This is a genomic window from Prochlorococcus sp. MIT 0603 (assembly GCF_000760215.1).
Lineage (GTDB): Bacteria > Cyanobacteriota > Cyanobacteriia > PCC-6307 > Cyanobiaceae > Prochlorococcus_E.
Map to the genome: position 1 here is coordinate 739608 of NZ_JNAW01000002.1, position 53389 is coordinate 792996.

The 53389-nt window shown below is 35.8% G+C and carries 69 protein-coding genes; 30 read left to right on the forward strand and 39 right to left on the reverse strand.

The genetic code is table 11. From position 1 onward, the window contains the following. Positions 1–21 precede the first annotated feature (21 nt). Positions 22–318 (reverse strand): RNA recognition motif domain-containing protein, encoded by a 297-nt coding sequence (locus EV07_RS05645; protein ID WP_036918035.1) that lies wholly within the window; start codon positions 316–318, stop codon positions 22–24. Positions 319–551: 233 nt separating this feature from the next. On the opposite strand from EV07_RS05645, the gene EV07_RS05650 reads away from it, so the two are divergent. Together EV07_RS05650 and EV07_RS05655 are read left to right on the forward strand one after the other, a co-directional pair. After that, positions 552–983, forward strand: coding sequence for a hypothetical protein (locus tag EV07_RS05650; RefSeq protein WP_036918036.1), 432 nt, complete (start codon positions 552–554; stop codon positions 981–983). Positions 984–1070: 87 nt separating this feature from the next. Further along, positions 1071–1271: a hypothetical protein gene (locus EV07_RS05655; RefSeq protein WP_036918037.1), complete on the forward strand. Its 201-nt coding sequence runs from the start codon at positions 1071–1073 to the stop codon at positions 1269–1271. Positions 1272–1318: 47 nt separating this feature from the next. Here EV07_RS05655 and EV07_RS09655 read toward each other — a convergent pair whose 3' ends face one another. Beyond that, positions 1319–1507 (reverse strand): hypothetical protein, encoded by a 189-nt coding sequence (locus EV07_RS09655; RefSeq protein WP_152557559.1) that lies wholly within the window; start codon positions 1505–1507, stop codon positions 1319–1321. A gap of 476 nt (positions 1508–1983) precedes the next feature. On the opposite strand from EV07_RS09655, the gene EV07_RS05660 reads away from it, so the two are divergent. Both EV07_RS05660 and EV07_RS05665 read left to right on the forward strand, forming a co-directional pair. Then, positions 1984–2229, forward strand: a complete 246-nt coding sequence (locus EV07_RS05660) for a hypothetical protein (RefSeq protein WP_036918039.1) — start codon at positions 1984–1986, stop codon at positions 2227–2229. A gap of 214 nt (positions 2230–2443) precedes the next feature. Then, the gene (locus tag EV07_RS05665) at positions 2444–3751 is read left to right on the forward strand and encodes an NRAMP family divalent metal transporter (protein ID WP_036918337.1); all 1308 of its coding nucleotides are present in this window, start codon (positions 2444–2446) and stop codon (positions 3749–3751) included. A gap of 36 nt (positions 3752–3787) precedes the next feature. Here the strand turns inward: EV07_RS05665 and EV07_RS05670 are convergent, their stop codons facing one another. From EV07_RS05670 to EV07_RS05695, 6 genes are all read right to left on the reverse strand, one after another. After that, positions 3788–4126 carry a phenylpyruvate tautomerase MIF-related protein gene (locus EV07_RS05670; protein ID WP_036918041.1) on the reverse strand — a complete coding sequence of 113 codons (339 nt, stop codon included), beginning with the start codon at positions 4124–4126 and terminating at the stop codon, positions 3788–3790. An 83-nt stretch (positions 4127–4209) separates the two neighbouring features. Further along, positions 4210–4605, reverse strand: a complete 396-nt coding sequence (locus tag EV07_RS05675; RefSeq protein WP_036918042.1) for a DUF2237 family protein — start codon at positions 4603–4605, stop codon at positions 4210–4212. A gap of 161 nt (positions 4606–4766) precedes the next feature. After that, positions 4767–5888 (reverse strand): fatty acid desaturase, encoded by a 1122-nt coding sequence (locus EV07_RS05680; RefSeq protein ID WP_241434005.1) that lies wholly within the window; start codon positions 5886–5888, stop codon positions 4767–4769. A gap of 378 nt (positions 5889–6266) precedes the next feature. After that, positions 6267–6515: a hypothetical protein gene (locus EV07_RS05685; RefSeq protein ID WP_081936951.1), complete on the reverse strand. Its 249-nt coding sequence runs from the start codon at positions 6513–6515 to the stop codon at positions 6267–6269. A 123-nt stretch (positions 6516–6638) separates the two neighbouring features. Continuing rightward, positions 6639–7028: a phosphoribosyltransferase gene (locus tag EV07_RS05690; protein ID WP_036918045.1), complete on the reverse strand. Its 390-nt coding sequence runs from the start codon at positions 7026–7028 to the stop codon at positions 6639–6641. A gap of 176 nt (positions 7029–7204) precedes the next feature. Continuing rightward, complete coding sequence (locus EV07_RS05695; RefSeq protein ID WP_036918047.1) at positions 7205–7651, reverse strand: hypothetical protein; 447 nt, start codon at positions 7649–7651, stop codon at positions 7205–7207. 640 nt (positions 7652–8291) lie between these two features. Here EV07_RS05695 and EV07_RS05700 point away from each other — a divergent pair. The 4 genes from EV07_RS05700 (at position 8292) to EV07_RS05715 (ending at position 9750) form a co-directional block, all read left to right on the forward strand. Further along, entirely contained in the window at positions 8292–8525 is a 234-nt protein-coding gene (locus EV07_RS05700; protein ID WP_036918048.1) for a hypothetical protein, read from the forward strand. A gap of 394 nt (positions 8526–8919) precedes the next feature. Continuing rightward, positions 8920–9090, forward strand: coding sequence for a hypothetical protein (locus EV07_RS09880; RefSeq protein ID WP_193742716.1), 171 nt, complete (start codon positions 8920–8922; stop codon positions 9088–9090). Beyond that, positions 9090–9287: a hypothetical protein gene (locus EV07_RS05710; RefSeq protein WP_036918050.1), complete on the forward strand. Its 198-nt coding sequence runs from the start codon at positions 9090–9092 to the stop codon at positions 9285–9287. Before EV07_RS09880 ends, EV07_RS05710 begins: the two co-directional genes overlap by 1 nt. Before the next feature lie 214 nt (positions 9288–9501). Next, positions 9502–9750, forward strand: coding sequence for a DUF1651 domain-containing protein (locus EV07_RS05715; protein WP_036918051.1), 249 nt, complete (start codon positions 9502–9504; stop codon positions 9748–9750). Between the two features lie 238 nt (positions 9751–9988). On the opposite strand, the gene EV07_RS05720 is transcribed toward EV07_RS05715, so the two are convergent. Beyond that, positions 9989–10468 carry a glutathione peroxidase gene (locus EV07_RS05720; RefSeq protein ID WP_036918052.1) on the reverse strand — a complete coding sequence of 160 codons (480 nt, stop codon included), beginning with the start codon at positions 10466–10468 and terminating at the stop codon, positions 9989–9991. Between the two features lie 527 nt (positions 10469–10995). Here EV07_RS05720 and EV07_RS09515 point away from each other — a divergent pair. Next, positions 10996–11664: a hypothetical protein gene (locus EV07_RS09515; protein ID WP_052043901.1), complete on the forward strand. Its 669-nt coding sequence runs from the start codon at positions 10996–10998 to the stop codon at positions 11662–11664. A gap of 60 nt (positions 11665–11724) precedes the next feature. Here the strand turns inward: EV07_RS09515 and EV07_RS09885 are convergent, their stop codons facing one another. Then, the gene (locus tag EV07_RS09885) at positions 11725–11871 is read right to left on the reverse strand and encodes a hypothetical protein (RefSeq protein WP_193742717.1); all 147 of its coding nucleotides are present in this window, start codon (positions 11869–11871) and stop codon (positions 11725–11727) included. A 352-nt stretch (positions 11872–12223) separates the two neighbouring features. On the opposite strand from EV07_RS09885, the gene EV07_RS05735 reads away from it, so the two are divergent. Then, entirely contained in the window at positions 12224–12622 is a 399-nt protein-coding gene (locus EV07_RS05735) for a hypothetical protein (RefSeq protein WP_052043902.1), read from the forward strand. Between the two features lie 29 nt (positions 12623–12651). Here EV07_RS05735 and EV07_RS05740 read toward each other — a convergent pair whose 3' ends face one another. The 5 genes from EV07_RS05740 to ychF form a co-directional block, all read right to left on the reverse strand. After that, positions 12652–12948: a hypothetical protein gene (locus tag EV07_RS05740; RefSeq protein ID WP_036918055.1), complete on the reverse strand. Its 297-nt coding sequence runs from the start codon at positions 12946–12948 to the stop codon at positions 12652–12654. 262 nt (positions 12949–13210) lie between these two features. Beyond that, complete coding sequence (locus tag EV07_RS09890) at positions 13211–13354, reverse strand: hypothetical protein (RefSeq protein ID WP_193742718.1); 144 nt, start codon at positions 13352–13354, stop codon at positions 13211–13213. A gap of 272 nt (positions 13355–13626) precedes the next feature. Next, positions 13627–13932: an MTH1187 family thiamine-binding protein gene (locus EV07_RS05745; protein ID WP_036918056.1), complete on the reverse strand. Its 306-nt coding sequence runs from the start codon at positions 13930–13932 to the stop codon at positions 13627–13629. A 193-nt stretch (positions 13933–14125) separates the two neighbouring features. Beyond that, entirely contained in the window at positions 14126–14368 is a 243-nt protein-coding gene (locus tag EV07_RS05750; RefSeq protein ID WP_036918057.1) for a hypothetical protein, read from the reverse strand. 344 nt (positions 14369–14712) lie between these two features. After that, positions 14713–15804, reverse strand: coding sequence for a redox-regulated ATPase YchF (ychF, locus tag EV07_RS05755; protein ID WP_036918058.1), 1092 nt, complete (start codon positions 15802–15804; stop codon positions 14713–14715). A gap of 122 nt (positions 15805–15926) precedes the next feature. Here ychF and EV07_RS05760 point away from each other — a divergent pair, with 122 nt between their 5' ends. The 5 genes from EV07_RS05760 (at position 15927) to EV07_RS05780 (ending at position 23218) form a co-directional block, all read left to right on the forward strand. Continuing rightward, positions 15927–16988, forward strand: a complete 1062-nt coding sequence (locus EV07_RS05760) for an efflux RND transporter periplasmic adaptor subunit (protein WP_036918059.1) — start codon at positions 15927–15929, stop codon at positions 16986–16988. 30 nt (positions 16989–17018) lie between these two features. Beyond that, positions 17019–19961: a DNA polymerase I gene (gene polA, locus EV07_RS05765; RefSeq protein ID WP_036918060.1), complete on the forward strand. Its 2943-nt coding sequence runs from the start codon at positions 17019–17021 to the stop codon at positions 19959–19961. 47 nt (positions 19962–20008) lie between these two features. Then, on the forward strand, positions 20009–21511 hold the full coding sequence (gene cysS / locus EV07_RS05770) for a cysteine--tRNA ligase (protein WP_036918062.1): 1503 nt from the start codon (positions 20009–20011) through the stop codon (positions 21509–21511). A gap of 88 nt (positions 21512–21599) precedes the next feature. Then, positions 21600–22853 (forward strand): 1-deoxy-D-xylulose-5-phosphate reductoisomerase, encoded by a 1254-nt coding sequence (locus tag EV07_RS05775; RefSeq protein ID WP_275040930.1) that lies wholly within the window; start codon positions 21600–21602, stop codon positions 22851–22853. Next, entirely contained in the window at positions 22850–23218 is a 369-nt protein-coding gene (locus tag EV07_RS05780) for a (2Fe-2S) ferredoxin domain-containing protein (protein WP_052043903.1), read from the forward strand. The genes EV07_RS05775 and EV07_RS05780 overlap by 4 nt, the downstream gene beginning before the upstream one ends. Here the strand turns inward: EV07_RS05780 and EV07_RS05785 are convergent. The 4 genes from EV07_RS05785 to EV07_RS05800 are packed head-to-tail and all read right to left on the reverse strand — an operon-like array spanning position 23198 to position 27181. Next, positions 23198–24310 carry an alpha/beta fold hydrolase gene (locus EV07_RS05785; protein ID WP_036918066.1) on the reverse strand — a complete coding sequence of 371 codons (1113 nt, stop codon included), beginning with the start codon at positions 24308–24310 and terminating at the stop codon, positions 23198–23200. The two genes, EV07_RS05780 and EV07_RS05785, sit on opposite strands and share 21 nt — an antisense overlap. Next, the gene (locus EV07_RS05790) at positions 24297–25733 is read right to left on the reverse strand and encodes an NAD(P)(+) transhydrogenase (Re/Si-specific) subunit beta (protein WP_036918068.1); all 1437 of its coding nucleotides are present in this window, start codon (positions 25731–25733) and stop codon (positions 24297–24299) included. Before EV07_RS05790 ends, EV07_RS05785 begins: the two co-directional genes overlap by 14 nt. 12 nt (positions 25734–25745) lie before the next feature. Next, positions 25746–26039, reverse strand: a complete 294-nt coding sequence (locus EV07_RS05795) for an NAD(P) transhydrogenase subunit alpha (RefSeq protein ID WP_036918069.1) — start codon at positions 26037–26039, stop codon at positions 25746–25748. Beyond that, entirely contained in the window at positions 26039–27181 is a 1143-nt protein-coding gene (locus tag EV07_RS05800) for a Re/Si-specific NAD(P)(+) transhydrogenase subunit alpha (protein ID WP_036918070.1), read from the reverse strand. The genes EV07_RS05795 and EV07_RS05800 overlap by 1 nt, the downstream gene beginning before the upstream one ends. A gap of 130 nt (positions 27182–27311) precedes the next feature. Here EV07_RS05800 and EV07_RS05805 point away from each other — a divergent pair, with 130 nt between their 5' ends. From EV07_RS05805 to trxB, 3 genes are all read left to right on the forward strand, one after another. Then, entirely contained in the window at positions 27312–27890 is a 579-nt protein-coding gene (locus tag EV07_RS05805; RefSeq protein WP_036918071.1) for a hypothetical protein, read from the forward strand. A gap of 223 nt (positions 27891–28113) precedes the next feature. Further along, complete coding sequence (locus EV07_RS05810) at positions 28114–28350, forward strand: hypothetical protein (protein ID WP_446727370.1); 237 nt, start codon at positions 28114–28116, stop codon at positions 28348–28350. 119 nt (positions 28351–28469) lie between these two features. Further along, positions 28470–29825 (forward strand): thioredoxin-disulfide reductase, encoded by a 1356-nt coding sequence (trxB, locus tag EV07_RS05815; protein ID WP_081936952.1) that lies wholly within the window; start codon positions 28470–28472, stop codon positions 29823–29825. Positions 29826–29839: 14 nt separating this feature from the next. Here trxB and infA read toward each other — a convergent pair whose 3' ends face one another. The 4 genes from infA to petM all read right to left on the reverse strand — a co-directional run bounded on the left by infA (position 29840) and on the right by petM (position 31594). Next, complete coding sequence (infA, locus tag EV07_RS05820; RefSeq protein WP_036918074.1) at positions 29840–30115, reverse strand: translation initiation factor IF-1; 276 nt, start codon at positions 30113–30115, stop codon at positions 29840–29842. Positions 30116–30186: 71 nt separating this feature from the next. Next, a complete protein-coding gene (locus EV07_RS05825) occupies positions 30187–30405 on the reverse strand; it encodes a hypothetical protein (RefSeq protein ID WP_036918075.1) in 219 nt (72 codons plus the stop codon). Positions 30406–30473: 68 nt separating this feature from the next. Next, entirely contained in the window at positions 30474–31436 is a 963-nt protein-coding gene (locus tag EV07_RS05830; protein WP_036918347.1) for an NAD(P)H-binding protein, read from the reverse strand. A gap of 59 nt (positions 31437–31495) precedes the next feature. Further along, positions 31496–31594 carry a cytochrome b6-f complex subunit PetM gene (gene petM, locus EV07_RS05835; protein ID WP_036918077.1) on the reverse strand — a complete coding sequence of 33 codons (99 nt, stop codon included), beginning with the start codon at positions 31592–31594 and terminating at the stop codon, positions 31496–31498. A 211-nt stretch (positions 31595–31805) separates the two neighbouring features. Here petM and EV07_RS05840 point away from each other — a divergent pair, with 211 nt between their 5' ends. Beyond that, the gene (locus tag EV07_RS05840; protein ID WP_052043904.1) at positions 31806–32792 is read left to right on the forward strand and encodes an alpha/beta fold hydrolase; all 987 of its coding nucleotides are present in this window, start codon (positions 31806–31808) and stop codon (positions 32790–32792) included. Positions 32793–32797: 5 nt separating this feature from the next. Then, positions 32798–33328: an acetolactate synthase small subunit gene (gene ilvN / locus EV07_RS05845; RefSeq protein ID WP_036918354.1), complete on the forward strand. Its 531-nt coding sequence runs from the start codon at positions 32798–32800 to the stop codon at positions 33326–33328. Positions 33329–33342: 14 nt separating this feature from the next. Here ilvN and EV07_RS05850 read toward each other — a convergent pair whose 3' ends face one another. Together EV07_RS05850 and EV07_RS05855 are read right to left on the reverse strand one after the other, a co-directional pair. Next, positions 33343–34026 (reverse strand): peptidylprolyl isomerase, encoded by a 684-nt coding sequence (locus tag EV07_RS05850; RefSeq protein WP_036918078.1) that lies wholly within the window; start codon positions 34024–34026, stop codon positions 33343–33345. Between the two features lie 24 nt (positions 34027–34050). Next, positions 34051–34632: a photosystem I assembly protein Ycf4 gene (locus EV07_RS05855; protein WP_052043905.1), complete on the reverse strand. Its 582-nt coding sequence runs from the start codon at positions 34630–34632 to the stop codon at positions 34051–34053. 176 nt (positions 34633–34808) lie between these two features. Between EV07_RS05855 and psbD the strand changes: the two genes are divergently transcribed. Further along, on the forward strand, positions 34809–35885 hold the full coding sequence (psbD, locus tag EV07_RS05860) for a photosystem II D2 protein (photosystem q(a) protein) (RefSeq protein ID WP_036918080.1): 1077 nt from the start codon (positions 34809–34811) through the stop codon (positions 35883–35885). Continuing rightward, a complete protein-coding gene (gene psbC, locus EV07_RS05865) occupies positions 35869–37251 on the forward strand; it encodes a photosystem II reaction center protein CP43 (RefSeq protein ID WP_036918081.1) in 1383 nt (460 codons plus the stop codon). Before psbD ends, psbC begins: the two co-directional genes overlap by 17 nt. Before the next feature lie 55 nt (positions 37252–37306). On the opposite strand, the gene EV07_RS05870 is transcribed toward psbC, so the two are convergent. Continuing rightward, positions 37307–37942, reverse strand: a complete 636-nt coding sequence (locus EV07_RS05870; RefSeq protein ID WP_036918083.1) for a nucleoside triphosphate pyrophosphatase — start codon at positions 37940–37942, stop codon at positions 37307–37309. 12 nt (positions 37943–37954) lie between these two features. On the opposite strand from EV07_RS05870, the gene EV07_RS05875 reads away from it, so the two are divergent. The 3 genes from EV07_RS05875 to EV07_RS05885 are packed head-to-tail and all read left to right on the forward strand — an operon-like array spanning position 37955 to position 40072. Continuing rightward, complete coding sequence (locus tag EV07_RS05875; RefSeq protein ID WP_036918084.1) at positions 37955–38329, forward strand: Npun_F0494 family protein; 375 nt, start codon at positions 37955–37957, stop codon at positions 38327–38329. 23 nt (positions 38330–38352) lie between these two features. Continuing rightward, positions 38353–39837, forward strand: a complete 1485-nt coding sequence (locus EV07_RS05880) for a cobyric acid synthase (RefSeq protein WP_036918367.1) — start codon at positions 38353–38355, stop codon at positions 39835–39837. Next, positions 39827–40072 carry a 2Fe-2S iron-sulfur cluster-binding protein gene (locus EV07_RS05885; RefSeq protein WP_036918086.1) on the forward strand — a complete coding sequence of 82 codons (246 nt, stop codon included), beginning with the start codon at positions 39827–39829 and terminating at the stop codon, positions 40070–40072. The genes EV07_RS05880 and EV07_RS05885 overlap by 11 nt, the downstream gene beginning before the upstream one ends. A 96-nt stretch (positions 40073–40168) precedes the next feature. On the opposite strand, the gene EV07_RS05890 is transcribed toward EV07_RS05885, so the two are convergent. Beyond that, on the reverse strand, positions 40169–40531 hold the full coding sequence (locus tag EV07_RS05890) for a DUF7326 family protein (RefSeq protein WP_036918087.1): 363 nt from the start codon (positions 40529–40531) through the stop codon (positions 40169–40171). A 200-nt stretch (positions 40532–40731) separates the two neighbouring features. Between EV07_RS05890 and EV07_RS09255 the strand changes: the two genes are divergently transcribed. Then, a complete protein-coding gene (locus EV07_RS09255; protein WP_052043906.1) occupies positions 40732–41517 on the forward strand; it encodes a glycosyltransferase in 786 nt (261 codons plus the stop codon). Here the strand turns inward: EV07_RS09255 and EV07_RS05900 are convergent. Further along, positions 41508–42275: a DUF2334 domain-containing protein gene (locus EV07_RS05900; RefSeq protein ID WP_052043907.1), complete on the reverse strand. Its 768-nt coding sequence runs from the start codon at positions 42273–42275 to the stop codon at positions 41508–41510. The genes EV07_RS09255 and EV07_RS05900 overlap by 10 nt on opposite strands. Before the next feature lie 4 nt (positions 42276–42279). Then, entirely contained in the window at positions 42280–42981 is a 702-nt protein-coding gene (locus tag EV07_RS05905; RefSeq protein ID WP_193742719.1) for a peptidoglycan bridge formation glycyltransferase FemA/FemB family protein, read from the reverse strand. Between the two features lie 722 nt (positions 42982–43703). Here EV07_RS05905 and EV07_RS05915 point away from each other — a divergent pair. Next, positions 43704–43889, forward strand: a complete 186-nt coding sequence (locus tag EV07_RS05915) for a hypothetical protein (RefSeq protein ID WP_036918092.1) — start codon at positions 43704–43706, stop codon at positions 43887–43889. Between the two features lie 286 nt (positions 43890–44175). Here the strand turns inward: EV07_RS05915 and EV07_RS05920 are convergent, their stop codons facing one another. From EV07_RS05920 to EV07_RS05935, 4 genes are all read right to left on the reverse strand, one after another. Beyond that, a complete protein-coding gene (locus EV07_RS05920) occupies positions 44176–44811 on the reverse strand; it encodes an SOS response-associated peptidase (protein ID WP_036918094.1) in 636 nt (211 codons plus the stop codon). A gap of 33 nt (positions 44812–44844) precedes the next feature. Continuing rightward, the gene (locus tag EV07_RS05925) at positions 44845–45360 is read right to left on the reverse strand and encodes an adenine phosphoribosyltransferase (RefSeq protein WP_036918095.1); all 516 of its coding nucleotides are present in this window, start codon (positions 45358–45360) and stop codon (positions 44845–44847) included. A 795-nt stretch (positions 45361–46155) separates the two neighbouring features. Then, a complete protein-coding gene (locus tag EV07_RS05930) occupies positions 46156–46653 on the reverse strand; it encodes a DUF1543 domain-containing protein (RefSeq protein ID WP_036918096.1) in 498 nt (165 codons plus the stop codon). A 121-nt stretch (positions 46654–46774) separates the two neighbouring features. Next, positions 46775–46981 carry a hypothetical protein gene (locus EV07_RS05935; RefSeq protein ID WP_052043908.1) on the reverse strand — a complete coding sequence of 69 codons (207 nt, stop codon included), beginning with the start codon at positions 46979–46981 and terminating at the stop codon, positions 46775–46777. Between the two features lie 230 nt (positions 46982–47211). On the opposite strand from EV07_RS05935, the gene EV07_RS05940 reads away from it, so the two are divergent. Beyond that, the gene (locus EV07_RS05940) at positions 47212–47733 is read left to right on the forward strand and encodes an AbrB family transcriptional regulator (RefSeq protein WP_036918098.1); all 522 of its coding nucleotides are present in this window, start codon (positions 47212–47214) and stop codon (positions 47731–47733) included. An 833-nt stretch (positions 47734–48566) separates the two neighbouring features. After that, positions 48567–48800: a hypothetical protein gene (locus EV07_RS05945; protein ID WP_036918099.1), complete on the forward strand. Its 234-nt coding sequence runs from the start codon at positions 48567–48569 to the stop codon at positions 48798–48800. A gap of 212 nt (positions 48801–49012) precedes the next feature. Here the strand turns inward: EV07_RS05945 and EV07_RS09660 are convergent, their stop codons facing one another. The 4 genes from EV07_RS09660 to EV07_RS05960 all read right to left on the reverse strand — a co-directional run bounded on the left by EV07_RS09660 (position 49013) and on the right by EV07_RS05960 (position 51669). After that, the gene (locus EV07_RS09660) at positions 49013–49183 is read right to left on the reverse strand and encodes a hypothetical protein (protein WP_152557561.1); all 171 of its coding nucleotides are present in this window, start codon (positions 49181–49183) and stop codon (positions 49013–49015) included. A gap of 375 nt (positions 49184–49558) precedes the next feature. Continuing rightward, positions 49559–50737 carry a DegT/DnrJ/EryC1/StrS family aminotransferase gene (locus tag EV07_RS05950; protein ID WP_036918100.1) on the reverse strand — a complete coding sequence of 393 codons (1179 nt, stop codon included), beginning with the start codon at positions 50735–50737 and terminating at the stop codon, positions 49559–49561. A gap of 253 nt (positions 50738–50990) precedes the next feature. Continuing rightward, positions 50991–51434 (reverse strand): GLTT repeat protein, encoded by a 444-nt coding sequence (locus EV07_RS05955; protein WP_036918101.1) that lies wholly within the window; start codon positions 51432–51434, stop codon positions 50991–50993. A gap of 13 nt (positions 51435–51447) precedes the next feature. After that, entirely contained in the window at positions 51448–51669 is a 222-nt protein-coding gene (locus EV07_RS05960) for a DUF3721 domain-containing protein (RefSeq protein WP_036918102.1), read from the reverse strand. 119 nt (positions 51670–51788) lie between these two features. Between EV07_RS05960 and EV07_RS05965 the strand changes: the two genes are divergently transcribed. Beyond that, positions 51789–52139: a hypothetical protein gene (locus tag EV07_RS05965; RefSeq protein WP_036918103.1), complete on the forward strand. Its 351-nt coding sequence runs from the start codon at positions 51789–51791 to the stop codon at positions 52137–52139. A gap of 108 nt (positions 52140–52247) precedes the next feature. On the opposite strand, the gene EV07_RS05970 is transcribed toward EV07_RS05965, so the two are convergent. Together EV07_RS05970 and EV07_RS05975 are read right to left on the reverse strand one after the other, a co-directional pair. Then, on the reverse strand, positions 52248–52520 hold the full coding sequence (locus EV07_RS05970; protein ID WP_052043909.1) for a DUF2811 domain-containing protein: 273 nt from the start codon (positions 52518–52520) through the stop codon (positions 52248–52250). 478 nt (positions 52521–52998) lie between these two features. Further along, the coding region (locus EV07_RS05975) for a hypothetical protein (RefSeq protein WP_206537152.1) at positions 52999–53389 on the reverse strand (391 nt) is incomplete at its 5' end.

The following is a 53389-nucleotide window of genomic DNA, read 5'->3' on the forward strand; positions in this document are numbered from 1 at the left end:
CTGTTTTACACCAAGTAGAAATTACCTCCGATTTCTATTTCCACCATGATCAGAGCGCCTGCCATCTCTCGAATCTCTCCTAGGCTCTGCCTTGTTTACTCGAATATTTCGTCCCATCCACTCAACATCTTGCAAATCGTCAATTGCCTTTTGTTCGTCTGCTTGATTAACCATATCAACAAATGCAAATCCACGTTTTCTACCTGTTTCACGATCAACAGGTATTTTACAATCTTTCACTTCCCCATAACTGCTGAAAACACCAATAATATCTTCCTGTTCAGCATCAAAAGAGAGATTTCCAATAAAAATTGTCATACAAGTAGGACTAAGAATAGAGCACAAACGAATGGGGCTAAAGGAAGTTCTTTAATTGCCAAAGCCTTTTGGGCTTAATCCAATCTAGATAACCATTTAGATCACACAATAATATCCTATTTCAACGTAGGTTTCTATCAAGTGAGTTATAAGTAATTTAATCTAAAGAATCATCCTTATTATTTACTAACATATAAAAAAATCAGTATCGTTAGTTGAATTAAAACTTTTATATGGCCAACCCAATTGAATTTGGCTCATTTTACAAACTACTCAAGGCCGTAAGAGACGGAAATGAACAGAAGGGTAAAGAGTTGGAATGGATGCTAGCCGAATATGAGCATGCAAAGGATGCATCAAGTGCATTTGATGAGCTAGGACAAATATTTTGCCATCACGGGGTTATGGAGTTATATGACTACACTGGAACAGATGATATTACATATATCAATAGCTTAGACCAATCAGTTTGGAACTATCTAAAAGTAAGAATGGATATTGGACTCGCTGATTATATGGTTAAATCCATGTTGACACATGCAAAAGATCATCAACTAGCAAAGAAAGTTTCCGACAAATGGAATTATAAAATTGATGAGATCGAAGAGAATATAGAGGAATTAGCCAAGTATGTCACAGACGGAATAGTGGAGTTAATCATCTAGACAAGCAAAAAGCAATAGTCTAATTCACCTACAAATTAGTGGCTTATGCGCAAAAGATTAGGTAGGCTGAAATAGCATTAAAAAAGCATGCAAGAAGTTAACTCAGCACTAGAGTCGCTATCACTTGCGGTCATTCATGTTTTGGATAGATCCAAGCATTTGTCAGGTAAAGATCAGTATGCTCTTATTAATGAATTTGCAGAATGGATTGTTGACCTACCTAGTTACGAGGATGTCATTGCCTTTCCAGATATGACTAAGGAAAATCATAATGATTCAGAAGTGTAGAGATCTTTAGACGACAAAAGATACGCACACAATATTTTAAGGTTAAATTAAAAAATATAGACATTAAAGCCACCACACCTAAGAATAATATCCCTTATGCAATACGAAAAAGGAAGATCAACTAATTTCAACAGTTGATTATTTCCAGCAGAGAAGACTCTTGGTGGGTCTAGCAATCCAAACAACACTCTTTCATCTTTACTGCCAAGGAACATCCTTATGCAAAATAGATCCATAATAATGAGCTTCAGCTACAAACAAAGGCCTGAACTTATGAGAGAAGTCTTGACATCTATTTATTCTTTGTAGATTTTGACCTTAAAAACCAGGAAGAATGAATTTCACTAGCACAAGAATTTTTTATTAAGCAGCTCAAAATAGCCTTAAAAGCAACAAGATCATGATGAATTAAGTCACCAGTTAAAAATCATGAATATGACAATTAACAATGCTCAAAGAATAAATTGACTTGTATAGATGTATTTATCCAAAAATGAAAAATCCTGAGTTCAACATTTACTAATTAAGGGCTTTTACCTTTCTACTTAGGAATTGATGAATAGCAATGGTTTTAAAAGAAAATTTGAATCATCTAATCTCATTTTTTAAAAGCATTAAGTTCTGAAAACAAAGAATTTATCGCATTTTCCTTTAAATCTTGCCATTGTGTAAATAATAAATCTCTGTTAGTTCAATTAATTCAATTAAAGTTATGTCTACTCAAGAACTTTTAGAGGCCTCACTTAAAGAACCAGCAATAGGACAAACGTCCAAATTCCAATGGCATGCCACTCCTATTGGCATAGCCGCATTATCCAAGCAAGAATTATCTGTTTCTGAGAACTCATCCTACGAGGATGCTTTGAAGGAAGGTCTTGAAGTAGGTCTTGATCTAAGTAGAGAGGAAAGAGAATCGCATTACTCTAAAAAAGGTTTGGTTATTCTGTTTTATTCATAGATTCGTACAATAAAAAAATATTGCCTTAGGCAACTAATTGCATGACTTAAATTATTTGTATGAACAAGAAAGCCCTTTGTCTAGTTTTCATACAAATTTCACCTACCTTGATTGTTTCTGTTTGATTGAAGAATTTTTAAACATCTAAATATGTTGTGTATGTGTTGAAAAAGCATTGCCTTTTTATCAGCATGGAAGAAGTCCTTTTTTAATAATGAGTTTATCCAAGCAAGGAATTCAAAAGAGTTTAGGCCCTGGGATTATTTTGGCAGCTGCCTGTATAGGTGGATCACATTTGATGTCATCGACTACCGCTGGCGCGAAATTTGGGTTTGCGTTAGTTGGTTTAATCTTACTCACGAATTTTATTAAATACCCTTTTCTACTTGTTGGGACTCGTTTTACATCTGCAACCGGTCTTTCATTATTAGAGGGGTTTAAAAAAAGGAGCCAATTTTACTTACCACTTTATCTAGTAGTGAGTCTAGTTACAGGGACGTTAACCATTGCTGCAGTTAGTTTTGTCTCTGGTCTTCTATTGACAAATATTCCTTTTTTTGCAGGGTTTCCCCCAATGGATTTGTCTATTGCGGTTTTAGTTATAAGTGGGCTAATTTTACTTTTAGGACAGTACAAAGCTCTTGATCGTATTTCAAAGGTTCTAGTTTTGCTACTAACTTTCTTAACAACCATTGCTGTTATATCACTCCTACAACGTGAATCCGTAGCCAATATCAATATAAACTTGTTAAATAGCAGCCCTAGTCCTTGGAAACTATCAAATTTATCTTTTTTGATCCCATTGATGGGCTGGATGCCAGGCCCTGTTGAATTATGTGTTTGGCCTTCCCTATGGATGTTCTCTAAGTCAAAAGAGACAAAGCATATAGCAACTCCCAAAGAAGCAGAGTTTGATTTTAACATTGGCTACCTTATAACAATTATCACAGCTCTTCTCTTTGTATCACTAGGAGCATTCACGATGTATGGAACTGGGGAAACAATGCTGTCAGGGAGTGGTGTTTCTTTTGCCCAAAACCTTATTCGTCTTTACACAGAGTCTATGGGGGATTGGGCTAGGTGGATAATTATTCCTGCATCGTTTGCGGCAATGTTTAGTACGACTTTGACATGCCTTGATGCATACCCACGAAGTATTTCAGCTTCAATTGGAATTATTCAAGGTAAAGACAGAGGAATTGCTTCATCAAAATCTGAAATCAAACGTCTAAGATTCTGGATGGTGCTACATATATTCACCTCATTAACTGCTCTTCTTATTGCCAAGTCAGGCGGCCTTACGGTCAAAGATTTTGTTTTTGGAGCGATGACCGGAAGTTTCTTGGCAGCACCTATATTTGCTTGGATGGCTATGGATACTCTTAACAGTCCATTAGTTAAAGAAGAATATCATTACGGTTCTGCAATGAAATCCCTATGCTGGTTTGGCTTGCTTTTTCTTGGGGGATTTAGTTTGCTATTTATTTCAAACTCATTTTTCGGATTAGGTCTTTCAGGCTAATATTGCTTGGGAAGGGAGCGTTTGTATAGCATTAAATCATCCAAAAGTCCTTCCATCCCAACCCCAGAGTCTAGCTGGAACATCATCAAAGCCAATATAAATACGCTTAGGAGATATCCCAGTCTTATTAGCAACTAACTTACAAAACACTGCCGACATCTCTGAAGGGTTTAATGAACCAATTGACTTGACTTCAATATAACAACAAGGTTCTTCAGTCCCGCCAAATGTCATGGGAACATTAGTCTGTAACAAAGTCATTACATATTGTTCTGGCTTACCCGTTAGACCAGCTAATTGATTAGACAATTCCTTAAGAAGTAAATTAGAGTCGCCTATTTCACTAATAGAAGTTTGAACATTAATTAATGGCATCAATCAAAAAAATATGACTTACAGCTATATTTCTAGCAAACATTTTAAATAAAAGCATACAGGAATATACAAAACAATGAGGTTTATTCTTTTATATTCTTAAAAGAATACTTCTTCAATACTTCTATATCAATTATATTAAGCGTTGTGATTTCTGTTGATTCTAATCTCACCAAGGGTGCCATTCCATCTTCATAAGCCTCCTTCCATCTTGCTGCACAAACACACCAGAAATCTCCTTCTTTTAATCCTGGAAATCCATATTGCGGGATTGGTGTAGATAAATCATTGCCCTGAGCAGAACTGTATCTGAGAAAAGCATTAGTTATCACGCAACAAACCGTATGCATTCCATAGTCAGAGGGGTCTGTAGAACAACTACCATCTCTGAACCAACCAGTTATTGGGTTGCAGCCGCATTCCTGAAGAGGTTCTCCAAAAACGTTCTTAGCAATATTACTAGTTGAAGTATTCTCCATTTTTCATACATTAATAAAGAGATTGTTTCATTTGTGAAATTAGGTTTTTAATGCAAATGGTGTGGAATAAAGCATAGCTGATATTTGAGGGAAAATATTAAAGTTTTTCTCAAGAGCTCTTAAAATCTAATTATTAGCTTTTAAAAAAAGTTAAATAATGCTCATGTTGTTGACAGCTCCTGTGATTTTTCATCCCAGAGAATATACTGGAAGCAATTTGGTATATCTTTTATTTTCAAATATCTTGCATTCAAAAGGAGATGTTTATTACGATTGTGGCAAGCGCGTAAATTATAATTAGGTATTCTTTCACATAAATGATGGATAGTATGAAAAGAAATATCGGCTAAAAACCAATTTAAATAATCTGGTATATCTAAATTACTACTTCCCTCAATTGCACCGCGTAAAACACTCCAGTCTTCAGTCCTACTTGCATAAGAACCTTCGAAATTATGTTGCACAAAGAATATGCAAATAAAGATGGCTGCTGAGGCAGTCATGATTATAGAATAGCAACTCCAGAACAGTCCTAAACCAAGCCAACGACTCATCAGAAACCAACCTGTTATCACAGCAACATTATTAGCAAAAAGATCTATTAATTCCCCAGATGTATTGCCATATCCAGAGTGATAAGAACGAAACCTTGTCGTAATGTTAAAAAGATTTTCAAAGTCACGTCGATGAATTTTATTTATTAATTCAATTAAAAATGACCTAATAAAACAGATAGTTGCATGTATCAGCGTCAACCTCGGTTTAATAACAAGGTAAAAGAAGCCCCCTGGGAATAACATTATCCAATGGCGGCTTAAGGTATAAAGGGATTTATTAAAGGCAGGAAGTGATTTAAAAGCATTTAGTGACAGGACATCAACGGGGCCACGGTAAATCTCCCAGTCACCATTGTGCTTATGATGAAAGGCATGGTCTCTAGACCATGGATGCTGAGGGATTGCATTTATAGCTCCTAAGAAAAAGCCAACTACACGATTGAGCCATCGCGACCGAAAGAGCGCTCCATGTCCACAATCATGCATCAACGAAAAAGTTCTCGATGAAAGCAAAGTCAACAACCCAAGGACAGGTAATAATTCAAGAGCTGTTATCAAAAATGGATGGCCGGTATTAGTGATAAATGAGATTAAATTCCAAAGCAATGCAATAGGGATGAGAGTGGTCAAGACTTGCCAAAAGGCCCTTAAATTACTTCTGCGCAAATAAGGAGTAAGAATAAAATCGTTACGACTTATTAGTTTATTGTTTGTTGATGAAGTCAAATGCTTAACTCTCCACTTGCAATGTCATATTCAGAGTGAACTGAAAGGCAACAATTTTTTACCAGCAAAGCTATGAACATAGTTGATAATTCATGCTGATTTTTCCTATCAAAAGACATTTTTTTTATGAAGGCAATCATTCTAAAATGAACCTCAAAAGAGTAACTTAGTTTGCATGGAAAGAATCGTTTAATGTTCTCCCTTGCAGACAAAACTTCAAAGTCATAGCTAACTGTAAACCAAATTAGTTCAAATCACTAAAATAATTAAGGCCTTTAGAAAATCCTTAATTTATCTAATTACAAAAGTTAAGAGCAATCCATAACCAAGCTTTAGCTACAAAACTATATCTATAGTTATTCGCCAATAAGAGTCGAGTCAAAAGCTTTTTGTTTCTCTGACAACAAAGCTACTCTTCGTAACTAATGCCGACCCTTCAATCTCTAATCCTTTGACACTAGATATTTCACCTTTAAGACCTTCCAATTTCAGCTGTTCAATCATTGTCTGTATTACTTGTGTTTCCACAAGTTTCTGATCAATTCTATCAGGTGTCATCTTCTCAAAGAATTTACCAGCCTTAGCTTTAACAACATCAGAAGCATTGGTTATCTTTAGCAAAATCATTATTATAAGGTGATTTTTTACAACCTAATTGATTGGTCCACAGAAAGGCTTGCTGATCTATTAAATCTTAGTCAAAAACAAGTAATAAATTCCAAAACTCAAAGAATTAAAGCAGCTTATCAATCATTTGCCTCTCTTCATACCAAAAACTTCTTGATCTATCCGAGCAAAGTCAATGTTTTCCCAAGGGAAAAGCAGCCATTCTGAAGAATTGCAAACCTCCACAGCATTCCACCAATCAGGCTCTCTTTTACTTAACCATACAAATGTTGTGATGCCAGGAATATCTTTTACATTATTTAAAGTCAATCCAGTTTCACAGACATCGTCAACAACAAGTGAGTAAGGCTTCGGCTTAGTTAAGAATGGAATCCTCAACGCATGACTCAATGCAACAGCTAGACAAAGCCCTCCCCTAGGGAAACCATATACTCCTGACAAGGATTTTGATCTGCAAGCAGATGTAATGTGTTGAACAGAAAAGTCAAATTCATTCCACGTCAACAATCTCATGATTTATTTTTCCAAAAGCAAACTACGTTCTAAAAGAAATAAGCCATTCTAATAGCATTAATAAAAGAACTATAACTCAAGACTTTAGGCATATAGTGTAGACCTTTTTAAATAAGAACAATGCAACCCCCTAAAGAGGACTCAACTGGACAGATAAATACTTAATAAAGCTTTCATTAAAAAAAGCATCTTATTGCTACGCCTAATTCGCATCGTTTAACTCTGATTTCACTCCCATTGGTGGTTGAAAATATTTTTTCTACAATAAGTCCATCCTTAAGAATTATTTTGTGAACTTTCCCCTGAAACCTTCTTCGTGTCCAACAAATTTTTTCTTCATTAGAGATACTACATTGACTTGCCAAAGAGAGATCTATCTCATGAGGAGCTGTTGAGACAATAGTTCTCTTCTTTGAAGATAATGAAGGCAACTTATCTTTTAAATAAGAAAGTGATTCCCTAGATATTTTGAAAGGATGGATGTTTATATGTGTGCCTTCATGAAATTTCGAAAAAACCTTTACCTGAATCAGACCACAAGTTAATTCAATGCGCTCTTTAACACGGTGATATTTTGACTGAACATTCTTCTGACCTTTTTGGATGTAAGTTGCTACAGGCATTCATTTTCAATGCTACTAAACATTTTTAACAGATCTAGCGTTAATTTCAATCCATATATAGTCACGACATGTTCAAAAGATGGGAAAAGCTCAAAAAGCGTGGAAATAACAGTCTAAATAATTGGAGGGAGGTATTGCGTCTAAGAACATCATGTCAGGCAATTCATTGAGAGAGAAGTCTTAAGCGTGCTTGACCACAACTTCTTGTAGTCAAGCACGCTAGTTATATGTTAATAACAAGTCCGCAAAAATCAATAAGCTAAAACAATAAGTCCACATGTAAACTATCGAATTAGAGCTTAAACCTACATCACTATTGAAACCAATAAGAGTTGGAAGATTCATTAAAAATTCAATCCAAATACCATCTAACGATTACATATATTTAAGCTTATTATCGATGAGTAAGGTAAAAACTAGTAAAGCACTACTACAGAGCTATTCTCCTCGCTTCAGATATACAAAGAGACTTCTCAAAAGATCAAAGTAGCCATCTGAGTATTAATCACTAATCCAAGATAGAAGAAGGTTCTTTGTAATGTAATTATTACTTTTAATTAAGTCTCATAAAGAACTTTAAACGGACGCAGTTTTTTGAAATCACATGAGTTATCTATGTCTAAGTTGCAAGGAGTCAATTATGAAAAGCTCAGTTAAAATACTTCTATATATTTTAGCGTGGATAATCGCATGGCTTGCATTTAGTTTTATTATTGATAGTGGTTTGGTTACAATTAAAGTTTACAATCCTGGCACCAAAGGTAGCTTAATCACCTTTACCTGTGGTGCTTTTACTTCCTTAATAGGAGCAACATCCTTATATCGTGAAGTATTCACAGATGACCTAACGAAAGAGGATGCGAAAGTGGATTGACAAAACAGAATAAGCTACATGCAACCTATAGACATAAGAGCATTGGCTGAGGGGATAGTTATTGCAGACAACTTTATCAACTATATTTGGCAACAAATCAACCCAATGCAAATCCTCTACAATTAATTGAGGAATAAACAATACGCCTAATAAACGACATACTGAATAGACATGTGGGAGCGCATTTGTAATAGGTATATTAAATTCGACATTCAGCAAGACAAAGTGCAATCGTCAATTTACAAGCGGTAAACCTATAGGATCTATAAGATTCGAAATAAAGTTGTTAAGAAGCTAGATCTATGACAACAAAGGAAGAAAGACAAGCGCAATTTGTAAATAGAACTTGAAGAATAATTTTTTATGTCTACTATAGAATAAATATATGTTAAAAATGAAAAAGAGGATTAGACATTTCAAAAAGCCTAACAACCTTTTCAACCCTAATGGTCAAGGTATATCTACATATGACCTGACATACGTAACATCAAACAACAATAAAATAAGGAATGAAGAGTTACGTGTAGCTTTAACCAAAGAACCTACAAAAGTAGGCAATACATAATGGTGTTAACAGTACTTAGATCAATGACTGAGCTTCTACTACCAGTCAAACAAGATGAAAAAGCAAAAGCAGAAAAGGGTTTTGCAAATCGTGATGCTATGAAACGCTATCTAAAGCTCACAAATGAATTAAACAAAAAAGTGAAGCGCAAGCGGGCTAAGAAACTTATTCAGCAATCACAAAGGGAGGCAGCTTGATATAACGAAGCTTGAATATGATAAAAGACAAATGCCTCTGCTTATCACTTAACCCCATATATCGTTTCTTAAGTGAATTCACCTCCTTGAGACTACTCCAAATAAAGGCGAGAATTATTTTGATTGGGAAAAATCCATTAATCAGCCAACATGCATGTTTGCATAGACGCTGCAAACATAGTAGTATACTAGTACTAGAGTCTAGGTTTGTAAAATGATCGCTCCAGAAGGATGGTTAATCGAAGCCAATGGTAAATGGTTGCTACTTTTCCATAAAGACCCTATATCACTCCAACGAATTCCACATTTTTATATCGACAAGTGGACTGTATCATCTACTCACACACCTCTTACTTTCGTAAATCGAAGAAGGGTTAGATTAACTCCTGCTATAGAGACTTGGAATGAGCTCATTGAGAATGGTTGGGCCAAAATCGAAAGTCAATTCGGAGATGTTGCATAGCAAATAGATTCAAATATTTCGGAAGAAACTCCCTAATCAAAAATAAGAATATTTCTTCTTTATTTTATTTGATCTTTATTAATCATAAAAAGCTTCTCAGAATCAACCTCATCACAATATTTAATCTTAATGTTGGTAAAAATCGAACCTATATAACTTTTGTTAATAAGGAGCTAACTTTCATAAAGGTCTCAATTCCTTGCCATCCGATTCCAAACATAATTATCTAGCGAAGATTTTATGAAGCCAATGCGACTTCAATAGCCGCTATCAAGTCTTCACTCGATGGTTGGACGCTTGGCTCGAAACGAGCTATTACATTCCCTTCTTTGTCAACTAAGAATTTTTCAAAGTTCCAAGCAACATCTCCCATTGGTTCTGATTTGTTAAGTGTAGTGTAAGGCTCGGTTGTAGCACCTTTTGCATGAACTTTATTGAAAATTTCAAAGGTCACTCCAAAATTCACCGAACAAAATTTTTGAATCTCATCAAGACTTCCTGGTTCCTGTCCTCCAAAATCATTACAAGGGAAACCTAGAACAGCAAATCCTTGCTCTTTGTATTTATCGTGAAGTTCTTGCAATCCAGCATACTGTGGTGTGTTCCCACAGCGACTAGCGACATTGACGATTAAAAGAACTTGCCCTGAATAATCACCAAGCTTTTTTTTCTTACCACTTGAAGTTTGAACTTCAGTTGTTTTTACATTAACCAACATTGAGCTAGTAAAGAATTATTGATCGACTACAAAAGATAGCAGCTTTTGGTACACCCATTACAACATTGAGGGAAAGTTTTGGGATTTTAAATACATGAAAAGTATCCTTTTAGCTCTTTCAAAGGGTCAAGCAAAGAAGAGAGAACGGTCAGTCTCAGCAGTTAACAAAAGCAACGATTGCTAGAGAATTAAATATTGATGTTCAGAGCGTTACCTTCCTTGAAGTTATAGACCCTTTTTGAGATCGAAATACAAACAAGAGGGGAAGGCCTATAACCATTAGGGTCGCAAAAGATAAAATTATATTTATAGTAGAGCTGCTTACACCTAAATCTGAAGAAGCTAATCCAAATAAAGTTACAAGCATTTCAAGTAAGGGTATATAAGGCTTCTTTAATATAATCATTAAGAACACCCTCTATAAGTTAATAACTAACCAAGCTCAGAAGTTATTGATACATTCGAAAGCATCATTTAATAACAAAAGCAATTTGATATGGCTCTAGTATGTAGTTTTAGGAGGCCAAGTGGCAAACACCAAAAAAAATAATTATAACTCTGAAGATAATCTTGAGAAGAGAGATTCTATTGATAAAGATAAGCCACTATCAATAGATAAAACATTTACAACAGACTCTATTGGTGAAGAGAAGCGATTATCAGTAGATGCAGCGTTTACAACAGATTCACTAGAGTTAAAAGAATCTCCAACCTTACAAAAAGAAAAGATCGATGAATCTAATAACGATGAACTTATAAAGCCTGAGCTAATCTACAAATCTAATAAAAGTTCTTTTAAGGTTGGCAAAATCAATACCTTTGAGGAGATATTTAATGCGATAGAAAATGGGTTTACAAAAAATAAAACTCGTACAGAATATGCTTTCCCTCATCCAAGGTATTGGCTAGGTCCTCGCTTCATGGCTGTATGGGCACTGCCAATTATTTTAATACAAAAAGCAAGAGCTTTACTATCATCTTCAAACCCAATAAGGCCTTATTCAAAAGCAGATTATTCTGTTCGCAAGTCAGAAACTATCTACACATCAACAAAAAGAGCTCTTGAAAGCACAGGTGGCATCAGATTCTTTGGAGCTCGGTTTTTAACAATCTGGGTACTACCTTTAGCCATTACTGGAATATTCATGGAGTTCCTTTTTGTAAGTCCTTTAACTGGCTCTCAACCATTTGGATAAGGAACGGTTTAAAGTTCTTACTTAAATGCACTCTCAGCAAAGCTTTGGATTAAATCTATATCAAGGCTTTGAATTCAACTCATCTTCCATTCCTCTTTTTATCCCTGTGTATAAGGCTGCAAGCAGAAAAAGACCTAAAACAAAATAAAGCAACCTTTCAAGAAAGAGTGTTATTGGATTACCTATTAGTTCTGAGACTGGTTCCATTGATATCCTGTGTAATGAGCAACTATGTCATCACCATGTCTTGTACATCTAGAATGTAAGCGCTAACAAATCCTTTTACATGCATATTCTTCTATGTAATAACAAAAAGCAATCCAAACAAGCTACTAGCAACATATGGACGTCCTTCCACCTCACCAAGCATTTTTAAGAACCAGGATAGTCTTTGATGTTTATTGAATAAGCTCATTACAAGAGCAAACATCTTAGAGATAGGTTGCTTGATCAATAATACTAGACTTTATGTTTTTGGACTATATTAACCAAAGCGATAAGAAGGCATACATGTCAACATATAAGAGCTATCAGCATCTCACCGATTCCTTAGTTAATTATGATCATTCCTAGACCTACAATCTCTGTAAAATCCTTTGAGAACGCATTGGAAAATGCAGATTTGTCAGAAAGTGATCATACTTTAATTGATTATATTAGATATGTAGGAATTTTCTCTCAACCTAGTCTTGTAAGAGATCTAAGACTTAAACCTAAACCACCTGCTTTAAGCATCCTTTGCGATATATGTAGAAAAATTGGCTATCAGATCCCTGAACACTTCAAAGACATTCGTAAATGGTCTGAGAGCAATAGTGAGCATGGTGTTTACTGGGATGGAGACCTTGTTTGCAGTACAGCTAAGAATATAGATGGTGAGCCGTTAACCCCCGAAGCGGGAACTGCTCCATATGAGACTCTTGTAGTCCACAAAGAGCTATTTACTGGCTTAGGGTGAGAATCAACAGATATAGATAACACAGATGCTTACTTAAGCTCATAAAGCACCTGAAAAGACTTTTTTGTTTTACTGAAAATAAGAACTTTGTTTGAGCCATATAGGGATATTCCAGTTTGATTTCTTAATGTATTAAATGTTGTCAATGCAACTCCACACGTCTCTATAAATAAAATTGGCAATGTCTTTTCATCTCCATTCATTACCTGCAAGTCAATGGCCTGCCGTACAGCTTGACAAGCCTTTTCTAAACCCAATCGATCCGAGAGTTCTGACCACAAAAAATTAACTGGCTCACAATCAGTAAGGTCCAAAGAGTGTCTCATATAAAATGAATGTTAATGTCTATACAAAATAGTGATCTTAACCAATGAGCTTAAATGAAATACTTCAAACTCATCTGATCCAACGTGGAAAAGATCAATAAGTATAATATTAAGATAAAAATTACATTTTTCCTATGAAATGAAAGTTTTCAGCCAAACAAAACCTATTACAAGAGAAACGGGTAGATCGATAATTAGCAATAATCAAGTTGTATAGTGTGATTTGCTATTAAACGTCTTAAAAATTAGAAATATAAACCTTCTAAGTATCGAGTTTATTTTCAGACAAGTCTAAATCATAATCACTTCTCAATTCATCAAACATTGCTTCTAAGACATCTTCCTGAGCTTTGTCTACATCTTTCAAATGTGCCTTAGCTGCCTCGAAATCATCTTTAGTAGGCAAGGTTAAATCTCCACCTTTAAATTATTTGTAAACGTTTTAGCATAAGTGTCAATAGATTTGCATAGTCAACTTCTTATTTGGTATTAATCTAGTGAATTTCAAGAGAGTAGAAATATGAATGAGAATATTTATAGAAGAACAAATTTTCGCGAAAAGTAAATGTCAAAAAAGGGGTCTTTGCCTAACTGAATTATGCAAAGGAGGAGATTATTGTAAGGTGAACGCTAGAGATAGTTGGTTAGATATAAATAGTAGGGACACGATAAAACAAATCATATATCTTTGAGCTTAGAAACAACACTAGGGACCTTTTCTCGAAAAGACTGTTGGCGATCAGTTCGGGTATTTACTTTTAATGTCGTATAAATGCGTTCTGCGCCTAAGCGATGCACTTCTTCATGACAATCCCTAACGCAATTAAAAACATCATCCCAGTGTCCTTCAATAGCAGTTCCATTAGGCCCTAAATCATAAGCAAGACCTTTCTTTTCGATGATCTTTTTACAAGCTCCTATATAAGGAGAGAGAGAAAGACCTACGCCTAAAGGGACGAGACAAAAATCAATGCTTATCCACATGATAAATAAAGACTCATTATAGGCGTCATGGGAAAAATAATCCAAAGAAACAGCACTTTCAGGTGAAGTCCTAGACCTAAAAGCAAGCTCTTATCAAAACAAGAGCAACTGGCATTTGCATAAGAGAAATAACTATTGCTTTATATGTTGAAGAGACTTCATAAAGCACCTGACATTATCCGAAAAGAATTTCTTATTTGTTAAAAGTAAGCTGCTCGTATACTTCATAGCTCTTGAGCTGACTATCCAAAGATCTCAAATATTTTTCAACTGCATGAAGCTCATTTTTTAAATGATTTCGTTTAAATTGCAATCCTCTAATCCTTCTTTGCATTTCCAGAAGACGTCTAACCCTATTCTCATGAGTCGAAATATGCTTCGAAAGCTCATTTGAAAGACTCACTCCTCCATCTCCATCATTGAGTTGGTTATTCATGGTGCTTCAGTGAATTTGTTTACAGAAAACTTCTCTAAAAAAGCATTCCTAATACCTTGACCTGAATTTTCAAGGCAATAATTCGTCCCCATATACCATGTCTATCAGAGACTGAACAAGCAGTAAATCAGTGTTAACGCTCGAGTAAATAGACTCGAGCGTTAACCCCTAGGTGTTTAATCTAAATAAAGCTAAATGAGTTTCTTATTGATAGGGAGAGGGATGTGAAAATCTAGATAGCTATAAATAAAATTGAAGTTGAAATATTAAAAATGGGTAAAAACTTGAGGCTTTCAGTAAACTACTTTTGTCTAACTTAGGAGAAGGGTTGATATCACTATCTTTTAAACGTTAAATAAGAATTCCATAACATCACCTTCCTTAACAATATATTCTTTACCTTCACTACGAATCCAACCTTTGTTTTTGGCCTCCACTAAAGAGCCTGCTTCAAGCAACTTTTTATAATGAATTGTCTGAGCACGAATGAAGCCTCTTTCAAAATCTGTATGTATTACTCCAGCAGCTTGGGGAGCTGTCATCCCAGACCTAATCGTCCATGCCTTAGTTTCCTTCTCACCAGTGGTGAAATAAGTACTTAGCCCTAGAAGCTGGTAAGAAGCTTTTATAAGACTTTGCAAGCCACCTTCGGGAACACCAAGGCTTTTTAAATAATCTAATCTTTCTGGTTGTCCCAATTCAATTAATTCAGCTTCAACTTGAGCAGAGATTTTTACACTTTCATTTTTTTCTTTTTGTGCCAATTCTCCTACATTTTTTGAATAAGCATTTCCTACCGCAAGGTCATCCTCGCTCAAATTTGATGCATAGATTATAGGCTTAGCTGTTAGCAATCCTAATGGTTTAATAAATTGCTTTTCTTCATCGAGTAAATGAACATTCCTTGCAGCACCTCCCTGTTCGATTTCAAGAAAAATCTTTTCTAAAATCAAATCTTCTGTTTGACTTTCCTTACTGGTTCGAACTGATTTCTTCAACCGTTCTCTTCGCTTTTCTATTTGACTAAGATCTGATAAGCCAAGCTCTAAATTGATAATATCCATATCCCTTACTGGATTGACAGAGCCAGACACATGAATAACATTGTCATCTTCAAAGCATCGAACGACGTGAACAATCGCATCAACCTCCCGAATATTAGATAAAAATTTATTCCCCAAACCTTCTCCGTGACTTGCACCTTCTACTAAGCCAGCAATATCAACAAACTCTATTCGCGTTGGGATTAATTCCTTGCTATGACTAATAGATCCAAGTAAATCTAATCTGTCATCAGGAACAGATACTGTTCCAACATTTGGCTCAATGGTGCAAAATGGGAAATTAGCTGCTTGAGCTTGTGCATTGGCAACTAAAGCATTAAACAAAGTGGACTTACCAACGTTTGGAAGGCCAACTATTCCTACTTTAAGCATTAGAAAAAATCTAAAAACAACATTCGAGGGGTTATTCTTACGAAACTAATTGCTTAAGCATCTTAAAACCAGTCAAAGAGAAAAACTAAAATGTCCCGTCAAAAAAGCTCATTTCAAAACCAATGATAAGTTCAAATCGAAAAAAGATTATTGGCATTATTGCTTTTATATTAATCCTTAGTGGTGGAAATATTTTCCTCAAAAGAGGTTCTAGCAATAGTAAGCAGGATTTAACTAGCTATACAGTAGCTGCTGAGAAAGGTCAGTTACCATCTATTATTACTGCTAGTGGAGAGCTCCAGGCTAGAAAAAGTGTAAATGTAAATCCTCATCGTCAAGGAATAATAGAAGAAGTGTATGTCACTGAAGGAGAGGCCGTTACCAAAGACCAATTGCTTGCAAAAATACAAGGTAGAGACTTTAAATATCGCTTTAATGCACTTGAAGCAGAATTTAAAAATGCCAAATCAGCTTTTGCTCGTAGAGAACAATTATTTCTAGAAGGTGGAATAAGTAAAGAGAAGTACGAAGAATTCCAAAAAGTTTTTCTGATTAGCAAAGCCAAGCTCGAGCAAATTAAAGTAGAAGGGGAAGAATTATTCATCAAATCACCTTTAAAAGGAATAATCACTGCCAAATATGCAGAGCCTGGAAGCTTTGTGTCTCCAACTTCGCAAAAATCAAGTAACGGAAATTCTATTAAGACTTCAGTGGTAGAAATATCTCAAGGCTTAGAAGTAATTTCAAAAGTACCTGAAAGTGATATAGGTCGAATTCAAATAAACCAGATGGCTAGCATTCGAGTGGAAGCTTTCCCAGATGAGCGATTTAATTCTATTGTCAGTGAAATAGCCCCAAGAGCAACTAGAAAAAACAATGTCACTTCATTTGAGGTCCAACTATCGCTAATTAACCCTCCAAAGAAATTACGTATTGGAATGACTGCCGATATAGAGTTTAAAGCTGGTGACTCGGGGCTTAAGACAATTGTGCCTACTGTGGCAATAGTGACTGAAGATGGAGCTACAGGTTTATTAATGGTAGGCAAAAATAATCAGCCTATATTCCAAAAAGTTGAACTTGGGTCAAGCAGTGGTAACAAGACTGCGATAATTAAAGGAATTAACCCTGGTGAAAAAATCTTCATTGATATTCCGCCATGGTCAAAAAGAAAACGGAAATAAATCAATTTTTCAGATCATCTATAAAAAACTATGACACTAAGCCAAGAAAAACCTATTTTACTTTTAGTTGATGGCCATTCACTTGCATTCAGAAGTTTCTATGCATTTAGCAAAGGTGGTGAAGGTGGTTTAAGAACCAAGGCAGGTCTCCCTACAAGTGTGACCTATGGATTTCTAAAAAGCCTCCTTGACAACTGTAAGGTTCTTAGCCCGCAGGGAGTAACAATTGCTTTTGACACTGCGGAGCCAACATTTCGTCACAAAAAAGATCCAAACTATAAAGCCAATCGAGATATAGCACCAGAAATTTTCTTTCAAGATCTAGACCAACTTAAACAAATCCTTAAAGAAAGTCTCAATCTACCAATTATCACAGCACCAGGGTATGAAGCTGATGACGTTCTAGGAACATTGGCGACTAGAGCATCGAGCGACGGCTGGAAAGTTCACATTCTCACTGGTGATAGAGATCTTTTCCAGCTTGTAGATGACGACAGGAGCATAGCCGTTCTATACATGGGTGGCGGCCCCTATGCAAAAAGTGGCAACCCATCACTTATTGATGAGGCCGGGGTAAAAGACAAGCTTGGTGTAAGGCCAAAAGAAGTTATCGATTTAAAAGCTCTAACAGGTGACAGCTCTGATAACATTCCTGGTGTTAGAGGTGTAGGACCTAAAACAGCCATTAATTTGCTCAAAGAGAATGGCGATCTGGATAGTATATTTAAATCATTAGATCAACTAGAGTCAAAGGGGGAGAAAGCTTCTCAAGGGTCTATTAAAGGGGCATTAAAAATAAAATTAAAAGAAGGGAAAGAGAAAGCATATCTTTCTAAAGAGCTAGCTGAAATCTTGACCGAAATCCCCATAAAGGAAGAGCTAAGCCTAGAATTAACTGAAATTAAAAAAGAAAATCTAACAGAATCTCTTGAAGAATTAGAACTCTATAGCCTTATTAATCAAATACCAAGTTTCACCGCAAGCTTCTCTCAAGGAGGCTTTAAAGCAAATAAAGAAAGCCTAGACAAGCAAAAAGAATCATCCAAAACCATAATTCACAAATCTAATAACAAGGGAAAGAATGATATAAACAAACCTCCACCTATTAAGCCTTCAATCATTACCACTGAAAACCAACTTCAATCTCTAGCACAGAAGTTGATGAATTTTAATCAATCACTACAGCCAGTTGCTATAGATACAGAAACAACGGACTTAAATCCATTCAAAGCAGAGTTAGTTGGCATTGGCCTATGCTGGGGCGAAGGACTAGACGAGATATCATACATTCCCTTGGCTCATAACAATCCTCAAACTTCACAACAACAGCTACCTTTACAAACTGTCGTTCAAGCTTTAACGCCTTGGTTAAGCAGTTCAAACAATCCAAAAATCCTTCAAAACGCTAAATATGATCGACTGATTTTTCTTCACTATGGAATCCCCCTGGAAGGAGTAATTATGGATACTCTCCTTGCTGATTATCTCTGTAATGCCACAAGAAAGCATAGTCTAGAGGAAATAACAAAAAGAGAGTTTGGGTTTACCCCAACAAGCTTTAAAGAACTTGTTGGCAAGGGGCAAAACTTTAAAGATGTTGGCATAAATGATGCAAGTATTTACTGCGGAATGGATGTATATCTCACACGGAAACTATCATTTCGGCTTAAATCACAACTTCAAGAAATGGGTGCAGAGCTTATAAGCCTATTAGAAACAGTAGAACAACCCCTTGAACATATCCTTGCTGAAATGGAAGCCAGAGGAATATGTATAGACGTTCCCTATCTAAAAGAATTATCAAATGAGTTGAATCATAAGTTAAATGAATTAGAGGAACAAGCTTATGAACTTGCTGAGACCCCATTCAATCTCAACTCTCCAAAACAACTTGGGGAAGTCCTCTTTGACATTCTCAATTTAGATAGAAGAAAATCTCGCAAAACTAAAACCGGATGGAGTACGGATGCAAATGTACTTGAAAAACTTGAGAATGATCATCCACTTGTTCCCCTATTGATTGAGCATCGAACACTTAGCAAACTTGTAAGTACTTATGTAGATGCACTCCCGGAATTAGTTGAGAAGGAAACTGGTAGAGTCCATACAGATTTCAACCAGGCCGTTACGGCAACAGGACGTTTAAGTAGTAGCAATCCAAACCTACAAAATATTCCCATTAGGACTGAGTTCAGCAGACGAATAAGAAAAGCCTTCTTGCCTCAAGAAAACTGGAAATTAATAAGTGCAGACTACTCTCAAATAGAGTTACGCATTCTTGCTCACCTCTCTGGTGAAGAGATTCTTCAGCAGGCCTATCAAAAGGGAGAAGATGTTCATACTTTAACTGCGAAGATTCTTTTAGAAAAAGATTCAATCAACTCCAATGAAAGACGTCTAGGTAAAACTATTAATTTTGGCGTTGTTTATGGCATGGGTGCTCAACGTTTTGCGAGATCAACAGGTGTTACTCAATCCGAAGCTAAAGAGTTTTTAAACAAATACAAAGAAAGATATCCAAAAGTTTTTTCTTTTCTGGAGTTTCAAGAGAGGCTTGCCTTGAGCAAAGGCTATGTAAAAACATTACTTGGCAGGCGCAGATATTTTGACTTTGATCGAAATGGTTTAGGAAGACTCCTAGGCAAAGATCCTATGAGTATAGACTTGAAATTTGCCCGACGAGCGGGAATGGAAGCCCAACAATTAAGAGCAGCAGCAAATGCACCTATTCAAGGCTCAAGCGCCGATATAATTAAGATAGCAATGGTACAATTAGCTGGGCAGCTCAAAAAGAAAAGTCTACCTGCAAACCTTCTGTTACAAGTGCATGATGAATTAGTTTTAGAAGCAGATCCGTCAGCACTAGAAGAGGTTAAAGAACTAGTTATTACTACAATGGAGAATGCTATACACCTTAATGTTCCTCTAGTTGTAGATGCAGCTATTGGGAACAACTGGATGGATGCAAAATAAATCTAAAACCAAATAATGGATAGTCATCAAAACCTTGCAATAAAAAAGTGTCCTTAAAATTAACAAACACTCTCACCAAACAAACCGAGTATTTCAATCCAATTACACCTGGAGAAATAAGTATTTATTGTTGTGGTGTAACTGTATACGATCTTTGTCACCTAGGACATGCGCGTAGCTATATCGTATGGGATGTTTTGAGAAGATACTTTCATTGGAAAGGTTATAAAGTTAATTTTATCCAAAATTTTACCGATATTGACGACAAGATCCTAACAAGAGCAGCTCAAGAGAAATGTACGATGAACGAAATTAGTGAAAGAAATATAAAAGAATTCCATCAAGACATGGATGCTCTAGGAATCTTACCCCCCACCCGAATGCCGCGAGCCACACGATGCCTAAATGCGATTAGATCAATGATAGAAGATCTGGAAAGGAAAGGCGTCGCCTATTCAATAGAAGGTGATGTCTACTTCTCTGTAATGAAGCATAGAGAGTATGGGAAGTTAAGTAGGCGTGAATTATCAGAACAACAACTAAATGCCGATGGGCGAGTTGACAGCATAGAAGGAGCACGTAAACGAAACCCTTTTGACTTTGCACTTTGGAAGGGAGCCAAGAAAGGGGAGCCAAGTTTCAGCTCTCCTTGGGGAGAAGGGCGGCCTGGCTGGCATATTGAATGTTCTGCAATGGTGCTACAAGAACTAGGAGAAACAATAGATATTCATTTAGGAGGAGCAGATCTCATTTTCCCACATCATGAAAATGAGATCGCACAATCTGAAATGGCTAATGGGAAAAAATTGGCAAATTTTTGGCTTCACAATGGGATGGTAAATGTTGGCGGTCAAAAAATGAGCAAGTCATTAGGCAATTTCACAACAATTAGGTCTCTACTCCAACAAGGCAGATCTGCAATGACTCTTAGACTATTTATACTTCAAGCTCACTATCGAAAACCGCTAGATTTCACGAAAGAAGCTCTTGATGCTGCTTCAATAGGCTGGGAAAGACTTAACAGAGTACTTTGTATCGGACTAATACACTATCAAACTCTGAACTGGCCTAAAACAAAAGTTCAATTACCCATAATCAATGATCTGTATAAGCTTTCTACAAATACAGAGTTAAATGAATCTCATCAGAATTTCATAACAGCATTAAATGACGACCTGAATACATCAGTAGCTATATCAATCTTATTTGATCTTGCTCGGCCACTTAAATCAATAGCCAACACAATAGAAGGTAACATTTTCGAATCATTACCAGAATCAGATAATCAAAAGACATATTCAAGGTGGTTGCTTCTTATCACACTGGCAGGTGTTCTAGGTCTTCAAGCAGAACTTCCAAGCCAAAACAATCCATCCAAACATTCTAATAGCCTATCTAAAGAGGCTATTTCAGCTGCAATAGAAGAGCGCAATAAAGCTAAATTATCAAAGGATTTTGATAAAGCAGATGAGATAAGAGAGAGTCTAAGGAAACAAGGGATTGAATTAATTGATAAAAAAGGGGGCATAACAGATTGGGTGCAAAGTTAAGCTTTCCTCCATTACTCCCAACATCATGAACTTTTCAACCTGAATCTAACCATAGGATGAGAGACTATGAGGTAATTGCTAGAGCATTGTGAAAGCCATCAGCGTGCTGGGTTCCACTGGTTCGATTGGCACCCAAACGCTCGAAATAGCCAAAGAGTTCCCAGAACAGTTCAAAGTAGTTGCTTTAACAGCAGGTAAGAACTTGGATTTAGTTGTGGAACAAGTCAATCAGTATCAACCAGAAGTTGTTGCAGTAGCCGACGAGACTGATTTGCCTAAGCTTCATGAACGATTAAAAGATCTGCTTAAGGGAAACAAGTCTAAGAAGCCCCCTCAATTAGTTGCTGGTGCAGAAGGATTAAATATTGCAGCTTCCTGGGATACTGCGGAATTAGTAGTTACAGGAATTGTTGGCTGTGCAGGACTACTTCCTACTATTGCTGCAATAAAAGCAGGGAAAGATATTGCTCTAGCAAATAAAGAGACATTAATAGCAGCAGGTCCAGTAGTACTTCCAGAACTGAAGGCTAGTGGAAGCAGATTATTACCTGCAGATTCAGAACATTCAGCAATATTCCAATGTTTACAAGGGACTCCTTGGGCCGACAATGCCCGCCTTTCTACTGGAATTCCTACACCCGGTCTAAGGAATATTCAGCTCACAGCATCTGGAGGTGCATTCCGTGACTGGCGAAAAGAAGACTTAAAGAACGCAACCGTTAAAGATGCAACTAGCCATCCCAATTGGAGTATGGGAAAAAAAATTACAGTTGACTCAGCAACTCTTATGAATAAAGGCCTTGAAGTAATAGAAGCACATTATTTATTTGGTCTTGATTACGAACACATAGAAATAGTTATTCACCCTCAAAGCATTATTCACTCAATGGTTGAATTGGCAGATTCATCTGTTTTAGCTCAAATGGGCTGGCCTGACATGAAGCTCCCAATTCTTTATGCAATGAGTTGGCCAAAAAGGGTGGAAACCCACTGGGAAAGGCTAAACCTCTCAAAAATAAAACAACTAACTTTCAATGAGCCAGACATATCAAAATATCCCTGCATAGAACTTGCATATGCAGCGGGGAAAGCCGCTGGGACCATGCCTGCCGTTCTAAATGCAGCAAATGAACAAGCTGTAGCTCTTTTTCTTGAAGAAAAGATTCATTTTTTAAATATTCCAAAAGTTATAGAAAATGCATGTGAGAGTCACAAGAACGACATTAAAACTGATCCTCAAGTAAACGATGTAATTGAAGTAGATAAATGGGCCCGAAAAGTAGTCAAATCTCAAGTCGAAAAAAATTCCCGTCAAATATCTATGGCGACATATATAGGATGAATATTCAGGTAAGTCACCACCTTTTGTTATGTACAGCAACACCCAAATCATCTTGTTGCAACCAAAAGCAAAGCATTGAAAGCTGGGAAAGTCTTAAAAGCATTCTTAGGAAATTAAACCTTGAAGATCCTAATCGTTCTGCGGGAATAGTTATGAGAAGCAAAGTTGACTGTCTAAGAATATGCAACTCTGGTCCAATTCTTTTAATCTGGCCTGAAGGGATTTGGTATCAAAATGTTTCTCCTAGTCGCATAGAAGTAATAATTAAAAGCCATATAATCGAAGGAATTCCAATAAAAGAATGGATCTTTAAGGAAACTCCATTAAAGTTTCCAATAACACGTTTAATGAACAATTCTTGTTAGCCAACGTTGAACCACATCATCCCCCCAGCAGCCACTTAAACCATGAAAGCCATTATGACCTCCATGATTTGTTAATAAGAATTCTAATTTAGTTGATGGGTTTTTAAAACGTACATTCTCATACAAATGCTTAAAAGGCTCCCAAGGAACCCAAGGGTCATCAACAGAATGTATTAACAATGTCTTTGGCATAATATCAAGCTTATTCAAAAGTAATGCATTTAATGGTGAGGCTTGCTTGTAATAATCATCTACATCTCTAAAGCCCCATCTAGGAGCGGTTATTGCCGCATCAAACTCACGAATCGACGATGTAATTAGATTATTCCAGCTATTGCTTTTAATCAAGAAGTCTCTTTCTTTCTCATTAACCCCAAATGGATCAGCAAGAGTCTGTTTAACTAATCTGTGTAACAACCAAGTTTGATAAAGCTTATTCCTATTCTTCTCAATGCAAGCACTGCTTGCTGCTAAATCCAGGGGGCTACTAATACAGACTAATCCATCTAAAGCATTGCTCCTTGAAGAAGAGGCCCACTCCAAGCAAGCATTTAATAAAATAGTACCTCCTAGAGAGATGCCTACTCCGAATAGTGGTACTAAATTATTTTTTGTTTTCCTGTTGTTTCCTAGAGAACTACAAATTTCTCTAGCCTTTGTTATTGCAGGAAATACATCAGCATTGCAATTTGCTGCATATGTACCAGCCGCAAATTTTCTACCAGGAGCAGCTCCTCTAAGGTTCAATCTTAATACGGCAAAGCCTGCCTTAAGCAATGCAAAAGACATACGTCTCAACCCTCTTCTACGACTTGAACCTCCTAATCCATGAAGAATCAAAATCAAACCTTTAACTGAAGAAAGATCTACAGGCTTATTCAGAAAAGCTATTAATTTTTCTTTTCCTAGGTTTCCAATTTGCTTTGAAGGTATTTCTATATGAACAAATTCATTATCAGGAAGGCAAACATTATCATCAACAAAAGTATCTCTAAGAGTTTGAAGATCTCCGCCAATCCATGGTAATCGTTGCTGAAAGAGCTTTAGCCCAAGATCTTCAGGCAAACCAAGAGAAGATTCAACTGTTACCACTGATACCTAATTCTTTTAATTCCACCAAAAGATCTCCTAAGACCTTCTTGGCATCTCCAAAAACCATAGAAGTATTTGACAAGTCAAACAAATCATTTTTTATACCAGAATAACCTGCACTCATTCCTCTCTTAATAACAAAAACCGTTCTCGCTTCCTGAACATCAAGAACTGGCATTCCATATAAAGGGGAACTTGGGTCATTCTTTGCTTGGGGGTTAACTACATCATTTGCACCTAGAACAAGAACAACATCTGTAGCCGGAAATTCGGGGTTAACAACATCCATTTCTTTTAATTGCTCATAAGGAACATCTGCTTCTGCTAAAAGAACATTCATATGTCCGGGCATTCGGCCAGCAACTGGATGAATAGCATAGATAACATTAATACCATTACTTTCCAAAGCCCTAGTTACTTCCCTAAGTGTGTGTTGTGCTTGAGCAACAGCCAATCCATAACCAGGGACAATCACTACACGTTCTGCAGCTTCAAGTGTTAAAGCACATTCTTCTACGCTGCAACTGGTTATATTGATATATTCAGTAGAACCACTTCCTGATGTAGAGGTCGCGCCAATTGCGCCGCCAAATAATACTGACAATAAAGATCTATTCATTCCATTACACATAACCTGAGTCAAAATTAGCCCAGCAGCTCCTACCATTGCTCCAGCGACTATAAGCAATTGACTCTTTACCACAAATCCTGCAGCTGCAGCCGCTACACCAGAGTAGCTGTTTAGTAGTGATATAACTACTGGCATGTCAGCACCCCCAATGGAAAGGGTGACTCCTATCCCCAAAAGGCCAGAACTTATTACTAATAACCAAAGCCCATTGTTGCCTGAATTTAATAAGGAAACAATCGAAACAAATGCAAGCACTGCTAATCCAATATTAATTAAGTGACGAAGATTGCTTTGCATCCATGTAGGAGTAGAAAGCCAGCCTTGAAGCTTGGCCATAGCAACTATGGATCCAGTGAAAGTTATTGATCCAACAAAAACAGAGATAATAATTGAAATTATTTCCACCAATCCATTGCCATCCACTCCAGTGGAATTACTTAAAGGGAACATTGCTGCAGCCAATGCTACTAACAAAGAAGACATGCCTCCACAGCCATTAAACAAAGCTACTGTTTCGGGCATAGCCGTCATAGCAACCCTCTTAGCAGTAACCATTCCCAACAAGCCCCCAACTACTGATCCAAATATTATCCATATCCAGGCACCTATAGATATTGATGAGCTTCCATAAGAATCAACCAAAACACCTATTACAGCTAGCATCATTGCAACAGCCGCAAGTCGATTAGCATCACGAGCTGAGCGAACTTTTGACAAGCCTTTAATGCCTAAAGCCAAAAGGAGAACAGCCAAAAGATCGATCGAAAACTTCAATACATCGGAAAGGTTCATTTATTCAACTCCTTATTTACGAGAAGGTTTACGGCTAAACATTGCAAGCATCCTGTCTGTAACGAGAAATCCTCCAACTACATTGAACAATGCAAATCCAAGTGCAATAGATCCCATAAGTAACAATGGGGGGTTATTTCCTGCCCTGATTATCAAAGTAAGAGCAGCAAGCATTGTTATACCTGAAATTGCATTTGCTCCACTCATCAAGGGTGTATGCAAAGTAGGTGGGACTTTGCCGATCAACTCAAGGCCAAGCAAGCTTCCCAATAAAAGGACCCAAAAGGCTTCACTTATAAAGGACATTAATTTAACCCTCCTGAATTCATAACTTGAGTATGGCGAATGACACCATCTTTGCTTATCAAAGATCCATCAATTAATTCGTCTTCTGTATTTAAAACTATTTCTCCTTCATGAATTAAAGGACTAATAAGTGCCAAAAGATTTCTTGCATACAAAGCACTTGCATGATTAGGAACAGTGCAAGGCAAGTCAGATGCTCCTATAAGCTTCACCCCATTTCTCAAGACTGTCTCGCCTTGTTTAGTCCCTACACAATTTCCACCTTGAGCAACAGCAAGGTCAACAACAACCGAACCAGACCTCATTTGATCTAACATCTCTTCATTTATAAGACGAGGGGCTTTCTTCCCTGGGACTTGAGCAGTACAAATTGCCACATCAGCTTCAGACAATTGCACTAATAACTGTTCCCTTTGAGCGATCAAAAATTCTTCCGTAACCTCATTAGCATATACACCAGATTCAGAAGTTTCCCTTTTTGCTTCTGGTGGCTCTATAAATCTAGCTCCTAAAGATTCAACCTGCTCTTTAACAGCTTGCCTAATATCACTCACATATACAACAGCACCTAACCTCTTGGCTGTTGCGACAGCTTGCAAGCCTGCTACTCCAGCCCCAAGGACAACAACCTTAGCCGGCTGAACCGTGCCGGCAGCAGTCATCAACATTGGGAAATATCTATCTAAAGCACTTGCCCCAATCAGAACTGCTTTATATCCAGAAATATTGGCTTGAGAAGAAAGTACGTCTGAGGATTGTGCCCTACTTATTCTTGGCAAAAGTTCGAGAGATAATGCTGATAATTTTGCTGATTGCAATACCTTGGCAAGGGATTCATTCCCGTAAGGAGACAATAATCCGACTAATAAAGCTCCCGATTTCAATTCTTGCAAAAACTTTTCACTTGGGGAATTAACACATAGAACGACATCAATGCTCTTAAGAGAATCTCCATTTACCTCAGAAAAGCAATCTGCTCCAACATTCAAATAAGAATCATCTGAAAAACCGGCAGAGGAACCTGCTCCGCTTTGAATCGAGACAGTGAAGCCAATAGAAACTAGCTTTTTAACAGTCTCAGGTGTTGCTGCAACACGGGTTTCACCAAAAGCAGCCTCAATAGGAATTAAAATTCTTGGCAAGATTAAAAAGGCTCATTAATAAAGAGTAAGACGCTAAAGGTTCGAAGACCAGGATTTTTGTTGAAAAAAGCTTTTCCTTAAAAGAAATTGTGGCTAACAAGAAAAAGGAACTTAAATATTCAATAAGAATATGAGCTTAAAAGCAATCGAATGTCCAGACGGCGTTTGTCATAGCCATCATGGAGGACATGCGGTGCCACGCACTGCAATGCAAAAAAATTTGCAAAATCACGGGAGAGAATGGTGCGAACGCCTTGCAGAGAGAATCTATGAAATGTCAGTTGACACTTATTCACAGACCGTAGTCCCAAGTTTACATGCATCTGGATGGCAAAGAAGGCATTTAGACTGGGAGTTTAAGCTAGCCGACAAAAGCTCAGAACCAGATGAAACGCTAGTAGAAGGGATTATCAACGCTACTGAAAGCTTCCTTCGAAGCACTGAAGTTCACAAATTGTTTATTCAAGAACTAGTTCAAGGAACATTTGAAGAAGCAACTGAAGATCACTTAAAATCAAGATGCGTAAGAGCTATTATTGAAGATGAAATAATGAATATGCTTGAACAACGAAAAGAAGAGATTATAAATGGATTGTCGAAAAAACTCTTAGAAGGTTCAACGAAAGATTTAAACGTAGCAAGAAAATCAGCTCTAGAAAGTATCACAGAAGTTCAAAAGCTTCTCTTAAATCACAGTCAATCAATCTAGATAAGTCATACGTTAAGCAGATCAAAAGCCATAATGATAGTGTCTTTGAATCTATATATATTTTTTCTTAAGATTCCCAGAAGCCCAGTAAAATCGTTTAACTTCTAAAGAATTCATTAAGACAATAATTCTTTTTGTACTAAAAACTCACTCTTGTACAAAAAGAACATGTATTAATCCCTTTGACATGCAAAGGTAACCTCGTTGATATAATTTCATGGAAATGCCCCTTGAAAGAAGGATCAGCATAGCCACCTGTTGGGCCTCTAGCAGAATTACTCTTTTAGATAGCATTGAACGCTATGAAGACAGCTATGCACTAACGCAAGAGTTTCGCGAATGGATAATAAATTTAGAAGATCAAAATTATGATTTGAATTCTTCAGTTTTAAAAGTTCCAGAATCATTTCATGCAACAAAAGATAGAATCCAAGAATCAGATGAACTTCTTGAGCTCTAAAAATACATTTTCATACTAAAAACTCATATATATAATCAACTTGTTGGATGATATAAATAATTTCTCACATAAAAATAATTTAAAATATAATAAGTAAAATTCTTATTAATATCAAAACCTTGTCTATAGAAAACCTAGTCATAATAGGCTCAGGACCAGCAGGTTATACAGCTGCCATTTATGCGGCTCGAGCTAACCTCCAACCATTATTAGTAACTGGTTTTACAAGAGGTGGTATACCAGGTGGACAATTAATGAACACAACTTTCGTAGAAAATTACCCTGGGTTCCCAGATGGAATAATGGGTCCGGACTTAATGGACTTAATCAAAGCTCAAGCTCTTAGATGGGGAACTAACCTTTTAGAAATGGATGCAGACTATATAAATATTCAACAAAACCCATTTATAATTAAAACTTCTACAGAAGAAATAAGAACTCATTCTTTAATTATCGCTACTGGTGCAAGTGCCAACAAATTAGGTGTTCCTAACGAGAGCAATTTTTGGAATAAAGGTATTAGTGCTTGTGCAATATGCGATGGAGCTACACCACAATTTAGAAATGAAAGATTAGCAGTTGTTGGAGGTGGAGACTCAGCATGTGAAGAAGCAGTATATCTAACAAAGTATGGAAGCCAAGTTCACTTATTAGTTCGATCCAATCAACTTAAAGCTAGTAAAGCGATGGCAGATCGTGTAAAAGCTAATTCACAAATAACAATTCATTGGGAAACTGAATTAATTGATGTTCAAGGGGATAAATGGATAAAGACATTGAGCGTCAGAAATCTTAAAACTAAAGCCGAAAAAACACTTCAGGCAAAGGGACTTTTCTATGCCATCGGCCATACACCAAATACTGATTTAATAAAAAATCAACTATCGATAAATTCAAATGGTTATATCAATACTCAACCTGGAAGACCAGAAACCTCTGTTGATGGGGTTTTTGCTGCAGGTGATGTTGCAGACCCAGAATGGAGACAAGGGGTTACCGCTGCAGGGAGTGGCTGTAAAGCAGCACTAGCAGCCGAAAGATGGTTAACCGAGAAGAACCTTGCTTCTCTAATTACCAGGAAAAATGTAGATCCAGAAAATGCTGAGAAACAACTTGAGATCAAAACAGCAACAAAAGAAAACTTTAACCCACATGCCTTTTGGCAAAAAGGGAGTTATGCCCTAAGGAAGCTTTATCATGAGAGTTCTCAACCAATTTTAGTAATCTATACATCCACAAACTGCGGCCCCTGCCACATTCTCAAACCTCAACTTAAAAGAGTCATTAAGGAGCTGGAAGGTAAAGTCCAAGCAATAGAAATAGATATAGATTCTGAACATGAAATTGCCAAGCAAGCTGGAGTAACAGGGACTCCAACAACTCAACTTTTCCTTAAGAAAGAGCTAAAAGCTCAATGGCAAGGAGTAAAACAAAGAAGTGTCTTCAAAGAAGAAATAGAAAAGTTTTTGACGTAAAAAGTCTGATTTTTTTATCGCCTTCGAGGACCACCAGGCTTGGCTCCACCCCTATTAGGACGACCTCCTCCTGCACCTGCATTTCTCTCTCTATAAGTTATTCTTCCCCTCGTAAGGTCATATGGACTTATCTCTACAAGAACTTTATCCCCCGCAAGAAGTTTGATTCTAAATTTAGTAAGCTTTCCAGCTGCTCTACATAAGCATTGATGGCCAGCCGGCTGCTCAAGTGTGACTAAATAAAAGCCATTGCCTTGCTCTTTCTCAATAACTCCTGATGTTTCAATCATTCTTGTATTAGTGGATTGGAATACATAATCTTAATTCTATTTAAGCCTACCTTGTTTTTAATAGTTCATCATTAGCAGTTCAAAACCTCTTGGAGCTCTCTAACTGTTTGCAATTGTCCATAGTAATAATTAGCAATAGCCCTCCTATCATTATCTTTCAATCCATCAAAGGCTTCAAATCCTACATTTCTCCAGAGCTGATTTCCACATGCTTTATCAAGCTCTTCAGTTGCTTCAACTGCCATATTTTCTAATCTTCGATTTAGATTCTTAACTTGAACAATTGACATAAAAAATCATCGTCTTGTTTAATAGTACAAACAAACTATTCTTTTTCAAGTAAGTTGTTGGCCATTGCTCAGAAAGGAAGTTTTTTTCTCTGCTCTTTGCTTAAATCAGCTTCCATTTCGCGCAGACGCTTGAGGATGACTCCATAATATTCTTTTATGTAAGATTCCAAATTTGTTGTCAGTGCTGGATCTAAATCAAAATCTTTATAGGTATCTTCCATTGGTGCATCTAGCTTCATACCACTTCCGCTGACATCAGCAAAAGAAAGTCTTTCAGCTACATTTAAAGACGCCTGAAAAAAAGAAACTAATGTTTTAGCGATGGCTATAAGAAAAGGTGAGACTCTTAAAATTTTTGCTTTCTTGTCACTAAAACCCTCGCACAATTTAACGACTTCCTCACTCTTCCATGACTTAGGACCAACCAACGGATAACTTCGTCTAATTGTTTGAGGCCTTTCCAAGGCTGCGACAGCAAAAGCTGCCATGTCCTGAGTATTCATATAAGCAATTTCACTGGCATTACCACTTATCCAGACTGGTTGGTTATCCAAAATAGGTATGGCAAATTGGCCTATTACACCCTGCATAAAAGCCGCTCCTTGCAAAATCGTGAAATCCAAAGAAGATTCCTCTAAAAGTTTTTCAGTGCAATACTTAATATCCATTAAAGGCACATTTCTGAATTGCTCTGCAGCTAAAAGTGAAAGAAAAACAACCCTTTTAACGCCTACAGACTCACAGGCTCTAAAAAGATTTAATTTGCCTTGCCAATCTGTTTCATAAACACTTCTTGGATCATCAGGCCTGCTTGTAGCTGCATCTATTACAGCGTCAATTCCACTCAATGCATACTCAAGATCTTTAGGATTCAATAAATCACCTTGAGTCAACTCACACCCCCATTCTTGGAGGTAAGAAGCTTTTCGAGGTCTCCTGACCATGCATCTAACTTGGATGCCAGAATCAATAGCCTTTTTGGCTATCTGCCTTCCAAGTGTGCCGGTTCCACCAATAATTAAAGCCTTCATCCCTGTGATCATTTCCAGTCAGAAGCTTAATAGCAAGGAGTCAATAAATGTGGGAAAAATCATTTACCCTGAATTTTAAGCAAAAATGCGCCGCCTAAAAGTCCTACAGGAATCAACACCCAAAAGATTGCAGCCGTTCCAAAAATCTCTGAAGCCATTTAAACATTTTTTATCATAATAACCATTTAACCCTCATAGGATATAAAACCCCAAGCTATTGGGCTTAATAGCAATAAATGCTTAATTTAAGAGAGGACCTATTCCATAAGCTCTTTTAGGGAAGTAGCTCCTATAATATTATTAATAAAAAATTTGAAAATAAAAACCTAAAACCAACTTCACCCTAATCCCCCCAGAGCAAGTATCTCATTGGATCCTCATCAAACGAAAGCATCAAAAAATTCTTTTTCTACAGATAATCCCAACTGGGGAAAACACCATTTCTGGAATTGGAATAATTTCTACTGCCATTGGAGAGTGCTGGGATCAACAAACAAACAACCTCTAGTTTTGATACATGGGTTTGGCGCCAGCAGCTCTCACTGGAGATCGAACGCAGATTTCTTTGTTCAAAAAGGTTTTCGAGTTTATGCATTAGATCTAATTGGATTTGGGAAATCAGAGCAACCAGGACCAAACAAAATCAAAAAGTTGGATAATTATTTTTGGTCTATGCAAATAGCTGCATTTCTTCAAAACATTGTTGAAACTCATAAAAACGGCAAGGCAATACTTTTGGGTAATTCACTTGGCGCTCTTACTGCCATAACAACTGCAGCGTTTTATCCAGAACTTGTTGGCCCAGTAATTGCAGAGCCTTTACCTGACCCAGCTTTAATTAATAGCAATAATTTCAAATCACCTCATTGGTTTTTATTAATTAAAAAAAATCTACTGAATATTTTTTTCAGACTCTTTCCTTTAGAGCTATTAATTCCTTTAATTGTTAAATCTAATCTAATTAACTTAGCTCTACAAGCTGCATACTATAACTCTATAAAAAAAGACAATGAATTAAAAAGAATTGTTAGTGAACCGGCCAAAAGGAATTCTGCACCAAGAGCTCTTAGAGCTATGTGTATTGGCATGGCAACAAGAAATAAAGAGCACACTGCCCCTTTTTTATTAGATCGAATTAATTCAATGCCAAATCACTCGCCCATTCTTCTTGCTTGGGGTAGAGAAGATAAGTTTGTACCTCTTCGCATTGGACAGGGACTAAAAAATCAATACCCTTGGCTGGATTTATTTATTTTAGAAAATACAGGCCATTGTCCTCATGATGAATCATCTAGAAACTTCAATAATTACATTTTAAATTGGTTGAAAAATCATTTGGAAGGATATATACAATAAGAACCATGAAGCATACTCTTTCAGTTCTAGTTGAAGATCAATCAGGTGCTCTTAGCAGAATATCTGGGCTATTTGCTCGAAGAGGCTTCAATATTGATAGCCTTGCTGTTGGCCCTGCAGAAGCTCCTGGAATATCCCGTTTAACAATGGTAGTGGAGGGTGACGATAGAACTCTGCAACAAATGACAAAGCAATTAGACAAGTTGGTAAATGTTCTCAATGTAATAGATCTAACAACATTACCTGCAGTTGAAAGAGAGTTAATGTTGTTAAAAGTTTCAGCGAATAATGAACATAGATCAAGCATTCTAGATCTAGTTCAGGTTTTCAGGGCAAAAGTTGTTGATGTTTCAAACAATGCCCTTACCTTGGAGGTAGTAGGTGACCCTGGAAAGCTTGTAGCCCTTGAAAAGCTTTTAGAGCCTTATGGGATTCTTGAAATAGCACGAACAGGGAAAGTAGCATTAGAGCGAGCTTCAGGGATCAATACAGAACTTTTAAAGTCATCTTCAAAAAGCAAAAATCTACCTAGCTGAAAATATACTTTCAATTAATTTCTTATTCTTTTAATACTTAAAATAACATCGCCTTCTTCTATTAAATCAATAACATTCATTCCTTTGACAACTTTACCAAATACTGAGTATCTACCATCAAGCTCTGGCAAATCCTTTAGGGCAATATTAAACTCCATATTTGCTGAATTTAGTCCAATTGATCTAGCCATAGACAAAGAACCTCGTCTATGAGTTAAAACAATGCGCTTGAAATCATCACTCATAAAGATAAGTTCATTGTAACGTGGTATATCTTCTCCTCTGATTTTTATTTCTAAAGGTATATTCTTTAAAGCTATGCTTTTATTATTAATATAACTTTGATTTTCTAGCTTAGCATCAAGATCTAAATTATATTTATGTCCTTGATATCCTCCTCTAACTATATAAGGAAAAGGGTCCTTTATGACATTATTAAAATAACTTCCATCATATAAGCTTCTATCAACTAAAGAAAGAAAGTTAGTAGAGGTAAGTGGAGCAGATTTACCATCTAATTGCAAAACTACTTCACCTCTATTTGTTATCATTTGCACATTTATTATTTGATCTATGCATTTATTACCTTCTTTCAAACAAAAGTCTTTAGATGTTTTCCTTACAGGGACAGCACATCCAAAAACACTTAATAGAGATAATAATCCAATAAAGTATTTAAGGATGAAAACTAACCTCATGAATTTGGTATGAATTTTCTCACTCTAATTTGACAAGCCTTCTAAGTTTACTTTTAAGAACCTAGCTAATTCTGCACCCTCCTGTTCTAACATCAAAAGAGGCTGGGGACCCCCAACTGGACTAATTGGCAGATCATTCCTACCTTTCAGTCTTAAACAAATTCTTCTTCTAGGATTAAAGCCTTCTCTAATCTCCAACTTAACTGCCTGAATTTCTTCAATTGATACTTGAACAACAATTTCCTTGAAAAAACCTTGCCTGGAAATAGAAAGAACACCTTTCTCTTTATCAAATCGATTAAAGCCAGAACCATAATCAACTTTAATTAATGCCCACAAATAAGCTGCAATAGAAGTTCCTAAAACTCCATAAAAACCCATGAACAAGCCTTGTGGCACAAATATCAATGTCGCCGCATTGCCCAAAGGCAAGAAATCTTTGCCGAAATAACTTGATAGCGCAGCAAGAGAAAAACCAATCCCTCCGATTGTTAAAAGTGTTGCAACTATGTAATTAGAGTTTTTCCTTGAACCTTTAACAATTTGTTCAAGAAATTTTTCAGAAGGCTCCACCGTATTAAGGGAGGGTTGAAGATCGGCTGACATAACTGTTCACAACTGAAAGTATTGTCTAATAAACAGGCCGAAAAAACATAAAAAGGTATTTCTTTGTTTGATTCGCAATACAACAACGGATTTCATCTGATAAAAATTTCCCCCGTCTTGCCTTGGTAATTGTTAAAGTCTCGGGCGTATCCCAAAAGCTCAGCAACGTTGCTCTCATGACGATAGCTGTTGGTAGCGCCCAAGAAAGAGGATGGTTTGACGTCCTTGATGACTGGCTTAAGCGCGACCGATTCGTATTTGTTGGTTGGTCTGGTCTTCTTCTCTTCCCTACTGCCTATTTGGCTATAGGTGGATGGTTTTTAGGCACAACTTTCGTAACTTCCTGGTACACACATGGTGTTGCCAGCTCTTATCTAGAAGGATGTAATTTCCTCACTGCTGCTGTTAGTACTCCTGGCGACGCCATGGGTCACAGCCTTTTGTTCCTATGGGGACCAGAGGCTCAAGGCAGCCTTGTTCGTTGGCTTCAACTTGGCGGACTATGGAATTTCGTTGTTCTACATGGTGCATTCAGCCTCATTGGCTTCATGCTACGTCAGTTTGAAATTGCAAGGCTTGTAGGCATTAGACCTTATAACGCTCTAGCTTTTTCAGCTGTTATAGCTGTGTATTCAGCTTGTTTCCTTATTTATCCTTTAGGGCAACATAGTTGGTTCTTTGCTCCTTCTTTTGGGGTGGCAGCTATTTTCCGTTTCATCTTATTTATACAAGGCTTCCATAACATCACCCTCAATCCATTTCATATGATGGGTGTTGCTGGAATACTTGGTGGAGCACTTCTTTGTGCTATTCACGGCGCAACTGTTCAAAACACCCTTTACGAAGACACTAGTGTCTATTCTGGAGGCAAAGCTCAAAGTACTACTTTCAGAGCTTTTGACCCTACCCAAGAAGAAGAGACTTACTCCATGATCACTGCTAATAGGTTCTGGAGTCAGATTTTTGGTATTGCTTTTTCAAACAAACGTTTTCTTCACTTCCTAATGCTCTTCGTGCCTGTTATGGGCATGTGGTGCGCCGCAATTGGCATCGTTGGTCTTGCTCTTAACTTAAGAGCTTATGACTTCGTTAGTCAGGAAATTAGAGCTGCTGAAGACCCAGAGTTTGAAACGTTCTATACAAAAAACATACTTTTGAATGAAGGTATGAGAGCCTGGATGTCTTCTGTGGACCAGCCACACGAAAACTTTGTATTCCCTGAGGAGGTACTCCCACGTGGAAACGCCCTTTAATAACCTTTTAAAAGCTCCTAATCAGAGCATTGAGGAAACTGGCTATGCCTGGTATGTAGGCAATGCTCGTCTAATCAATCTCTCTGGAAAACTATTAGGTGCTCATATTGCTCACACAGGACTTATGGTCTTTTGGGCTGGAGCAATGATGCTTTATGAGGTGAGCCATTTCACCTTTGACAAGCCTATGTGGGAGCAAGGTTTAATCCTTCTTCCTCATGTAGCCATGTTTGGCTATGGAATAGGCCCTGGCGGAGAAGTAGTAGATATAATGCCTTATTTCCAAGCTGGTGTTATTCACCTTGTTTCATCAGCAATTCTTGGATTCGGTGGGATTTATCACTCTCTCGCAGGACCTGAAAAATTAGAAGAAGAGTTTCCATTCTTTTCAACTGATTGGCGTGACAAAGATCAAATGACAACCATTCTAGGTCGTCATTTATGTGTTCTTGGTCTTGGTGCAATAGCTTTTTCTATCAACTGGCAATTCCTAGGAGGTCTCTATGACACTTGGGCTCCAGGTGGTGGTGAAGTGCGCTTAATTACACCTACAACTGATCCAGGGATTATCTTTGGATATCTTTTCCAAACCCCATGGGGAGGAGGAGGCAATATGGTTGGTGTTAATTCAGTCGAAGACATAGTTGGTGGCCACTATTACCTTGGAATAATTGAACTAATAGGTGGTCATTTCCATATGCAAACAAAACCATTCGGCTGGGCTCGTAGAGCTTTTATTTGGAATGGTGAAGCATTACTTAGTTATGCGTTAGGTGGATTATGTGTTGCAAGTTTCTATGCTTCAACCTTCGTTTGGTTTAACAACACTGCCTATCCATCTGAGTTTTATGGCCCAACAAATGCTGAAGCTTCACAGGCCCAAAGCTTTACATTCCTTGTAAGGGACCAAAGGATTGGAGCAAATGTTGGAACAACTATGGGTCCAACTGGTTTAGGTAAATACCTAATGCGTTCACCTACTGGAGAAATTATCTTTGGTGGAGAAACTATGCGTTTCTGGGATTTCCGTGGACCATGGCTTGAGCCACTAAGAGGAGAGAATGGATTAAGTCTTGACAAAATCCAAAATGATATTCAGCCTTGGCAAGTGCGTCGAGCTGCTGAATATATGACTCATGCACCTAATGCTTCTATCAACTCTGTTGGTGGAATTATTACTGAGCCCAATGCGGTTAACTTCGTTAATCTTCGCCAATGGCTAGCATCAGCTCATTTCTTCCTTGGTTGGTTTACCTTTATAGGCCATCTTTGGCATGCCGGTAGAGCAAGAGCAGCTGCAGGTGGTTTCGAAAAAGGTATTGATCGCAAAACTGAGCCTGCGCTTTCCATGCCTGACTTAGACTAAAGAAAAATAATTTTTCTTTCATAAAAAAAGCCTCCATTAAACATGGAGGCTTTTTTTATGCTTTTTTAAACCCAAAATCAATTCCAGCAATTGCTAAAGCATTTCTCAACCAAGGGAGACTAAGTCCTATAACATTGCTATAACAGCCTTCTATACTCTTAATATAAAATGCCCCTTTTCCTTCTAAAGCAAAACAACCTGCACAATTCATTGGTTCTTTAGTTCTTACATAATCTTCTATTTCAGCATGAGTTAATTCAGAAAAATTTATTTTTGTACTTATCACTTCTTGAATTACACCTTTGAAATCACAATTTAGAAAGTTTTTTTCAGCAGTTTTCCGATAAAGCAAACAATGACCTGTGTGAAGAATTCCTGTTTTGGCTGACATTAATTTCCAACGTTGAATGGCTTCTTGATCATCCTTTGGCTTGCCAAAAACATTACCTTTAAATTCAAATAAAGAATCACATCCTAAAACTGCTTGAAATTTGGAGTTTTCTTCATCTTCTAGCAGGATTTTTGAAGAAACGAATTGAGCTTTTGCGATAGAAAGCTCTTTTACCAAGCTTTTAACATTTGAATGCTTAAACCTGTTCTCGTCAACTTGACTTACTATTACTTCAAAGTCAATACCTAATTGATTGAGTAATCTTCTTCTGGCTTTAGAAGCAGAGGCTAGTATCAACACAAAACCAAATGAATGGAATTAATTGATAAGCATATTATTAATCGAAGCACTAGAGCAATAAAGTGTCTTCCTCTAAATTCAGACTTCTATAAAGACGTGAAAGTTTCTGGTTTGTCAGCAGAAAAAGTATTGGAAATGAAAGATAAGTATATTGAAAGACCTCTGTTTCAAATAAGCAAATCAGAGAAAATAGAAAACAACTTCTTGTGGCTTATAAAAATTGGAGTTCTCAGGAGAGAGGTTGATGGCCAGGGACTAACATCAAAAGTTAGACTTACTCCTCTAGGCAGAATCATTCTCGAAAAGAACCCTAATATTGCTAATCAAAAAGCCACCCCTTTTGAATTATTCAGCAATTGGGTTTTTCGTAAGTTATTGAACACGTGAAAAAAGACATTCCCAATTCAGTCATGGTGCTTGGGACCTCTAGTGGAGCGGGTAAATCACTTATGGTAACAGCAATATGCAGGCTACTCCTTAGGCAAGGCAAAACTCCAATTCCTTTTAAAGGCCAGAACATGAGTAATAATGCATGGGTTGATAATAATGGTGGAGAAATGGCATATTCACAAGCAGTTCAAGCATGGGCCTCAGGACTTGAGCCAATTTGTTCTATGAATCCTATACTTTTAAAACCACAAGGAGACTGCACAAGCGAAATCATCCATAAAGGCAAAAGTGTTGGTATATCCTCAGCATCTGAGTATTACGAAAACTGGTTTATTTCTGGATGGGAAGTGATACAAAAAGCTATCAAAGAGCTATCAAATTCATATAAAGATAGCTTTTTTGTAGTTGAAGGCGCAGGGAGTCCAGTAGAGATAAATCTTCAACATAAAGACTTAACCAACCTAAAGCTAGCTAAATACTTAAATGCCAAATGCATATTAGTTGCAGATATAGAAAGAGGAGGAGTGTTTGCCCAAATCATAGGAACACTTGCACTATTAAAACCAAGCGAAAGGAGCTTAATAAAAGGAATAATTATAAATAGATTTCGTGGTGATATTGCCTTATTTAATGAAGGTCGCAAGTGGCTTGAAAAAGAAACAAAAATACCAATATTAGGAATCATGCCTTGGTTAAATGAAATATTTCCCGCAGAAGACTCAATGGATTTGATAGAGATGAAGAGAACTAAATCAAATACTGAAATAGAAATAGGAGTAATAAGATTACCCTCTATTAGTAATTTTTCAGATCTTGAACCCCTAGAAGCAGAATCAACTGTACAAATAAAATGGATTGAAGTTGGAGAGGATATTGGTAATCCTGATGCATTAATAATCCCAGGCAGCAAACAAACAATCAAAGACTTGAAAAATATTTATTCAAAGGGCCTTCATAAGCAAATCAAATCTTTTGCAGAGTCTGGGGGGTATATTCTGGGAATTTGCGGAGGTCTTCAGATTCTAGGTAAAACTCTTGAAGACCCATTAGGTCTAGAAAGCACAATATGCTCTAAATATCAAGGTCTTGGATTGCTCCCAATAAATACAACTTTCAATTCAAATAAATTTTTATCTAAGAGAAAAGTTGTAACTAATTGGCCTGCAAAATCAAAAGTTAATGGGTTTGAATTACATCATGGTAAAAGTAATGCTATTGAAGAAAGCACCCAAAAAGCTCAGCCTATTTTTCGCGACTCAACATTAGGGTGGATAAGCGGCGAAAAAGACACATTAAATATTGCAGGAATATATTTGCATGGGATTTTTGACAATGGTGAATGGAGAAGGCTTTGGTTAAATGAAATTCGCAAAAGAAAAGGATTGAAAGAATTGCCGATCACATTTACTAATTACACTGAAAAAAGGAATCATGTAATAGATCTATTAACAGATGAATTCGAAAAGCATGTAAATCTTAACTCTATATTCAATAATGAAGTCTGAAGCTTTAGAGATTGTATGGCCAAATGGAGCAAGGTCTAAAGTCATTCCAGGATCAGACTGGCTTCTTGAGGCTAAAAAAGCAGGCGTAACAATACCCACTGGCTGCTTAACAGGTAGCTGCGGTGCATGTGAGATTGAAGTAAACGGGAAAATAATAAGGGCCTGTATCAACTCAATAGAAAAATCTGATTTTAATAAATTAAAAGTTGATTTTTACTATGATCCCTTTTGGTAAAACAACTTCATTAAAAATAAATAAAGATAGAAAGAATGTATAAATTATAAATGTATGAATAAGAAACAAGCTACGAAGAATACTAAGAAATTATATTTACCACATATCCTTGACTTTTTGTTCATTCTCTTCTTTACGCTTTTCAAGCAATTCCATGCGTCTATCCGACTCATCTTGTTTTGGATCAGCTAATAAATCTATAGAAGAAGGGCATTTCTGCTTGACAAGTTCAATTTGTTGATTGAATTCATTCTTAAAGAAGTCCTTCATTTCCTTCCAAGCCTCTCTTTCTTCCTCATTACCTACAGTTCCTTTAATTTGATCCTCCAAAATGGTTTTCACAAAGTCTTTAATCTCTTCATTTGACATCAGCTTCACCCTGCTTTCTACATATACATCCTTTAGAATATCGAGTTGGGATTTGCTTAGATCCTTGTAGCTAATTTCTTGGGTTTTCACAATTCAATATTAGTAGAGATGATGATTTTAATTTCTAGCAGAAAAATCCAGCCAATGAGAAATGCTTCAAAAAAATTATTCATTCTCGTTAAATCGAATTACAAATAAATAAGCTTAATTTTCTATCAGAAAAACTATCTCTGATAAGATAACTTTGCGATGTCATAAGTGCTATAGTTAGCATTATTTTTATATTGACAATGAAAATAGATGTTATTATACCAACTTTAAACTCTTCTAAGACTATAGAGAAATCATTAGAAAGTGTTATAAGGGCAAAATCACATTATGAGTCGATAGAAATCAAGGTTTTAGTAGCAGACGGTGGGTCAGTTGATAATACAAAAAGCATAATAAAAAATTACAAAAACAAGCTTGATATTGCTATAGTTTCAGAATCAGATACTAGTCCAGAAGAAGGAATATCCAAGGCTTTCATAAAATCAACGGGAGACTATACAATAGTAATTGGCTCAGACGATTATATTAGCGAAGACTATTTTCAAGATATGGAGTCTTTTGATGCAACTAAAAAGCAGATATTACTTCCTAAAAGATTTGTAATTCTAAAGAAAGATTTAAATAATAATTTAATTGTAAAAAAAATAAAGTCGCCCAGAAGAAAATTTCTCCATAGATATACTGTTCCATTACCAGGTTTTGGTTGGATTGGGAGAACTGCTTATTTGAAAGAGTTTATCAAGAGTAGAAATGATAAGCTTTTCACAAAAAATTATGAAATAGCATCTGACAGTGAATTGTTTGTCGACCTGATAAATGCAGGTTGGGAATACAAAGTAATGCAAAATAAAAATGCTAGCTATTATTTTCTTGAAGGCGGCAGAAGCAAAGACTGGATACCTTTATCTTATGAGCAATGTGAAATTGCCTGTAAAAATGTAAAAGGCTTCAACCTAGATATTAAATTGATATATGCTCTTAGAAGAAATTGGTTAAGAATAAAAAGTCGTCTCATTTACAAATAATTATTATGAATATAAGATATTATTTTTTTAAGTTTTAAAAAATATCGATAAGAGATATCAAAGCATAAATCTGTAAGACCATATCTGTTGAACATTTGATTCTCTATGATTTGGTGAGGGTTAATAATCATTTTTCTATACTTAGATATTTTTAAAGAGAAATCGTAGATATCAGAACGACTCATTGTGTTTGGATGAAGGCATACAGTCCATGTACCGAATGGTAAAGATCTAAACCTCCACAATTGCTGCGGTATCCATTTAAATCCAAATCTATAATATGGCCTATAGGAGAATCCATCTGTAATAACTTTTATCTGAGATACAGAATCTAAAGCTGATAAAGTTACCTTGTCAAAAGAATGACAAGGTGCCATAAATAAAACTGGTTTTATATCATTGTTCTCAAAAATATTTAAAGATCTAATTATTTTTTCCTTTTGTTCTCTTAGGCATAAGCCAACAAACTCTGATTTATTATTAAGTGGTAGAAACTGTGTATTTTCTGCATTGACATCATGGCATACATGGTTATAACCATGCAGCGCTATAATCCATCCCTTGGATTGCCACCGCCTAATTATCTCCCAGAAATCATTTATAAGTGGATTATAAAAGTTATCTTTATCCTCATTAAAAGGAATAACTCCTACTATGGGCTTAATAGAATTTTCATCTAATATCCTCTCTATCTCTTGCCAATGACTCTCTTTAAAGGTATGACAAGCATCATCTAACCGTAAAATATATTTAGTCATAGTCTTATCTAAATACCTTGATTAGGTCATAGATAAATAAAATGATATAACCAAGAGCACTAGAAGGCATTAAAGTTGAATATTCTTTAACCTCCTTACCATTAAAACCTAATTTAAACCTATCTATACCTTCCAAGTCATTATTCTTACTTATCCCTCCAAAATCATAAATTGAGAAACCAAGGGATTTAAATTTAACAATTGCATCCCAATGAAGTAATTTATTAGATCTAGCAACTAGATTTCTATCTTTAATTTTATACTCAATATTGCTACATGAATGATAGAGGCGAACCCTTTCTGAATCGTGAATATAACAATGGGCTGTCAAAGGATGCTTTTGGGAACCCTTTAAGCCCGAATAAGCAATAACAAGATTGCCACTTTCTTGCAACAGATATAGTTTCCTTTTATTACTAGTTCTTATCGATCTGCTATTCGCAAATTCATCAAAAAACTTTGAGAAAAGTTCAACATCCTTCTTAGTAGGCTTATCTATAATTACAACCTCAAGGCCATCCTTGTTTTTCGAACGATTAATTTCATACCTATAATTTTTTTTCATTTTTGACCAAATGGAATCAAGATCTCTTGAAAGATCGATAATCAATGTATTAAAATTGAATGATTTTTTTGTAATAAAGCCAGATTGAATAAAAACCAGAATATCTACTGAATCTTTTTTAATTACTTGAATATGAGGCAAGTCCTTTAGAAAATAAACCTCAGAAATTCTTATAGTAAAAAAGTTTCTTTTAATTATTATCATTATTCTTTATAGTTGATAAAGCCATAGATTAGGCAAGAGCTTGAGTATAGCTTAATTGTAAAGCATTATCAGAAAAGGAATAAAAGCAATGCAGCGAAGTAGACATAAAAGACTGACAAAGCATTTAACCGAGTTTTGTTAGAGTGATACTGCTTCTTCGATTCTCGTAAAAGTGAAAGAATCAAACATGTGCAAAGAAATTGCATCCAATGGAGCGGGTTGCTTATAGCAAATATCAACTGATACCAAAATCCATACTCATTAACTTTAATCAAGAAAATAAAAATTATTAGAAATAGAAATGCTAAAGAACGAACTTGAACAATATTCTTTTTATCCATAGCCCAATTAATTAAACGATCAAAAAATGCTCTTAATTTCCTCTGTAAATTATCCACGATTTTAAAATAATAGGAATACAATTTGTACTATAGGATAAAATAAACATTTTGTCCCCTTCAAGGAAATTGATTTATATTAAACTAGTAAATAAATATTATATTTTTATATCTAAAATTAAAATATGTTCTTTCCTCTATGTATACTTAAAGTTGCATGAATCATTAAGGCCTTCTTTTAATATGCCAAACCATGTTATTCATTACATTTAGAAAAATGGCTTTAAATGAGGTTACTAAGATTTTCACAAAATAATCAACATGAAATCAATCCTTCTAATTATTATTTTTGCAATGCTTTGGTCTAGCCCTGGCCTACGAGAAAGTACCGCTAATTTTTTGCGTATTACAGCTAATATTCTTTCTCCTACAGAGCAAAATGAAGATGAGTTGGAATTTCAATTTAAATTACCTTTTAAGAACAAGATTGATTCTCAAGACCAATAAATCAATTAGTAAAGCTTGTAACCATGGTCAGCATAATATGATTCAACATCAATCTATTGCTTTACATCTAGGTAGAATCGACTAGAGAAATGGTTTAGTTATATATAACCTATTTTTTCACTATGGAGAATTACCTTATACATACAGAATGGTCAGCTCCTTTAAATTTACCTGCGCCTGCTTGGGGAGTTCTGACATTAGTAGGATATTTTCTTTTCTGGCGAGTAGCTCAAAGGAGGTAAATCTATTACTTTCTTGTATCCTCCAAGTATGCAGAGCTTAAGATTTAAAATAGCTCCATTTGCGAAGTTGGCCTATCTTTTTTATCTATCTTCCATTCGGCTGAACTCCAAATACCTAGCATAGGTTCTAATGCTCTTAGTTCAAATAAGTCTTTAACGGAAACCAACCAATCTGCTTCTAATCCATTAGGAATAATTACTGGCATACGATGATGAAGTGGTTTTATCAATTCATTTGATTGGGTAGTTAAAACACAACAGCTTTCAAGCTCACTGCCATCAGATGACATCCATCGACTCCAAATTCCACCTAACCAAAAAGTTTTCAGGTCTTTCCTAGATATAATAAAATCTTTTTCAAAAAACCCATTTGCTGGGATAAGACACCTTTTGTATCTCCAACTACTCCTAAATATTTTTTTTTCAGAAACAGTTTCAGACCTAGCATTAAATGGTCTAGGTATATTTTCTTCAAAAGGGCTTTTAGCCCATTCTGATATATAGCCCCATATCATTAGTGCTGATGATATTTTACCTTCATTTTTTACTACCAAAACAGGGTCTGAAGGTCTAATTAATTCTTGTTTTGCATAATTTTGTTCAAAACCTTTTGGCAAGTTTTTTTTCAAGATAGTGGGTAGCTCTTTAAATTCAGTTGTCAGCTTATATCGTCCACACATAATGAAGAAGAATATGATAAAGATCCAAGTTGTCTAAAAAGTTATTTGAGAGTCAACAGGGAATGGGAGGTTTGCTCTTGCATTTAATTGACCTAGTTCAATACATACTGACAATCCAGTTATGTTTTTCCCGTCTTCAGCAAGTATTTCGGCCAAGCATCTTGCTGTTCCACCAGTAGCAATCAAATCATCAACAATAACGAAGTTTTTATAATTTTCTATGGATTTCTTCTGTATGCAAAGAGAATTACTCCCATATTCGAGCTCATAAGACTTTTCCAAAAGTTCACCTGGTAATTTACCAGGCTTTCTTGCTATGACCATTGGCTTAGACAACTTCATAGAGATTGCTGATCCGAAAATAAATCCTCTAGAATCTATTGCAATAATTGCATCTGCATCATCATAGAGCTTAGATCTCGACATGCTTTCTATAACGTCTGAAAAGGTCTGAGGGTTTTGCAAAAGAGGAGAAATATCCCTAAAAAGAATTCCTTGCTTAGGGAAGTCAACATAATCGGAAATAAAGTTTTCTAGGTTATTAGTCACAAAGAATTTATTAAAGGTTAGAAATGTTCTCTTTAATATATTTGATTATTAGATTCAGAGTCATTTATATATTCAGATGTTGCTTAATGCTCAAAGTATATTAACAACTATTTAAACTGAATAAACTACTTTAAAATTGAGTAATACTTCTTATTTTATTATCAATAAGAAGCTTTTTCATATTTGTTATTGGGACATTGAAAATCATCATATCAGTCAGCAAAAATATATCTTTGGTTCAAAAGCAAGAAGAAGATATTCTTAAAAAGCATTGAGTTAGAGTGAAAGTGTTTTTTCGAAACAACAATCAAGAAGATATCTATCGCAAGCAATAAGAACTCTCTTCAAAAATATTTAGAAAAACGCATCATTTTATTTTAGCCAACGCTTACTAATAAGAGGGAGCTTAGGCTCAGATATAGGCCCTGGCTTGGAACTGGCAATCCAAGATTCATAACAAGAATCCCAAGTCAAATCTATACATGTGCTCTTGTCAGTTTGGATTATTTTAAATGGCATTGAAGAGACTATAGAGATCATTTAAGTGGAGCCAATAGACGCTATCACTATAGTACACACTTACTACTAGATAGCAATAGAGGATCTTGGCGAAATTGATCTAGCTTCCTAGCTGGAATAAATGTCTAATTAGAAATCGCCATGAAAGAATGGCTTTATTTAATAAAGAGTAATAGCATTTATTAATTTTCTTTATTCATATTTATAATTCGAGAAAAGATATTTATTGCTTAAGGAGGATATTTTGGGAAAGAAGCTTAAACCGTATCAAGCTAATCATCCGATGACCCGGTATCCTGTCCAGTCTGGTTCCATAGCATCATGCCTGCCTAACGAATCATATTTCAAGGAAACTGAATAATCCTGCAAGCAGTCAATCAAAGCATGATTATCTTTGTGAATTTTATTTACCGATTGAGTCCATTTGAAGCATGCTTTTTTTTTAGCAATTTGTATAGTTGGGGCCACTACTAATTCAAAGTGATGATGTTCAAGCATGTCAGATGGCCTATATCCTCCAAAATTAAGGAACCAGAGCCTATTAACTTCAGGAGTAGCAACGTTATTTGATTTCACCAGTGAAACTCTAAAGCCATTTACAAATTTAATTAACTTGTAGCTATCTAGATGAAGCCCTTGAGATATTCCTATCCATTCAGATTGCAACTGCGGAAAAGTGGCCTCAATTGTTTCACCTATAACCCAACGCACATCATGCATTTCTACATTTCCACCCAATATTTTTCCTCCTAATACCACAATAAAGAGATTCATTTAAAAATTTCATTAAAACTTCACTCTAATGATGATTGATAATTATTTATTTTGTTTAACTCTAGTATTCATCGTATTGTTTTTGTGAATTAATTCTTTAACTTTTTTGCTATTTCCTTAGTTATTTTACTTGGTATACCTTGGATCTCCCATTACACTTTCTAACAGCCCATTCAATCGGAGATTTTATGCTTTCTTGTTCAACACATATAGTTTGATAATTAGCCCATTTAGCAACTGGTCGCAAACTCAGAGCAATTAATAAAAAGCTTAAAGCACATATCATCAAAGCAAAGCCAAGATAGATTTTAATCCAATCGAATTTCATTTTTTCTCTAGCTCCAATAATAAAATTTTAAATGAAAGAAGAGCAATTAGCACTAATAATAGTTTCATGAACTGTTTTTTGCAGTCATATTCATTGATTTTTAAAAAGCATTCTTATATCTTGCCTATCTAATTGATTACATTGATTAGATAGAGCCTCCTTTTGATTCGAAGACTTGATAAATCAGTATTAAAAGCGCGACACTTAAATATATAAGAAAAAATTTTCAAATGCCTTCTTTAGTTAATTTACTGCTTTACCTACTTGGAGGAGCAGCTTTGGGGACTCTAATGCTTATTACTGGTATCCCCGCTGGTCCACTCTTAGGAGCTATTTTAGGAGCAGGGTTGTTAAGCATTAGTGGTCAACTTGAAATTGCCAATTGGCCTTTAGGTACAAAAACTTTACTCGGAATAGCTATTGGAACAGTTATAGGAACAGGTATTAATAGAGAAACCCTGGGAGAATTGCAATCACTATGGAAACCTGCTTTAGTTATAACTTTTACTCTTTTAATAACTGGAATTCTTGTTGCATTATTGATTAGTAAGTACCTAGGCGTAGATAAAGTTGTTGCAATATTAGGCGCTGCCCCTGGGGGTACTATAGGCATGAGCCTTGTTGGAGCAGAATTTGGTGTTGGTGCGGCTGTTGCCGCTTTACATGCAGTCAGATTAATAACCGTTCTTTTTTTGATACCTACAATAGTAAATTTACTTGATCCAGGTAGAGGCATTGGCATCCCTAAATAACGTCTGAAACGGTCTAACTAAATGCTTCAATGTTATTCATACAAAAATCAACTATTAATTGTTGGTATTCAACTCATAGGGATCCAGATTTTTAAAACCAATTATTACTGGTAAGAATCTTCTTTAGTTAATCTGATCAATAGCTTACATTTGGAAGATTTTGTTAATGGGAGGGACAACAAAAGATTGTTTAGCTAATTTATAAGAAGTTTCATTACGGAGGTGATCCATTGTCGTATCTACCGATCGGTCAAAAGTCAATGGGAAGCAAAAAAATTGACTACTCAATGACTCCTGCCTTGAAAGGTTTCATCATTAATAGGTTTATATAGATTCTCATTTAGACCTATTAAAAAAGGAGCTGGTTACAATGTATCCAGCTCCTTTTTATATACATAGCTTCATATCAGAAACAATCAGTGCTTAGAATATGCGTTCCTTCATCCCTTCCCTTGATTTTGATTGTTTTTTACACAGTTTAAAGCAGGACTGCTCTTTATCCTCTGAGCTCATCAATTTCATCAAAAGCATCGGAGAATTCTCAATCGTTACTAAAATTGCCTTTTAGGCCAGCTATTTAAGCTTCTTATGCAAGAAAGAGATTAGTCCATTGAATTCTTCTACCAAGACTAAGGAGCCAATAAATAAGAAGAGGTAAGTATTGATAAATTTCTTATATCAAAAGAAAAGTGACGATTTTTCATACTCCTTGGATTCCCCTTCTAATTGAGGATTAAATCCTAAGATAAAGATATATTTAAAAACCTTGTTATTTTACCCTTGCCTAATTTGTTACCTAGGCGTATCTTTGTAGCAAGATATACTGTAAAAAGTTGCCAAAACAGCAATCAAAATTAATTTCTGTCCCTTGGGACTCAGCGAAAGAGAGTCGAAAGTCCTGGACTTTAAAGAAAGGTTCAGAGCAAGTTAAGTTTAGCAGGTGTCCAATGGACAACAGCTCTTTCAATATTCAAAAAGATCAAGAAAGGGTTCTTACTCTTCAATCATTTCAAGCAAGGGATACCTACAGGAAATTAATAGAGAATGGCTATAAACTTGGACGCTAATCCATTTAATATAATTTTAAAAGGGAAATATTCAGTTATTTTTGCTTGCAAGGGTTCAGAATTTGACTTTACCAATATTAGAATTAAGAAAAGTTCTAAAAAAGGATAATGTAGGAAAACTAGGTTTCTCAAAAATTTCAACTATCAAAAACAATCAAATAATATGAGATAAATCTCTTTCAAAAGATGATTGTCATCTAATATCATCTGCACTAATCAGTATAGCCATCGTCGTCTTGAGAATGAATTCTGTGAGGAGTATTGCCTGTCTGCTCATACCAGGGATGCACAAATGCCTCTTTATCAGAGTAAACTTCACTCTTTAATTCATCTAACAAGGATTCAAGGCCTTGAATAATCCTCTTTAGATTTCTTTTTTCCATTATTTAAAAGAATATCTTTTATTATTCTAATAACCTTAATTAATCTTCTTCTACATATTTACTGATAATTTTTCAATTTAATTATATTTTTACTTTTACAGGAGAAAGTCTTTAGAGATATTTAGGAGTCTCATTCAACAAGTCACAAAAGAGGGGTGAAGCATAGACATCAAAACCTGACTAGGAAAAACTGTTTTATAGACAAACAAAGTCGGAGGAAGAACTGTTCAAATTGGTTCAGCATGTGATTATTATAAAAGTCCTTTAGCCGTCTCTCAAATTACATTCATATTAAAAGCTATTTCAAAATTCAACCTTTGACTTTTCAGATTCTGGACTTTTAAAAAAGCAATAAAGTTTTTTAGAATGCCATATTTAAATTTCTTTTAGAACTCTCAAGAAAACCTTAGCTATTGAATCAATATTTTCAAATGTAAAATGGGTAGGCAAGCGAAGATCGAAAACCTCTGATAAATATCTTTTAGTATTTGGTAGCTCAACATTATCTAAATTAAGAAATTTCCAGTTTTGATATAATCTTGCATTTGTATTATTTTCGCCTCCGAAGTAACTTATTGGAATACCGGATTTGTTTAAATCAAACTTTAATTTATTATACAAATTATCTTTTATTTTTATACGCATTTGAACAGAGTCTCTTACAGGTCTAATTTGTATTTGATTCTTTGGAAAATCAATTGATTTATTAATAGAGAGTGCTTCTACAAATTGAGTATAATTTCTATTTACATGCTTAATTCTTAACTCTATACCTTGTATCTGTGGAATAGCTAATGCTGCAACAATATTACTCATTCGAACATTAAATACAGGTAATTTGTTTTTATATTTATCTGCAATATCTAGGTTTTTAGAAGAATGTAGAGTGTAGTTTGACTCGTATGATCCAGACATGAATACTGCCTTCCAAAACAAATCAGGATCATTAGTTACTAAAACACCGCCTTCTCCAGCATTAATAATTTTGTATGACTGTAAAGAATAAACTCCAGCCAATCCAAAGGTACCTGCATGTTTACCATTCCATGTAACACCTAAAGCATGAGCTGCATCTTCAATTAAACAAATAGAATGTCTTTTACAGATTCTCACAACTTCATCCATATCACACAAATGGCCTCGCATATGAGATAAGAGAAGGTATTTAGCACCTGAGGAAATTATTTTCAATTCCAAATCGTCTAAATCAATAACATATTGTTTAGTAATATCTACAAGGATCGCTTCAGCACCACATTGAACAACTGCACTAGGTACTGCAGTAAAAGTAAATGCTGGGATAAGTACCTTTGACTTAGAGCTTACGCCAACAGCTTTTAAAGCTAAAAAGATTGCATTAGTTGCAGATGAAACACCAAGTGCAAAATCTATATTTAAATACTCAGAGATGATCTTTTCAAAAATATTTACAGGGCTCTCTTCGTCCTTATATTGATATCTAAATAGTTTTTTAGAGCTAATAACCTTTTGGATAGAGGGGTCTACCATTCCTACATCCAATTCAGCTTCCCAAGAAATCTTTTCTATTTTCATAAATTAATACTATTATTAGTATTAATTTAGCTAAGAAGAAACTATATCTACAGAATTAGAAATAATTTAATCATGATCTTATTATTTTTCTATATTTTAAAGCAATGCTAATTCATCCTTAACAAGAGTATTCAATAAAAAATAATCAAATTCAAACTGCAAAAAGGATAGTAAATATATTTATTAAAAGTTATTATTATAAAAAATTTATTAGTTATCTTGAAAATAAAATCATTTTGATATTCTTCATAGTTTATTCATTATTCCTATGAGTTGCACATGGCATCCACAGATTTCCCATCTTATGTATACCTGAGCAGCCTAATTTTCGAGCCTCTATTTGAGCCCTCGCTCTAGAAGGATAGGCATATATATTTTTTAATGATGAAGCACCAGGATCATCAATTGTTTGTTCAAGAGCTGCACTTTCTGGACTCCATACCTTAAGCCCCATAGTTGTAATTCCTGCTGAAAATATACCCATGCCTACAATAGAGGCATTCACAACGCCCATCGCTACTACCCCTAGAGATACAACTCCCATGGGCACAATCCCAATAGTAATAATTCCCATAGGAACAACTCCTATTGATACTATGCCAAGTGGAGCTATTCCAATGGCAACCTTTTTAGGTTTACTTCCACAATGACTAGGGGCTTCGGAATTATCCAGATCAGGGCTTTTTAGTGACGTCATTTGCGAACTTTACCTAGTGGTTATGTGTATCGTGAATGGAATGATTTTCGCAAGGCATCCAGTGATCCCCCATTTTATGAGAACCTTTGCAATCGAATCTTTTAGCGGCTTTCTCAGCTTCTTCCTTCGTATCAAAAAGAGCAGGAGTAGGACCTTGATTGGTATTAGTTGAACAAGCTATTAAAACAAGCGCTATCCAAGAGAAAACAAGAAAAGATTTATTTGGTAAAAGCATAATTATAGGAATCTTTAGTAAATTTACCTTTAAAAAGACTTAAGAGGGGATAAAAAGACTAAAGGTTTTGTTTTACTTATATAGTCATAGGGATCATGCTAGCTTCACCTTAAAAGACAATGATAGAAACTAAAACGATCGCGTGGATAGGGGGAGGCTTGCTTGTCTTCTTCTTATTTGTGTTTGTTTATGTAATTCAAGTAAAAATTAAAGATTGGAATCAAGAAAAAATATCCCCATTACCATTAGAAGGCTTTTTATCAATAACAAGTTACATAGCTTCATTGTCTGGACTGACAATTATGTTTACGGGTGTTCTGGAAACTTATACATTCTCTCCTTTAAATTCCTTAATAGCATCGCTAATTTTAGCTTTTACAACAGGTTGGCCAATGTGGGGTGTAGTGAAAGGCCTCTTAAAAGATGTTCAGTCAGGAGAATTAAAAGAAATTGTTCCTGGTAAATTCTAAACTAATAAACATAGTCAAATTTTAATTTATTTACTTCTAACTATTAATTAATCCCTTACGCTCTATTCTTTAAATCTCAATAATAAGCTAGAAAAGGAGCCTTTAAATTTAGGCTGGTTTGCTTACAGATTTTTTGGAGAACATATTTTCAAAATAAAGACGATTAATTGACCTAGATTCAACTCCATTTTGTACAAGGAAACCAGCTAGAGCAGCTTGAATCAATCTGTATTGATCCCAATTAGGGTGAGCCTCTATAAACTTTTGCATGGCCTCATTTATAGGCTCAGGAAGCTCAGTTAAAAAACTCACTAGGGAATCAGCATCGCAAGAATTCAAGTCTTTAGTACTTTCTGTGTTTTTGACCTCTTTAATAGTCATCCTTTTATTTCTGAGAGAAACTCTACTTCCTCATATTTTCGATCTTTCGTCAAGCTTAATGAAGCTTATGTTCTAGCATGATCTCATAATGAGATCGATTGCCCTGCAATGGTTTCAAGCAATTTGCCTCTTTTCACTATCAATATGGTTTTAAAATTAAAAAAAGGCTAGTTTTACTCTTTTCTCCACATAAGCCTTTGTTTAATAGAAACGTTATCCTTTAGCTGTGGATAGGGTGTGGAAAAGTCCTCTTTTCGTAGGGGAAAAATAGAAAACCAGATCGATAAGAATAACTAATCTGAGGTATAAGAGTCTCTGTTGGTCTCATTAAATGTTTGCAAAAGGTTGCAAAGTAATATTTCTTTTAAATAAAGAGTTTCTGGCATGAAGGCTTTATTTACAGTAACTTTCGCCCTGTTTTCTTTATTAGTTCACCATTAAGATTAAAGTATGTATAAAGTCCTTTCTGGTAACCATACTAGTCAATTTCATTATTTTTCTTGAAGATTTTGTCAATAATTTGGCCGCCTGAAATAATCAAAGTCTCTACAGAAGGACTCAGTGCAGAGGTTGATTTTAATGAACTCTTTACAGCCTTTTTTGATTCTCTAGCTGTAATAGCATCTAATTCTGTAGTTCGTTCTTCTTCTGGTGCTTTGATTTCTTCAACTAATGAAGTCTCTTCAGTTGAATTTCCCATCGCTTCTATAACTGGCTCTTCTTCTGGTGCTTTGATTTCTTCAACTGATGAAGTCTCTTCAGTTGAATTTCCCATCGCTTCTATAACTGGCTCTTCTTCTGGTGCTTTGATTTCTTCAACTGATGAAGTCTCTTCAGTTGAATTTCCCATCGCTTCTATAACTGGCTCT

What these genes read in the sequence shown, in the direction of transcription:
- EV07_RS05685 (WP_081936951.1), bottom strand. Translation starts at nt 6,515, where the DNA reads ATGATTTTGCTAAAGATAACCAATGCTTCTGATGTTGTTAAAGCTAAG.
- EV07_RS05970 (WP_052043909.1), bottom strand. Translation starts at nt 52,520, where the DNA reads ATGACTATTAAAGAGGTCAAAAACACAGAAAGTACTAAAGACTTGAAT.
- EV07_RS05695 (WP_036918047.1), bottom strand. Translation starts at nt 7,651, where the DNA reads ATGCCTGTAGCAACTTACATCCAAAAAGGTCAGAAGAATGTTCAGTCA.
- EV07_RS05880 (WP_036918367.1), top strand. Translation starts at nt 38,353, where the DNA reads ATGGTGCTTGGGACCTCTAGTGGAGCGGGTAAATCACTTATGGTAACA.
- EV07_RS05950 (WP_036918100.1), bottom strand. Translation starts at nt 50,737, where the DNA reads ATGAAAATAGAAAAGATTTCTTGGGAAGCTGAATTGGATGTAGGAATG.
- EV07_RS05760 (WP_036918059.1), top strand. Translation starts at nt 15,927, where the DNA reads ATGATAAGTTCAAATCGAAAAAAGATTATTGGCATTATTGCTTTTATA.
- EV07_RS05900 (WP_052043907.1), bottom strand. Translation starts at nt 42,275, where the DNA reads ATGACTAAATATATTTTACGGTTAGATGATGCTTGTCATACCTTTAAA.
- infA (WP_036918074.1), bottom strand. Translation starts at nt 30,115, where the DNA reads ATGATTGAAACATCAGGAGTTATTGAGAAAGAGCAAGGCAATGGCTTT.
- EV07_RS05750 (WP_036918057.1), bottom strand. Translation starts at nt 14,368, where the DNA reads ATGAATAACCAACTCAATGATGGAGATGGAGGAGTGAGTCTTTCAAAT.
- EV07_RS05935 (WP_052043908.1), bottom strand. Translation starts at nt 46,981, where the DNA reads ATGAAATTCGATTGGATTAAAATCTATCTTGGCTTTGCTTTGATGATA.
- petM (WP_036918077.1), bottom strand. Translation starts at nt 31,594, where the DNA reads ATGGCTTCAGAGATTTTTGGAACGGCTGCAATCTTTTGGGTGTTGATT.
- EV07_RS05735 (WP_052043902.1), top strand. Translation starts at nt 12,224, where the DNA reads ATGATCATTCCTAGACCTACAATCTCTGTAAAATCCTTTGAGAACGCA.
- EV07_RS05920 (WP_036918094.1), bottom strand. Translation starts at nt 44,811, where the DNA reads ATGTGTGGACGATATAAGCTGACAACTGAATTTAAAGAGCTACCCACT.
- EV07_RS05915 (WP_036918092.1), top strand. Translation starts at nt 43,704, where the DNA reads ATGAAATCAATCCTTCTAATTATTATTTTTGCAATGCTTTGGTCTAGC.
- EV07_RS05665 (WP_036918337.1), top strand. Translation starts at nt 2,444, where the DNA reads ATGAGTTTATCCAAGCAAGGAATTCAAAAGAGTTTAGGCCCTGGGATT.
- EV07_RS05715 (WP_036918051.1), top strand. Translation starts at nt 9,502, where the DNA reads ATGATCGCTCCAGAAGGATGGTTAATCGAAGCCAATGGTAAATGGTTG.
- EV07_RS05710 (WP_036918050.1), top strand. Translation starts at nt 9,090, where the DNA reads ATGGTGTTAACAGTACTTAGATCAATGACTGAGCTTCTACTACCAGTC.
- EV07_RS05955 (WP_036918101.1), bottom strand. Translation starts at nt 51,434, where the DNA reads ATGACGTCACTAAAAAGCCCTGATCTGGATAATTCCGAAGCCCCTAGT.
- EV07_RS05810 (WP_446727370.1), top strand. Translation starts at nt 28,114, where the DNA reads ATGCCCCTTGAAAGAAGGATCAGCATAGCCACCTGTTGGGCCTCTAGC.
- EV07_RS05675 (WP_036918042.1), bottom strand. Translation starts at nt 4,605, where the DNA reads ATGGAGAATACTTCAACTAGTAATATTGCTAAGAACGTTTTTGGAGAA.
- EV07_RS05690 (WP_036918045.1), bottom strand. Translation starts at nt 7,028, where the DNA reads ATGAGATTGTTGACGTGGAATGAATTTGACTTTTCTGTTCAACACATT.
- EV07_RS05940 (WP_036918098.1), top strand. Translation starts at nt 47,212, where the DNA reads ATGCCTTCTTTAGTTAATTTACTGCTTTACCTACTTGGAGGAGCAGCT.
- EV07_RS05855 (WP_052043905.1), bottom strand. Translation starts at nt 34,632, where the DNA reads ATGTCAGCCGATCTTCAACCCTCCCTTAATACGGTGGAGCCTTCTGAA.
- EV07_RS05660 (WP_036918039.1), top strand. Translation starts at nt 1,984, where the DNA reads ATGTCTACTCAAGAACTTTTAGAGGCCTCACTTAAAGAACCAGCAATA.
- EV07_RS05930 (WP_036918096.1), bottom strand. Translation starts at nt 46,653, where the DNA reads ATGAATCTCTTTATTGTGGTATTAGGAGGAAAAATATTGGGTGGAAAT.
- EV07_RS09660 (WP_152557561.1), bottom strand. Translation starts at nt 49,183, where the DNA reads ATGGAAAAAAGAAATCTAAAGAGGATTATTCAAGGCCTTGAATCCTTG.
- EV07_RS05795 (WP_036918069.1), bottom strand. Translation starts at nt 26,039, where the DNA reads ATGTCCTTTATAAGTGAAGCCTTTTGGGTCCTTTTATTGGGAAGCTTG.
- EV07_RS05850 (WP_036918078.1), bottom strand. Translation starts at nt 34,026, where the DNA reads ATGAGGTTAGTTTTCATCCTTAAATACTTTATTGGATTATTATCTCTA.
- EV07_RS05655 (WP_036918037.1), top strand. Translation starts at nt 1,071, where the DNA reads ATGCAAGAAGTTAACTCAGCACTAGAGTCGCTATCACTTGCGGTCATT.
- EV07_RS09885 (WP_193742717.1), bottom strand. Translation starts at nt 11,871, where the DNA reads ATGGAACCAGTCTCAGAACTAATAGGTAATCCAATAACACTCTTTCTT.
- EV07_RS09655 (WP_152557559.1), bottom strand. Translation starts at nt 1,507, where the DNA reads ATGGATCTATTTTGCATAAGGATGTTCCTTGGCAGTAAAGATGAAAGA.
- polA (WP_036918060.1), top strand. Translation starts at nt 17,019, where the DNA reads ATGACACTAAGCCAAGAAAAACCTATTTTACTTTTAGTTGATGGCCAT.
- EV07_RS05805 (WP_036918071.1), top strand. Translation starts at nt 27,312, where the DNA reads ATGAGCTTAAAAGCAATCGAATGTCCAGACGGCGTTTGTCATAGCCAT.
- EV07_RS05645 (WP_036918035.1), bottom strand. Translation starts at nt 318, where the DNA reads ATGACAATTTTTATTGGAAATCTCTCTTTTGATGCTGAACAGGAAGAT.
- ilvN (WP_036918354.1), top strand. Translation starts at nt 32,798, where the DNA reads ATGAAGCATACTCTTTCAGTTCTAGTTGAAGATCAATCAGGTGCTCTT.
- ychF (WP_036918058.1), bottom strand. Translation starts at nt 15,804, where the DNA reads ATGCTTAAAGTAGGAATAGTTGGCCTTCCAAACGTTGGTAAGTCCACT.
- EV07_RS05965 (WP_036918103.1), top strand. Translation starts at nt 51,789, where the DNA reads ATGATAGAAACTAAAACGATCGCGTGGATAGGGGGAGGCTTGCTTGTC.
- EV07_RS09880 (WP_193742716.1), top strand. Translation starts at nt 8,920, where the DNA reads ATGAAAAAGAGGATTAGACATTTCAAAAAGCCTAACAACCTTTTCAAC.
- psbD (WP_036918080.1), top strand. Translation starts at nt 34,809, where the DNA reads ATGACGATAGCTGTTGGTAGCGCCCAAGAAAGAGGATGGTTTGACGTC.
- EV07_RS09255 (WP_052043906.1), top strand. Translation starts at nt 40,732, where the DNA reads ATGAAAATAGATGTTATTATACCAACTTTAAACTCTTCTAAGACTATA.
- EV07_RS05700 (WP_036918048.1), top strand. Translation starts at nt 8,292, where the DNA reads ATGAAAAGCTCAGTTAAAATACTTCTATATATTTTAGCGTGGATAATC.
- EV07_RS05780 (WP_052043903.1), top strand. Translation starts at nt 22,850, where the DNA reads ATGAATATTCAGGTAAGTCACCACCTTTTGTTATGTACAGCAACACCC.
- EV07_RS05830 (WP_036918347.1), bottom strand. Translation starts at nt 31,436, where the DNA reads ATGAAGGCTTTAATTATTGGTGGAACCGGCACACTTGGAAGGCAGATA.
- EV07_RS05720 (WP_036918052.1), bottom strand. Translation starts at nt 10,468, where the DNA reads ATGTTGGTTAATGTAAAAACAACTGAAGTTCAAACTTCAAGTGGTAAG.
- EV07_RS05670 (WP_036918041.1), bottom strand. Translation starts at nt 4,126, where the DNA reads ATGCCATTAATTAATGTTCAAACTTCTATTAGTGAAATAGGCGACTCT.
- EV07_RS05885 (WP_036918086.1), top strand. Translation starts at nt 39,827, where the DNA reads ATGAAGTCTGAAGCTTTAGAGATTGTATGGCCAAATGGAGCAAGGTCT.
- EV07_RS05790 (WP_036918068.1), bottom strand. Translation starts at nt 25,733, where the DNA reads ATGAACCTTTCCGATGTATTGAAGTTTTCGATCGATCTTTTGGCTGTT.
- EV07_RS05650 (WP_036918036.1), top strand. Translation starts at nt 552, where the DNA reads ATGGCCAACCCAATTGAATTTGGCTCATTTTACAAACTACTCAAGGCC.
- EV07_RS05875 (WP_036918084.1), top strand. Translation starts at nt 37,955, where the DNA reads ATGGAATTAATTGATAAGCATATTATTAATCGAAGCACTAGAGCAATA.
- EV07_RS05825 (WP_036918075.1), bottom strand. Translation starts at nt 30,405, where the DNA reads ATGTCAATTGTTCAAGTTAAGAATCTAAATCGAAGATTAGAAAATATG.
- EV07_RS05740 (WP_036918055.1), bottom strand. Translation starts at nt 12,948, where the DNA reads ATGAGACACTCTTTGGACCTTACTGATTGTGAGCCAGTTAATTTTTTG.
- EV07_RS05745 (WP_036918056.1), bottom strand. Translation starts at nt 13,932, where the DNA reads ATGTGGATAAGCATTGATTTTTGTCTCGTCCCTTTAGGCGTAGGTCTT.
- EV07_RS05960 (WP_036918102.1), bottom strand. Translation starts at nt 51,669, where the DNA reads ATGCTTTTACCAAATAAATCTTTTCTTGTTTTCTCTTGGATAGCGCTT.